This window comes from Sphingobacterium sp. HMA12 (assembly GCF_002933815.1).
GTDB lineage: Bacteria > Bacteroidota > Bacteroidia > Sphingobacteriales > Sphingobacteriaceae > Sphingobacterium.
In genome coordinates this window covers 1-57,671 of record NZ_BEYR01000008.1, presented here as the reverse complement: position 1 = coordinate 57,671, position 57,671 = coordinate 1, and the positions used below count along the sequence as shown (strand labels likewise).

Genomic DNA, 57,671 nt, shown 5'->3' with positions numbered 1-57,671 from the left:
ATGGCTATGCAATAACTAACCTGATGATCTGTTATTTCGAACTCGGCGATATGGAGCAGATGGCCAAATATGTACAGTTTATAAAGGATTACGATGGAGCAACCGAGGAAGAAATTGCTAAGGCACACTTATACACTGGCAGGGCCTTTCTGAAGGAAAAGAATATAACGTCAGCCATGAAAGAGCTCAATCTGGCCGCTTTGAAGAGCCAAACGGCGGTAGGTGCAGAGGCACGGTACCGTGTGGCTCAATTGCAATATGATAATAAGGAATACGATAAAGCGCAAGAAACAGCCTTCGACGTGATTAATAATAGGGAGGCACATGAATATTGGGTGGCAAAGAGCTTCGTATTGCTTGCAGATACCTATGCGCGTAAAGGCAATTCTTCCCAGGCCAAGAGTACGTTGAAAAGTGTGATTGAAAATTATGAAAAAGATGATGATATTGTACCTTCAGCAAAAGAACGTTTACAAAAATTAAACAATAAGTAACAGCAATTTTTTGACGATTGAAAAAGCGCTAACGAAAGTTGGCGCTTTTTGTTTAATCCTAAAATAATAGTTGATAAGACAAAAAAAACTTGACGTTAATAGTTACGATTCTAAAAAAGAAGCCCATAGTTTTTAGTTAGTAATATTATAAAGGTGAACTTCTCACTTCAAGACGTTAATTCTGTTCTATTTGCTGTACTGTTAATGATGGCTCCGATAAATGCTTTCTTAATTTCTGGATCGGTAGGTAAGTAAATAAAATTGATAGTACACCTGCGAGCAGCGCATCCAAAATAGCCATTGCGGTTGCATTTAACCTATAGTGCGTAGACAGATTATGTTGTGCCAGCAGGAGACAGAGGAATACAAATAAACCCGTTGTGAAGCCATGGATAATACACAACTTCGTAATAAATTTATTCCTGTTCAGTTCACTGTCTACTGTTAATGCGATCGACTCCTGTTCTATGGCTGCGATCACCCGCTTGATAATATCCATTGTAAGAACAACAGGCAAAAATATTGCCATCGGTAGTGTCAGTCGAGCCAAACTTTGTGGGCCAGCAAAAAAGTGCGTATATCCCAGCTCCTGAAAGCTGGCGTAGGCAACCAGGAAATTGAAGAATACATTTGGCAGGATATAATAAATTGCGCGCTTCCTTAAAAAGCGCTTGAGCGTTGTTTTTTTTATTTTCTTTGATTCCGTAAACTTCGTCATGTGGAGTGCTATAGGGACAAGGTCATGATTGCGATCGCCTTATCTTTTATTTTAATCGCTTCTTCTTTTGGTAAAAAATCTTCATTGGACATAAACGTAAAATCCATTTGTTGATTGAACGTCGTTGCAACCAAGGTATTTGAATTCAACCAGGGGAAAGCCACTGTTGGGCTGTATATGGTCTCCAGAGCGAAGTTGTTGTACTCGTTTGGAATCTGGAGCTTACCCATATTGGATAGCGTGATGTCATGTCCTCCTGGGCTCGATTTTAACATAGAAATCATGCGCTCCACTAGCGGGTGCATCTGTTCCCCCATCCAGAGTAGCTCACGGGCTTGCATCTTTTCTATTTTTTGTGTGAGCGCCGTTTTGATATCTTTTGCAGTATCCACGACATTATCATTCCCCTTTTTTAGAGAAAGCTCCACCGTTGGTGCAAAAGCAAACATGTGGTCTTGTTTGATTTCTGGAATAAAGTGCCGGATATCAACAGGACTGATCACTTTATTTTTTGCAGCTTTACCTTGCATCTCCCGAAAAGCTTGCATAAATGCCGTGCATAGGAGTGCATGAACAGAAATGCTTTGGTCTTTACAGCTCTGGGTTATGGCAGCCGTTGTTTCTGCATCCAGTTTCCAGTGTATCGCATAGTTTTTTCCTAAATTTCTTTTTCTGCTCTTTCGTTGCAGGAAAAAGAAAAATCTTGCCAATAGCAAATAGAACTTGGCTTTGCGTGATTTTTTTTGAAGCTCAAAGCCCTGCGGCAGGAATTTATTAACCGATTCAAAGAGCTGGTAGGGCTCGAGTTCCCTATCGGGGTTATCCAATAGGCAAAGTAGCTCCCGCATCAATGTGACAATACTGGTTCCATCACAGACACAATGTGGCAATACCCAAAGCAGTTCCGAAACGGAATTACCTTTGATCCATACCAATTGGGCTAGCGGCTTATTATCCGCTTTAAAAGGGCGATACCATTCCTGTTCCGACTCCGTCAGCCAATCCATATCCGTTTGACGTTGGATAATATGGAGTGGAATAGATTCCATATCCTCTTTGACAGCAAACCGGGGCTGTTGCGCATCCTCTATGCAGATAGCCGATCGGAGCAATGGATGTTTTTGCTGAATTTTGGTGAGGGCATTCCGAAGATGTTCTTCGGCGATCTCCCCGTTGATCTTTGCAGCAAATACACAGTTTAAGGGTGTTTCGGTATCAACATACATGATCCGTTCCACCATCATTAGTTTTCTCTCGATCATGATGCTACCTGGTAATCTAATTGTTGTTTGATCTGATGGATGATCTCATCGCGGATGGCCAATGCTTCCGCCTGTGGTAAATAACCCTCACTTCCCATAAAGGAGAAATCCATTTGTCCACGAAAGGTAGAGGTGACCATTGTTGTTGTATTGCCCAAAGGACCAATGACCGAAGGACTGAAGATTGTTTCCAGATTGAATGTGCGATATTGTTTGGGTATTTGTATGCGCCCCAAATTGGAAAACATGCAGTCATTGGATGATTTGCCTCGTTTTAAGAGTTTGGTGAAGTTTTTTAACGCATCATGGGCCGATTCCATGACCATCATGGTGATATAAGGATTGAGCTTCGCTGTTTTGCGTTCCACTTCATCCTGCATCAACCGGAGGTTATCCAAAAAGCTCATTTTCTGGTTTGAAGACATGACAATCATTAATCCGAAAGCAAAAATATGGTCATCTTTTATCTGTGGTGCAAAACGCCTGATATCTACTGGACAGGAAACTTTATTGAATGCCGACGAGCCACGTACTTTCCGGAATGCCGCCAATACCGTTGCCCCCAGAAATGTATTGACGGTGACATCCAATGACTTGCAATGAGAAATAAGTTGCTTGCTGGTGGCTTGGTCAAACTTCCAATGAATTAAATAGTCCGTCTGCCGATCGACCGCTTTTCTGCCGACCGGAATACATTTAATAGCTAAAGCTGCTAATCGGCCAATTGTTTTTGCCTTAAATCGCTTCTTACCACTCTTTAAGATATGTTCGGGTACGACATCTTCAATACCAAGGATCGGATTTTCCAGTCCGATTTCTGCGGCCGGATTGTCCAGTACTTTTAGAAATTCATACAATAATGCCATGGCCGAGCCCCCATCACATAAGCAATGATGGAAAACAAATAGCATATCTGACACTTCTTCGCCCTTAATCCAGACAAATCGGATTAAAGGTTTCGTCTGATAATCGAAGGTCGAATGCCATTCCTTTTTGGATTCCTCTTGCCAGTCGTCTTCACTTTTTCGGTTTACTAACCGTATCGGAATCGATACGGTTAGTTCCGGAACCTGAAACCAAGGTGTATTTTTGTCATCATGTTGGATAAGTGCCCGCAGCCAGGGATGTTTTTCCTGTAATCGGCTCAAGGCGTATTTGATATCTTCTTCGCTGAAAACACCACGTAGCCGAAAGGGAATGACGGCGTTGAAGGGTTCAGTTCCATCCCCCAACAGCATGCGCTCACCAAATAATAGTTTTCTTTTCATCGCCTACACCTGTGCCAATGTCAAACATTCTTGTTTCACAAAATCTTCCAATAGCGCTACCGCCTGGTCGTTACCGCCAGCGGTTAGAAAGGTCTTCTGTACCTCCTTCGCGGCATTTCGATAGATCGGGTTTTCCAACAATTCAAACACGGTGTCCCGCAGCGCATCTATACGCATACGTTTGTATCGGATGCTAAGCCCGCAACCTGCCTGCTCAATCAGTTTGGCTGTATGAAAATGATCATAGGCGATTGGTGTGATCAGCATGGGTAAACCATTGGTAAAGGTGTCGTTCACCGTATTGAAGCCCCCATGGCAAATAACCATGTCCATGTGTGGCATCAAAGCGGATTGGGGAACAAAGCCACTCACAATAAAATTGGAAGGCCATTCTTCAAATATTTCCGGTGGTGTAGCGGCAATAATTGTCACCGGCTGATCGGCAAAAGCCTCGATCAGTTTACCGAAAAATGCTTTTCGAATATCCACGAGCAGTGTACCTAAGGATACAAATACTTTTGGAGTAGTGCTGGCCGCCAAACGCTCCCAGTCAAAAGGGGTATTGTTTGGACGACCTTTGACCGGTCCGACAAATTTCATGTGTGGCGGTACCGTTTCAAAACCGGCAAAAGCTTGTGACGTAAATATCATGTTGAGCTGATGGGAGTGTATAAAGATTCCTTCATCATAAATTCCCACAGCCTTTTGAAGGTCTTTGATCAGATTTTGCTGCCACTCAAATATCTTAGGAGCACTCTTCTCCGTGTCGCCCATGACATCCGGTGGAACGGGAGTCGTTGTCACACAAGGGATCTGATGTTTATGTGCAAATAGTGCACCTCCAAAGGTGATGCAGTCGTTTACGATCACATCAGGTTGCCATTGGCCGAGAAGACGTTCCAATCCCGGCATCATCATTTTCGCGATCGGGACATAGGTTTCTTCCAGCGCCAGTTTCATGACTTCGGGGCCCGAACAGGAGGGGCCATCATCCTGACGTTTCAATAGCTGTTGGAGTTCCTCCTGAAAAGGTGCCAGATCCGCTTCAGGATAGATATAACTTCCACCTGCGGGGATATGATGATCAGCTAATGGCGTTATGCCAAACCACCGGACTTCATGCCCACGGGCAAGGAGGCTTGCACCGACACTTAATGTTGGGCTGATGTGTCCAAAAAATGGTGGAACAACAAAGAGGAACTTAGCCGGTACATCCGCTCTTGAAGCGATAGGAGCGGTAGTTTGTTCCAAGAGGTCTGCAGCGGTTTTCGTGCCACCCGCATCGACAAAAGATTGACGGACGGTATGTGCAGCTTCACGATAGGTTGGATTATTCAAGATGGTATGGACACTATCTTTTAAATGATGTGCTTTAAAGCGATTGAAATTCAGTCGTTCACCGGCACCGGTACGCACTACGCGACCCGCGACATGTGACTGATCGTAAGCGATCGGGATGACCACAAGTGGCAGACCCTGTGAAAGAGTTTCGGAAACCGTATTATGGCCACCATGGCATACAACAGCATCCAGGTGTGGTAGCAGATCCAATTGTGGGATCTGTTGATAAACCATGAAATTTTCAGGCCAGGCATCAAATAGCTGCGGATCTGAAACAACGACGACAGTCAGCTCTTCTCCCGCAAATGCATCGATAACCTTTTGGAAAAATGCTTTCTTATGGTCGTGATCAAAGGTAGTACCAATACTGACCAGGATTTTTTTTCGATTACTAGCATGTAGTTTATCCCAGTCAAATGCAGCCGATACCCGACGTTCAGCCAGGACAGGTCCTGTGAACTGATAGTTTGAGCTGAGATCCATCTCACCAAAGAAATAACGGGATGTTAAGACAAGCGTAAGCAAATCCGAGCAATCCAAAGATTTATTTCCCGTTACCCCGAGTTCCTGTTGCAAAGCAATGATCTGCTTTTCTTCCCATTCGTGTACCTTTGGAAGTTCACTGACAATTTTAATTGCTGCTGGAGCCGTGACAGTGGTCGCATAGCGGAGTCCCAGTTTTTTTGCAGCGATGGATGCCGCAAATAATTGATGGTCACCAATCACCAGATCCGGTGCAAATGTTTCTAATAAGGTAAGGATACCTTTATAGCAATGTCTATTTAAAGGGATAAGTACATCTTCATAAAGAAACTTGATGCTATCAATACCATAGACGATCTTTTTTGAAATGATATCGAGGTACTGTTCACTTTCTTTTTTTTCTTCATCCGTCTGGTCATATTGAATAAGCAAAAGCTTTCCGCCAGCTGGAAGTTTATCAGTTAAGTTTTTGTCAAGACTGATCCAGGCCACCTCATGTCCTCTTTCCAATAGTTCAGCACCAATGCTCAACGTCGGATTGACATGACCTGTCAGTGGGGGGACAACAAACACAAATTTAGCCATGGTTTTGTAATAAAGGGTTAGATAAAAAATCAACGATAGTTTCAGCTATCTGTGTAGGTTCTTGTATGGGGATATTGTGATCTCCCGGAATGAGTTCAAGTTGAGCGCCAGATATTTTTGTTTGCAGCCATTCTCCCGTTGGTTTACAGTTTGATGTATCTCCATACAACAGTAAGGTGGATGGCGGTAATGTTGCAGTATCCATTTCATGGAGGAAATATTTTTCCTTGATCATATCAGCTTTGATGCTCGTCTGGTTGAATAAAAACTCGTAAAGGCGATGATTTTTTTCAAATTGTCGCTTACCCATTTTCATTTTTGTTGTATCGGTAAAGTTGGCGATATAATGTTCCAGAAATTCCTTACTATACTCATCGATGATGTTGCGTGCTTTTTCATCCTGTGGATCCGGAGCCTCCATAACGACGAGTCGTTCCACACGGGTGGGAATCCGCAATGCCGTTTTAAGCGCAATTAGTCCACCAAAACTGTAACCCAGCAGATGGACGTTTTGAAGTTGTAGACTATCCAACAAAGCAATCAGATCGGATGACATATTCTCAAGATCATAGCCTTCCGATACACGTTCACTCATGCCATGACTTTTGAGATCATACATGACCACGTGGAAATGCTGCGCTAGGATCGGAGCAATATTAAAATAGTAAATAGAGAGGTTGCTGAACATGCCGTGGATCAGTACCACGGTATGTTCAGCACCTTTATTTAGTTCTTGTATGTGAACCTTTCTGTTGTTGACCGTAATTATTGGCATTCGTAGATATAATTGATGATCATACGGAGGTCAAGATTGATCAGTTGATCCAGGTCCATCGAAGATAACCAGCCTGTGAAATCAATCTGGTCACCAAAATGTGCTTTGATTTTCTCTGAAAAAGAAACAATTTCTATGCTGTCCATTTCAAGATCCTTTGTAAAGGAACTTTCTGGTGTGATATCCATCTCTTCTACAAATTCTTCGCCGATAACTTCTGTTATAAAGCCTTTTAATAAAGAGAATAATTCTTCGTGATTCAATTTTGATGTCGTGTTTACAGTGTCCATCCGATAATATAATTTTGGTGTTTGATCGTTTTTATTTCTATTTGATTGATCCAGAGATGATCTCCCTGGATGCGTTCTACTTCATATCTTTTTGGGTTGCCCTGTAGGCCAGTCCCCAGAAATTTTCCGTAAGCTTCTTTCGCTACCCAAAAGCGGGTTGTCCATTCGGTCTGTTTCCTGTCTTTTAGCAATTCCATTTCAGCATCGGTAAAGACCAGTGGGTAAAAACCTGCACTGCGCTCCTCGATGAGTTCCATGTCAATGCCTACAGGGTGGCCTTGGCGGGCGATAGCCACGGCATCTTTTCCCTTGTGGGCCAGTGATACATGAATATCTTTAGTCGCATCGCCCAGTAGATAAGGTTTACCGACTTCATCCGAGCGGATCTCAAACGTAATGGGATAGCAGGGGAGGTTTTTCTGACGGTTCAACAGCTGTCGTACAGCATCTTTTACCGCAACACGGCTCACCATCCAACTTTTTCTGCGGTTGGGCAACAATTGTTGGTAGTGCTGTTTTTCCGTTTGGTTGAAATAGCGTTTCAGGATAAAGTCCCAGGAAGCGACACGGGTATAGGCTTGGTGGAAAAAGAAAATGCTTGGTGCAATTTCCACTGAGAGACGGTTGTGCAATGGCGACATGGAAACATTCCATAATGCTTCGTCGATTTCCAATCGTCGATTTTGCCAGCCCCTGATCGAGCACCATACTTTCCCGTTTCGTTGGAGCGTTATATTTGCGATAGCAAACTCATCATTCAGATCAGTCAACATACAGGTGCACTCGAATAGGCCATCTTGGTCATGCATGTCGTCGAAAAACTCGATTTCTTTGATTTTAACAGGGAATGCAATGCGATCTTTTGTCAGTGTAAGCTGAAGCCACAAACCGAATAATTGTCCCGCATTATCCAATAGCGAGCCCTTTCCCCCATTACCCTTGATCTTGCCAATGATTCCCTTTTTACCTACGGCAGTTACCGCCATAATCCCTTGATAGGCTGTTCCATGGAACATATGCTTGTCATAGATTTCTTCGGAAGTACGTGTGATAGGCAGGGGCCCACCTATGGAAAGATCAAACTGTGGTGCGACGGGATATGCTGTAGACAGTGCTACTTCTGCATTTGCAAAATTCTCGATATCCAGATAGGCAAGCTGAGCCGACCGCCATTCGCCCTTCACCGTTTTCTCAAAAGGTTTGGCTACATTCATCCATTGGAACACGCTTACGTGCATGATCTTATGGATCTTGGTAGCAGGTTTTTCCGCCTGAGCGATTTCGGCCAGCAATTCAAAAATCATGGTCATCGGGATCACCGGTTCCATGTCCGCTACTTCTGACCATCCCTGCGGTTGCCGCAGCAGACTATGATCGATCAGGTAGGGATGACTGTCCAAATTGACATGGAGCATTTTTGAAAAATGTCTGTCTACAGGTTTTTCGACGACAAGGGGCTTGGTGACAGTTGCCACAACGCTAGGCGCTGGCCGGTTCTGAAAAAGTGTCAATACTTCTTCCTGCATCCGGATCATATCGGCGATATTCTCCTGAAATGCCTGTACCAATGGATGATTGCCCCTTACAGCTGTTCCCGCAGCCAGTTGTGGCTGTACAGTATCAAAAGACTTTGCTAAGCTCTTGACCGCATCAAAATTACGGACGATAGGCGAACCGAGCTGCAACTTCATGCCTTTGTTTGTCGCCTTTTTAATATGGTTTTGTACCGCCAGAAAATCCAGCGCCACCGTTTTCCCTTCTACAAATAAAGCCGCAACAACACGTTGTAGCTGAGCAAGCGCCGAACGTGTTACCACACTTGACGCTAGGGTGCTAAAAGCTTTTCCCTTTAAGGTATCGTCAATAAAGCCGATCAGTCCACCAGTACCCACCTGGATAAAGAACCGGACTCCCTCGTCATAAAGCTTTTCCGTTAGCTCGCGGAAACGGACCGGTTGTACAAGGTGTTCGGCACTCAATTGGCGGATGGCCTGTTGATCCGATGGATATGGCATCAGTGTGGTGGCCGACCACAAAGGGATTTTGGTTGGCTGAAATTGTACTTTTTCCATACCTGCTAGGATCAGATCGAGCTTGTCTGCTACAAAAGGAGAGTGAAACCCCGACTGGAATGGCAGGATCTGATGGAATATCTGTTTCGCTTTCAACTGAGGTACAAGTTCTTCTAAAGCGGTATTGCTGCCGCATAGAATGACCTGATGTGGACAGTTGTCATTGGAAACATAAATATTGGGAATTCCAGTAATCAAAGTTGTAATTTCCTTTAGCCCCGTTCCGATGGCAATAAATTTGGAGTCCTTGAGTTCAAAAGTCTTCGGGTTCAGGACATCAATAAGATCCTTGACCGAACTTGCTTCAGCTAGTTCCGAAGAATAGCCAGCCAGCCATTCACCTAAGCTATGCCCAGCATTCATGTCCGGATATATTCCCAGTTTTTTTAGGGAATTGTCCAAAATGCTGCAAGAATTGAAAATAGCCAACGCATCATTCAGTAGTCCTTCACCTTCGGTTTGTATAGGTGTTGTCAGTCCAAAATAGCGACTGACCGAGTCAATCTCTCCCTTCGCTAAGCCATCTAAACCAGGGAAGACGAAGGCAACCTTGCCACCCTCTTGTAATAATGGGGTGGAGGTATACCAGATATCCTGCTTGTTGCGCCAGGCTTTATCTTTAGAAACGATTTTGATTGCCTTTTCAACCCGCTCTGGAGTGGGATCAAATAGGGCGAGGCGATAATGGCCTTCACCCACTGTTGTATCGTTATGTTGTAAAGCAGCAAGTAATTCCGCATGTGTTGGTCGGGCAAGTAACAATACGGGATCTTTTTTAGGCATATCATAGCCTGTTAAGACCACGTGTGCGTTAATACCGCCGAAACCAAAAGCATTTACCGCGGCCACCTTGGGTAGACCTGTCTTTGACCAGCTTTTTGCTTCCTGCACCGGAGCAAATCGCGTTGTCTGCATATCAGCGGTCGGGTTTTCGCAATAAAGGGTTGGTGGTAGTGTATCATGGTGTAGCGCCAAACAGGTTTTTATCAGGCCCGCGATTCCTGCCGCAGGCATGGCATGACCAATATTGGATTTGACCGAACCGATTCCAGCGACTGGAGCAGCGTTTTCTTTACCAAAAAACTGCGACAGTGTCTGTAGTTCAGTTTTATCTCCAAGAGGTGTCCCTGTACCGTGTGCTTCCAGATAGCCGATCTGTTTTTCGTCCAGTTCAGCATTGATCCAAGCCTGTTGTAAAGCTTTTAATTGTCCTTTCACCGATGGACTCATGACGCTTGTGCCATGACCATCGCTGCTCACGCCTACACCTTTGATGACAGCATAGATTTTATCCTGGTCACGTACAGCATCTTCGAGTCGCTTTAATACAACAAAACCACAGCCTTCACCGATGAGTAAGCCATCGGCATCCATGCTGAAAGGTTTGATCTGCTGGTTGTGAGAAAGGGCACCCAATTGTGCAAAGATGCTCCAGAAAGCAGCATTTTGTCCCGTATGTACACCGCCAGCAATCATGATATCACTACGGCCACGCTGCAGTTCCTGTACAGCATGATCTACAGCGATCAGGGCGCTGGCACAAGCAGCATCTACAGTAAAAGCCACACCGCCAAGGTTGAAGCGGTTGGCAACAAGCGAAGCCACAAGATTAGGGATTAAGCCCATAGCCGTATCAGCGGCAAAGCGTCCCTTGCGTTCCTGGAATGCTTGTTTTACCTTTTCGATATCAGCAGCTGGCACCTGCGGTAAAAGTTCCTGTAAAAGGGAGGAAATCTGTTCGCCTGTACGTACAATTTCTATGGCACGGGTAGCCCCCGGGCCAGTATAATTTCCTTTCCCGATCACAATTCCCGCCTTTTCCAGGGATACCTGTTTTTGGAATACGCCAGCATCTTCCAATGCTTTTTGTACCAGGTCGAGTGTAAGCAGGTGGTCAGGTTCGGTACCCTCAACGGCAAGGGGCAATATGCCAAATGCTGTCGGATCAAAAGTATAGTCCGAAATAAAACCGCCACGTCTGCAATAAAAGCGATCTACAGTCCCCGGACCATCACTAAAATGGATCGGATCAATGCGATCAGCTGGAGCAAATTCAGTGGAATCGACCTTATTGATGATATTTTGCCAGAACATATTGGCATCCTCTGCCCCCGGAAAGACACAAGATAAACCAACGATGGCAACATCTGTTTTCTTCATAATCAATGGATATGAGGGTTTACCAATTGTTGCCTGACATAATTAACACTTGGCTTTCCGTACCATACCTGATCTCGTTAAGGAAAATTTCTTTCCCTTCATCCAAAGGAATAAGAGAGATGCCACGGCGTTCATATTCTGTTTCCAACGTCTGTGAAACCATGCCAGCACCTTTCCAAGGTCCCCAGTTGATCGAAATAACCTTTCCTTTCAAGCGTTTATTCAGTACATTGGCATAGTCATCCAATACACTGTTTGCTGCTGCATAATCTGTCTGACCTTTGTTGCCATAAACAGAAGCTATACTTGAAAATAAGACAACGAACTGGCAGTCTGAACGTAGTTGTTCCGCCAATACGCGTAATGGTTTTACTTTGGTATCAAAGACACGTCCAAAAGAACTGGTCGTTTTTTGTTTGAACAGTTTATCTTCCAACAAACCTGCACCATGGATAACACCATCGAGCTGTCCATATTGTTCATAAATCTGGTGGAGCAAGGCCGTTAATCCAGCCTCATCACAGAGATCCAATGATTCATAAACGACAGTATTTCCTAAGCGTTCCATATCGCGGATAGTCCGTAGGATCTGATTGTTCTTATAAATACGGAGGGTCTCTTTCTCAATTTGTGCTGGTGCATGGAATAGTCCTGATTGAATAAGATGAGCTCTGACCTGTTCCTTGGAGGTCATTGTTTCCAATTCTTTCGAAATCGGGATGTCTTTTCTTGGATCTGCAGACCTGCCCACAAGGATGTAAGTACAAGGGTAGGAGGCCGACATGTGTTTTACCAATTCAGAGGTGATACCCTGTCCACCGCCAAGGACAAGTACAACAGATTTTTGATCCAGTTGGATTTGCACTTCTTCGTTGCCTGTCGACAGTGGTGAAGGGATGATATCGACTGTATGACGTTGATCATTCTTGTAGATAACCTCTACGGTTTTATCGGTTGTCAAGATTTCTTTTAATGCGATTTCAGCGATCTGATCTGTTTCCTGTGGTGTGCTTAAACTGATCAATCGACAGCTGGTCTGTTCAAATTCACGAGCTAGACTTTTAAATAGTCCAGGGTAACCCTGGTAATGGCGTAAGGCATGTGTATCATTTGTTTTTGCTACATGTGCCGGAATATCGGAGATTAAATACACCCATTTGGCCCGGTCCAGGTCCATTTTTTTGATTAGATCAACTTGATCTATAATATTATGTTGTACTGTCGCTGAAAATATATCGGAGATAATCAGTCCATCGAAGACGGCAAGATCATTTTCCGGATTGACCAATTCCGCGATAGCACCATGTTTTTCGAGCATGGTTTTGATGGCCAGTGTCTGTTGTCCATGATCTGGAGCAATGGCAAAACGTTTGCCTTGCAGAATTTCGATATTCTGTGCTGAAACGGCGTCTGCAGGTGTCAGATCAAAACGAAGTCTGGACAAGAGGTTCTGTTCAGGGGTGGTGTCACTGACTTCACTGATCCAGGAAGCGAGACCGTTAAGGGTCTTAATAGCTGCCAGGGTTTCCATCAGATCTTCGGCATGTTCGAGATCCTCACCAAAACCGATCTTGGCTTTCAGTTCGGCAATGATTTCCACGCGTTTGATCGAGTCTATGCTCAGGTCAGCTTCCAGGTCCAGATCCAGCCCCAACATCTCTTTGGGATAACCGGTTTTTTCACTGACAATATCCAGGATCGCTGTCTGTAGTTCCGAAAGGGAGAATGAAGACCTGATTGCAGTTGTTGGTACTCCCTTTGGAACGCCTGCTGCCCCTGCTGGTGCCCCAGTTGCATCGCTGAATTCCGTCAACCAGGAAACCAGGCCATTTAAGGTTTTTATGGCGGCCAATTGTTCCATGATCGTGTCTTCATTTGCATGATCGAACTTTAGTGTTCCAAGTTCCGTACGCAGTGTTCCGATAATTTCGACCCGTTTGATCGAATCAATACTGAGGTCTGCTTCCAGATCCATTTCCATACCCAACATTTCATGCGGATAGCCCGTCTTGTCGCTTACCACCTGTAACAATAAAGTTTTAATGTCTTTAGTTGCTGTTTGTACGGCTGTTGCGACAGCGGAATTTTCGCTGAGTGTGGGTTGAACGACTATCGGGGTTGAACGATCTGCAGTCACATTTGGTGTAGGACTTGAATAGACCGGCATAGGTGCTACTTGTGGGTTTTGCCCCAAAAAGGAAAGCATGACATCACGTTGCGCCTGGATCAGCATTTTCATGCTGTTTAAATATTCTTGCAGCATACGTTCAGCAGCAGGTTGTGCAGCTGTTGTTGCGGTTATGGGATTGCTAAGGTTACTCATTTTAATGGGGCTTACTATTGGCAATGCGCCATTGGCAGGTAAAGGTCCCGTCGTTGGATGTGCAGCCTGTCCATTAACACGCCAGATAGCAGGGTTTTTCTTATATAAGTTTGGTTGATCTAGCTGGATAGGCTGAACCTGACGGTCTTCAAAAAGTTTACGGATAGTGAAATTGCGGCCGGTTCCCAAATATTGCGCAAGCATACAGAGGAGGTGCGTTAGTTTGTTGCGGTTGTTATCCTCCACATATAAGGTCAATTGATCGTGCTCCAGACAGGCTTTGGTCAGGCCCGTCAACACTTTACCTGGACCTACCTCAATAAATATCCGTGCGCCATCTGCATACATAGCCTGAAGCTCCTCAACAAAGCGGACAGGTTGAACCAGATGATCAGTCAGTCTTGCTTTTATTTCGGATACCGAAGTAGGATATAAGCTTGTTGTTGTGTTTGACCAGACCGGTAGTCTCATTTCTTGGAATGGAACATCCTTCAATACATTCGCATAAAGCTCTTTTGATCTAGCAACTAAAGGACTATGAAAAGCACAGGCAACCTCTAGCTTTTTAGCAGAGACACGTTCCTGTTTTAACAGTTCCATGAGTTTTCCGATAGCTACTGTGCTACCTGCAACAACACATTGTGTCGGTGAATTGTAATTCACCGGATAACAGCCTTCCACACGATTGAGGAGTGCCTTCAGCTGTTCTGCATTTGCGTTAACAGCAACCATGGTGCCTGGATCGTCATTTTCTACCGAATCCAGGATAGATTGGGCACGCTTGCTGCTCAGTTCAACTAATTGTTCTTCGTCAAATACACCAGCGAAACACAATGCCGGTAATTCACCATAACTATGGCCTGCCAGCATATCAGGGACGATACCCAATGACTGGAGGAATTTAGCTAAGGCTAAATCGACGATCCCCAAAAGCGGTTGGGCCAGACGAGTATCTTTGATGGTTTCCTTTTGTTTTTTCAAAGAATCGGCATCAAACGTCGTTGAAGGAAAGACCACTTTTTCCAGTTCAGGATACTGGGCGATCAGCTTTCGCATTGCAGGGAATACCACAAAGAGATCACGGGCCATATTGATACGTTGACTACCTTGTCCCGGAAATAAGAATGCTGTTTTACCTTCGCGTTTATTGACTATAAAGGTGTCTTTGCTTTCAATGCCAGATAACACCAATTCGATTTTCATCATCAGGTCTTCGGCTGTATCGGCAACAATGCTGAGCTGGATTTCTTTTTCAGAAGCAACAGCTAAGCTGTAGGCGATATCTTTTAGCGGGAGGCTATCGTTGATATCTAACAGTGCTTTTACCTGACCCAATTGACCCTTAGCTTCGTCGTAGCTTTCGCCACGGAAAACGAACAGTTCTGATGGCCAGGATTGCAATGCGATTGTGCTATCTTCCTGTGGATGATTTGCAATAACAGCATGGAAATTTGTTCCGCCAAAACCAAAGGCGCTGATACCAGCATAACGTCTTTTTTCTCCCCATAAACCAGTTTCAGCATGGAAAGCAAAAGGACTTGTTTGCGCATTATAATATGCATTTGGCTGTTGGAGGTGAAGTGTTGGTGGTTTTACACCATGAAATACAGCCAGGGAAGCTTTGATCAGACCCGCCAATCCTGCAGCACATTTTGTGTGGCCGATCTGGGTTTTGACCGACCCTAAATGCGTTTGTGCTGGTAAGGCACCTGAACGGCTGAATAAATTAGTCAACGCACTCAGTTCTGTTTTATCACCAACAACTGTTCCTGTGCCATGCGCTTCAACCAGACCAACGGATGCTGCGCTGATACCCGCTTGGTTATAGGCACGTTCCAGTGCGCGTACCTGACCGATTTTTCGGGGAGCGGTGAGGCCTAGGGCTTTACCATCACTGGATCCACCAACGCCTTTGATAACTGAGTAGATGCGGTCGCCATCGCCTACAGCATCTTCGTAGCGTTTGAGTACCAATATTGCTACCCCCTCGCCAAGGGCAATCCCATCCGCGTCACTGTCAAATGTGGCACATCGTCCTTTACGTGAGAGTGCATGTGTGCTGGAAAACATCAGGTAATCGTTGATCCCATTATGGAGATCCACTCCACCCGCAAGTACCATATCCGATTTACCGAGAATAAGTTCCTGACAGGCTAGATCAATCGCTGCAAGGGATGAGGCGCAAGCAGCATCCACTGTGAAATTTCGGCCACCAAGATCCAGTCTGTTTGTGATCCGACCAGCGATAACATTTGCCAAAATACCAGGAAAGGAATCTTCTGTGGTATGAGGCAATGCTTCCTTCACTTCTTCATGAAGTTCTCCGAATACCTGTTTGTAATATCCTCTAAAGCTATAGCTGTTGGCAAGGTCGTTGCCACCTTCTGCACCAATAATAACGGAAATGTTTTCGCGGTTGATTTGTTTTTCGCCATAACCAGCATCTTCCATGGCACGCTTCGCTACCAATAGCGTCAGTAATTGTGTTGGTTCAATGGCTGCGAGCGATTGCGGTGGAATACCGAAAGCTAAGGGATCAAAATCAATTTTCGGAATAAAGCCACCCCATTTTGAGTGCGATACGTCTGGCCCATCTGCGTCGGGTTTGTAGTAAATAGCCTTGTTCCAGCGTTCTTCAGGAACTTCGGTAACGCTATCTTTTCCAAGGATAATATTGCGCCAAAATTCTTCCAGATTTTTGGCTCCCGGAAAAATACACTCCATTCCAACAATGGCGACATCCAACGGTTTTTCGTTGGAAAGTGGTTCTTCCGGTAATATTGCTTCATGGATATACTGCTGATTGTCGATGCCGACATGTTGATGCAGAGCATCCAGGGAGATCACCTTGTTCTGCATGGTTGCAATCTGGCCGATCATATACATGCCCAGGTCCAGTTGTTCGTTTTTAGGGATATTGACCAGTTGATCTCCTTGGCGGTCTACACCTTTAGCTGCAATGCGCAGACGGCCGACGTTTAATTTTTCGAGTTTTTCCCAGACTTCTTTCTTATCCACACCTGCAGTCAATAGCTTGGACTTTTCTCGATTGAAGTGTTGTGCAAAAGCCGTATTTAAGCAACGGGTTTCATGCCCTGGTGCTGTCTCCAGCAGGACAGTATCCCTGGCTTGCATGGCTTGCAGCTGAAATTCTTCCTGAATTGCACCTGTACTTACAGCCTCTTGCGTATAAAGATATGCTGTTCCCATCAATACACCGACTTTTACGCCTCGGGCCGCTAAGGGAGCTGCCATGATAGAAACAAATGCTGTTGAGAAAGCATTGTGTATGCCACCGGCAAAGAAAACACTGATCTGTTCTGGATGATCCTCTTTTAAGATGCGTTCGATCTGTTTTTCCCAGAGCACAGTGCTCGAAAGAGGTCCAACGTGGCCACCGCATTCGCGACCTTCGAAAATGAAATTTTTTGCACCCTCCTTTAGAAACATGTCGAGCAGGGCAGGAGATGGTACGTGTAGAAACGTTGTTATGCCTGCTTTTTCAAATACCTTAGCCTGTGCAGGTCGACCACCGGCAATCAGTACAACGGGAGGTTTGGCTTCCAGGATATAGGCTGTCTGTTCTTCACGCAATTCCTGTGGTGCAAAGCCTAAGATACCCACTCCCCAGGTTTTGTTTCCAGCGAGTTGTTTGGTTTCTATAACCAAGGTTTTGGCCTGTTCACCACGGAGCAGGGATAAGGCAACAAAGGGAAGTGCCCCAGCTTCCGCTACGGCATTGGCAAAAGCAGGGACATCGCTGACACGGGTCATGGGACCCTGTGCGATCGGATAACGTAGGCCTAGTTGTTTCGCTAATACATTGTCACAGTCAATCGGCTGTAATGCTTTTGCCTGTTTTAAATGGCCGTACATGGCTTCCTTAAATCCAAAAATAAGCTTTTTCAGTGTTCTGAAATCTTCATAAAGATCAATGGCCAAGGAAATGTCTTGCCCCATCGGAATATAACTCGTAGCAGGATTCAGGTCGGTAAAATACGTTCTGAGTTCGGCCGTGTCAACTTCATCCGATAACGTCGGCGAGTTTGGTCGCACCAGCACGCGATGGTTGGCAATGATCTTGGTTTCCGTCCCGTTTAATTTTCCACAGAGCGTTTTGAAGTCCTGGGGAACCGAACATTCCGGAAACAGTGCAAGTTGGCTGTCCAACACTATTCCAGTGGCACCGAGGGATTTTGCGGCAGCAGCGATATGCAGACCTATGCCGCCCTGTACCCATACAGGTATGGACTGGATTTCTTTGATAATCCGTTGGAAGAGTACAAACGTGGATTCGTATCCAACGAGACCTCCGGCTTCATTCCCTTTGACAATAATTCCTTTTGCATCAAGTTTTTGGGCTTGTATGGCCTCTTCAAGACTGCAGACCTGATACACAATGGATAGGTGCGGGATTTTGGGGGCCGGAGTTCCAAAAGGAAGAATCACGACACTTACTTTTTCCGGAATCTGGAGGGACAGAAGTTTGTCATTGGGAAAATAAATTCCATAAGCAAATATAGCAGTCTGATCAAGTTGATTCAGTGCTTCCTGAGCGTAGGCTAAGTCGTGGCCCAAACTTAATACGGGAAATGCACCCGCTTGATGGAGTTTGGGTATGAGATTGACGTCAGGCTTTTCAAAAGGCGTTAATCCAATAATGGTTAAATTTTTCATGCATTGATGATCTTGAAAATATAATAGCAGGAGATCCCATAACAAATATCAAAATCTTAGTGGTTTTGATAGGAGGGTTGTTATGGTAGAATAAAAGTAGTTAATTTCTATTATATTTTTAATAATAAAGGTAATTTGATAATGATTTTTTAACAAAAAAGTAGTAAATGCTTGAGTATTATTAACCAAAAGGCTACAAATTTATTGAAATTCAACCTGAGGTCGCTTTTTTGTGCTGTGTTTTGAGAAAAATAAATATTTATTTTATGTTTGAATAACTAAAGGGATAATTTTATCTCATAAAGCTTTTTGAGTTGTGTTTTATAACAATAGGTTGTCATTTTTGATTTTTACATTATGTTATGCACGATCCTTTTTAGGCCTCCGTAAAGCGAATAAAGCTTTTTGGAATGTAATTATCCTGCTTCGCATATTGGTTTTATATTTAACTTAAAAGTTAAATATAAATAATCGTTAATATCTTTCAATAGATCAGCTGATTACTTTTATTTTACATTTATGCTTGCAAAGAATGCCTAATAAGCGTATATTTGTGCCACACAAAACAAAGGTGATACCTTTTCGGGGTGTAGCGTAGCCCGGTATCGCGCCACATTTGGGATGTGGAGGTCGTAGGTTCGAATCCTGCCACCCCGACTGAAAAGCTCTAACAAAAGTTAGGGCTTTTTTGTTTCTAGGAAGGATGAGAACCTACGACCTCTTAGGGACTATAAGGTTCGATCCGGAGGAGGCTCAGGGTCGTGTTTGGGCATTGGGTGGCTGAGCCAATCCTGCCACCCCGACTGAAAAGCTCTAACGAAAGTTAGGGCTTTTTTTGTTTCCAGGCAGGACGAGATCCTGCGACTTCTTAAGGAGCTACGAGGTTCGACCCAAAGGGTTCAGAGTAGTCTTTGGGCAAGGGGGGCTGAGCCAATACTGCCATCTGACTGAAAAAGTGTGATGTACATAACTTTTTTTTCATAGTCAACAACCAATATAATTTTCCATCTTGTTGAACAATACATAATCCACACCCTAGATTACGAGATTTCACCTTTGAGTGAGCGGTTTATTCAACTGTTGGAAGCCGAGGAATAGCGATTAAAGCTGATATAAAATAGACCGTTGTGCGATCTTTAATAATGGGGCTGCACTTGGGCAGCCCCATCGATTTGATCTTCTTTACTGTATGGCTATAATACCTTATTCTGCTTCAGAAACAACTTATAGTTGTCCTGATGTTCGAAATAGGCAACCTGACCTTCATTTCCGATAAGGACAATGTAGGCCTTTGCTTTATCTACTTTTGATCCAGTCTGTGGATCTATGGCATATCGTACGTTTTCATCTTTTGGGATTCTCTCTTTGCAATTTTCGCAACAGCCGTAATAGATCTTTCCATCCAAAGGTACCGCCATTTGCTTTTTGCCCATAAATTCGTCATTGACCATACAGACCATATCCTGCGGCACCTGTTGTCCTTTTTCATAACCAAATTGCTTTTGCGTTACAGATGGCAAAACCGGATTGTTGGTTGTATTTTCAGGACTGCCACAGCTTATTGTCAGCGTAATTAATAAAGCTGAAAATAGCATTGATCTTAAAATTTCCATATATTTTCTATTTAATACTTGTTCCTTCTGTGATTTCTTCGGTGGCCATTTTTATCAGTTGGTCGCCCTCCATGAGTTCGCCGAAAACTTCAATTTTATCATTGAATATTCTTCCCTTTTTTACCGGGATAAACTTTGCGCTTCCAGCAGTATTTTTGATGACATAGATTCCCATGTTGCCTTCGACCAATGCCGAACGTGGAATAAAGAAAGTTACTTTGCTGTTTTTAAGCTGAACTTTTGCTTCAGCGACCATAAAAGGTTTAAGATCCGGATCGTTATTGATAAAGTCCGCTTCAAACTTTTCGGATCGTAACTTCAGATCCAGTGTGCCGCTTTTTCGGGTTATTGTTGCTTGGAAGTTCTTCTCAGGAAGTGCCCTTACAGTGAAGTTGACTGTATCCCCTATGGCTACATAGGGAACATGTGCTTCCGGAACCGATAGATTTAAACGGAGCTTAGACGAATTTTGGATGACAAGCAAAGGTGTTCCACTCATGGGGCCTACATATGCGCCAATATCTGTGTTTCGGGATGTAATGATGCCGTTGAAGGGCGCACGGATAATTAAATACTGATTGATATCCTGTATTTCTGTATAGGCGGCCCGAGCGGCTTTTACACTGGCTTCGTCCGAAAGTTTTTGTGCGGTAATCTGATCCAGAGCATCGCGGGCAATAGCACCCTTAGTCTGGTTTGCCCGAAACATACGATCGTAATTGGCTCTTGTTGCAGTGTAAATTGCCTCTTGCGAAAGTATTTTGGCCTTTGCATTGGCTATTTGAGCCTGCAACTCGGGTGCTTCCAGCACCATAAGTATCTGCCCTTTGCTGACCTTCGAACCAATATCTACATGGATCGTCTTGACATAACTCTGCACCTTCGCAAATAATGCTGTCTCCTGATCAGGTTTTAGTTCGCCCGCCAGTTGTAACGGAACAGTAGGATTCATTTTGGCAATCGGGATGGTCATCAAAGGCATGGATCCTATTTTGGCGGCTTTTGGGGTTTCCTTTGTGGCGCCGTTGTTCTCTTTTGTATCTTGGTCGCATGCGCTAAATAATAGCGCAATTGCTGGTAATATGATTGACTTAAATTTCATAAAGAATTAGATTTTTGTTTTAACAAAATGAATGCTTTCCTCATCTTCAGGATCCAAAGAAGGCGAGGTTGTTGTTGCTTTGTGCTGTATCCATACAAATACCAGCGGGAGGACGATCAGTACGGAGAAGGTTGAAAAAAGAAGACCTCCGATAACAGCGCGGCCCAATGGTGAGACCTGGTCTCCACCTTCACCAAAACCGATAGCCATCGGTAACATCCCTGCAACCATGGCAATAGTTGTCATGATAATGGGACGGATCCGAAGCTTGGCTGCCTCCATGGCAGAGGTTAATGCATTCTGGTTTTTCAGTCGTAGCGATTCTGCATTATTGATTAATAAAACTGCATTGGCAATCGAAACACCGACAGACATAATGAGTCCCATATAAGACTGTAAGTTGAGTGTCGAACCGGTTAATTTTAATAGTACCAAAGCTCCTAAGATCACAAAAGGAACCGTAGAGAGAATAACGAGTGATATCCGAAAGGACTGAAAAGTTGCTGTAAGCATCAAAAAGATAACCACAACGGCAACCAATAGACCTGTAGCGAGATTACTCATCGTCTCATTCAATACAGGTGCCATCCCCGCGACTTCAATATTGATACCTTTTGGTAGCTCGCCCAAAGATGCAATAGCAGTTTGAATGTCCTGCGAAGCCTGTCCCAGATCTTTTTTATGCAGATTTGCGGCAACCGTGGTGTAACCCATTGTCCCCAAATTATAGCTTTCACCAAGTTCTTTGGTTGCTGTGATTGTTGCGACATCGCCCAGAACAGGACGGTCTGCATTCTTAGAAAGTGTTAAATTCTCCAGTTCTTCTTTACTGTTTAATATATTTTGTGGCGTTTGAACCTGCACATCGTAGGCAATTCCCATCATTCCACCAACCCAAAAATTCTTATTGGTATAACGTGTGGATGCGGTAGCAATAATCAGTGACTTTGCGATATCCTGTGCATCGAGTCCCAGTTGTGCCGCTCTTGTCCGGTCGATATTAATCTGTAGGGCCGGATAATCCATGGACTGGGGGATTTGTTGGTCGCGCAGGTAGTCGATCTCCTTTAACTTTCCGAGAAGTTTCTGCGCATACATGCGATTCATCTTTTTCATCATCCCTGAGATCCGGATCTCGATAGGTGTATTGGTGCCCTGACTCAGTATTTTCTCGGTAAGTTCAATGGGTTCGAAAGAGAGCTGTATCTCCGGCATCTTTTCATGAAAGTACTTTCTGAGTTCATCCTTTAGTTCATCCGAATTACCCTTGAGTTTCTTCAATGCCACCTGCATCAGGGCCTCGTGTGGCCCGGCATTGTATAAATAAATTGGGCTAACGGCGAAAGTGGAAGGGTGCTGACCGATAAAAACCGATGATATGGCAATATTATCAGGACCGACTTTATCTTTTAAAAGGGTTAGAAACTGTTTTACTTTCCCTTCGGTTACTTCGATACGCGTACCTTCAGGGGCTTTTATCCGTACCTGAAACTGACGGGAATTGACCGCAGGCAATACATCTTTACCAATTCCTTGATATAAGAAAAAGCATGCTACCAATGCAAAAATCAAACTTAAGCTTACGATTATCTTGTGTCGGGCGACCAGATTTGACAATAGATGCAGGAAGCGCTCGCGAAAACGATCAAACCAGTTTTTCTTGTGTGCAGGATTATGGCATGTTTCGGGATCATGTTTCATCATCCAATTGGCCATCACGGGTACAAAAGTCTGGGACAATAAAAACGAAACAATCATTGAAAACCCGATTGCCAGCGCAAGAGGCATAAACAATGCGCCGGGAATACCGGTCATCATAAAGGCAGGGGCAAATACGGCCAGAATGCAGAGCATGATCAAAAGTTTCGGAAAAGCAATTTCCTTACAGGCATCCCAGATCGCTTGGGCGCGTGTTTTCCCAAGGGCAAAATGCTGGTGGATATTCTCGATGGTTACCGTACTTTCATCGACCAATATTCCAATAGCCAATGCTAGTCCCGATAAGGACATGATATTGAGGGTCTGTCCAAATAGCTTCAAAAATAAAATACCAGAAATAATCGAAATAGGGATGGTCATAATTACAATCAGTGCTGCCCTGCGGTCGTTCAGAAATAGAAGCACCATCAGGCCGGTGAGGACAGCGCCCAGAATTCCTTCGATGACCAGGCTTTTCAGGGCATTGCTGATATAGACCGACTGGTCAAATTCGTAAGAAATGCTAACATCGTCAGGCATATTTCGCTGGATTTCGGGCAAGCGTTCTTTAAGTTTATTGACAACATCCAGGGTCGAAGCATTTCCTGCTTTAGCGATATTAATATAAACCGATCTTTTTCCATCAATCAGGGCATAACCTGTAGCGATATCAGCACCATCTTTTATGGTTGCCACATCACGGATGTATATATTGTCTACTGTGTATTTAAAGATTGGAATTTCCCCCAGTTCTTCTATTTTCTTTACCGTATTGTTTGTCGGTGTCAGATAGTTTTTGTCTTCGATATAGACATTTCCGGAAGGAGAGGTGATGTTATTTCTACTGATGGCTTCAACAACCTGCTCCGGAGACAGGTTGTGCGCCCGTAGTTTGTAAGGATCTATGTTTACTTCTATTGTCCGTGGACTTCCGCCAAAAGGTGGAGCTGTTGTCAGCCCAGGTATCTTTATTAAGAATGGTCGGGCACTGAAGTTCGCGATGTCCTGTAGTTGATTGTTGGTTTTCGTATTACTGCGAAAGACCAATTGGCCGACAGGTTGGGAGGAAGCATCAAAACGGATGATGAACGGTGGTGGTGCGCCTGGAGGTAAAAATACCTGCGAACGATTGGATAGTGCATTGATGGTTGCAATTGCTTCCCCCATGTCAATACCCTCATAGAAAACAATTTTCATGAGTGTCAATCCCTGGGTATTCTTTGATTCTATACTCTTAATACCATTGGTAAACAGGAGCATGTTGACGTACATTTTGGTGAAATAACCTTCCATCTGCTGTGGGGTATAGCCGTTGAAAGAGTGGGCTACATAAACGACAGGCAGATCCATTTCGGGTAGGATATCTACTTTGACATCTTTGGTCGCTTTGATACCAAAGAATAACAGGCCAATGACAATAACCATGATGGATATTGGTCTTTGCAAGGCAAATTTGATGATGTTCATAAAGGATAGATTTAAGAATGATGAAGGAAAATATTGAAATCACCCTGCGCGGCGGCTAGCAATAGTAAGGCCTGCCAAACATTATTCTGTGCAATTTCATAATCGATCTCGGCTCTATTTAAACTATACAATGCCTGGGTATAATCAACCAGGGTTGTCAGACCATTTTCATACAGTGCCTTATGCTGTTTGTAAGCCAGACTGGCGGCAGACAATTGAATTTCAGTCTCTTTGAAGTTGTCAATGGCATTTTTAAGCTGGGAATCGGCGAGGAGAGACTGCGCCATAAAATCTTTTTTATGCTTTTCATGTTCTCTTTGGATTGCCTGGGTATACAATTTTTGCTCTCTGTTCCTGGTATCAGAACGGAAGATATTAGTCAAGTTCCAGCTTAATGAAACGCCAAGCAAATAGTTTGCTCGGTTTATACCCACTCCTTTAAAATAATTTGAAGAGTATGCCGAGTTATCCTGCATATAGTTCCAATCGAAACCGGTTCCACGTCCTTGTAGTACGCCAAAAGCGGAAACAGAGGGCATGCGATTGGATTTTAGGATCTCCTCGGTTTGTATGCTCTCATTGATTTTGCTGTTTTGGAATAGCAGGAATGGATGTTTTTCTACGGAACTTGCAAGTGGCGCTACCGTGCTGTTCGGGATGCTGGTATTATAAGTCGTATCCAGTTGATATGTTTTAAAATCATCATTTAACAAGATGGCGAGTTGTTTTGAGTACTCCAGCTCCTTGTCATACGATTTGATCTGTAGGGATTTTGCATTGGAAACTTCCGCTTTGGCCAATTGAGCGTCCACTTCGGCGATTAACCCACTTTCCGCCCTAGCGGCAGTCATTTCATAAAATACCTGCGCGCGATCCAGATTTTTCTCCTGGACATATTTTATCCGTTGGCTCGCCAGTAGATTCAGATAGGCGGCACTTGTTTTTATTTTGTGCTGAAAGATTTCCTGTACAAGATCGGCCTCGGTTGTCTGTTCCTTTATTGAGCCGAGGATCACCTGATTTTTGATCTTTCCAAAGGTGTATACATTCCAGTTGATATTGGCAAAATAGAGCGATCCAAATGCGGCATTCCAATTTTGCTCCGCTAGGGGCATGGAAGTTGCGCCCGATGCAAGACCGCCATGGGCATACATAGGACCATGTTGGGCATTTATTGTTCCAAAGCTCTGTTGTGCTGCTAAGGTGAGATCCGGAAGATATTGTTGTTTTTGAAAGGCAGTATGCTGTTTTGCTGCCGATGCAACAAATTGCTTTGATTTTATCTGGTCGTACTGTTCAACGGCACGTGTGAGGGCATCTTCGAGGTTTAAGGTCTGTGAAAAGCCATGTAGGTTCATTCCACAGATTACACCCAATGATGCAATGAGTTTTAATTTCATCGAAAATAAAATTTGTTAGTAGACATCAAGAATTAAGGTGGTACCTGTTTAGGCACCACAAGCATTTACAAGATGTATGCTATCAAATTCGATAAGTACAATGAAGGATATAGAGCGGATTGCTCCAGATGGGGCTTTTTAAGGATAGATAAGTGAGGTGTTTGTCGTTATCGCTATTGACAAAGGATATATCAAATAAGGCTCCCAACAGTTGGTTGGGTATGGCCGAACCCCAAAATTTTACCGAAAAGTCAAAGTGAGATTGCTTTTTTATGCTGTCGTTGAGTTTGACCAGTTTGGACTGATGTTTACAGCAGTCTTTCTTTTTTTCGTTTAATTTCTTGTCCTTTGAAGAACAGATCGGGCAAGGTTTATTGTTGTCAGGGTTTTCGGTATTCGTCCAGCTGTACAGTTTTACAGCTGTTCCTTTGCAAATATGCTGGTACTGTGTAAGGCCTAAGGCCAATACCGAGTATATCATGGAAAGAAAGATGACGAGTAATTTTTTCACCTGTTTTTAATTTATCTGTTGAATTGCCGGTAAAATCGCCAGCATCATAGGGTGCTAGACAAATCGCAATGGCTTTACGTATCAGTGATGCAAATATATTTTTTCTTTTAAAGGGTTATTTGTACAATTTCATCAAAGTTTTATAACATTTCTCCAAGACTAATGCGAGGCAAATTTATCGGAGGTAACTATAGGGGGTGTTAGAGTTTGGTATAATACTTGTAAATGTACCCCCAAAAAATAAATTATGAGCACATTAAAAATGAGTTTTAAGAATTGGATGCTGCTATTGCTTGGAGTAATTGCGGTGGGAATGACTTCTTGCAGTAAGGAAACCGTTGATAATATTGGAAGGGATGCTGCACTGAATATAATTCGGACCGGGAATTGGGAACGCTGGACTAAAACCGTTTCAGGAAATAGTGTTGCTGAGTTAAATGTGACCCGTGAAATGATGGAGCAGGGCGAGACACTTAATTTTGATAAAGATGGCGCCTGGCATAAGAAAAAAGATAAATCTGCGGTAGCTTATGACTACAGTATGCCTGATTCAAAAACAATGATTTTTGATGGTGTTGAATATAAAATTCAGGAAAATATTGTTTCTACAGTATCGAAGCTCACACTGGTTAATCAGCAGGGGGCGATTAAAACCACCATGGTAATTAAAAGAAGCTGGTAATCTAGACGAGGTCAGATGGTCAGTAGCTAAATCTAAAATCTGCTGACCATTTATTTAAGGACATTTCGTTTGTAAATATATTGTTTATTGGTCTTTTTTAAATTATTTGTCAATATATCAGTTGGTTAAGCGTGTCGTTGAAAATAATTTTGAAAACAACATATTTTTAGTGTACTTTTGTGCCACACAAAACAAAGGTGATACCTTTTTCGGGGTGTAGCGTAGCCCGGTATCGCGCCACATTTGGGATGTGGAGGTCGTAGGTTCGAATCCTGCCACCCCGACTGAAAAGCTCTAACGAAAGTTAGGGCTTTTTTTGTTTTTAGGCAGGAAGAGAGCCTACGACCATTTAAGTTGCTATGTGTTCGATCCGAAGGAGGCTCAGGGTTGTGTATGGGCCTTGTGTGGTTGAGCCAATCCTGCCACCCCGACTGAGAAGCTCTAACGAAAGTTAGAGCTTTTTTTGTTTCTAGCCGTGGAGAGATTCTGCGACCTCTTAAGTTGACATGAGGTTCGATCCGTAGGAGGTTCAGCCACACAATGTTAAAGAGATTTCCGAATGATAACTTGGGTAGGATTGCGTTCGTTTAAAGTTTTCTTTTGAAGTATAGCCTTAGCTGCGGCTTTTCCCATCGCCCGAAAATCAGTAGATATTACCGTAATTCCCCCCTCAAGAATCTCTTTAACGTCAGTATCATTATAGGAAATAAGGCCTATATCCTCGCCCAATGTAAATCCATGTTTCTTTGCCAATTTAATTAAGGATACGTCATCCGAATCGTAGCGACTAAAGGTGATAAAGGCCGTATGCTTCTTAAACTTTGTCTCATTTACATCTGGAATAATGTCATAATTGATGCTTGATTCCTCACAGTACCGGACGAAACCTTTGATGACATGTTCGGCATGTAAAGCTTCGGGATGTGCAATCAATATAATCCTTTGATACTTTTGAATATTATTCTGCAATAAGGAAAGGCTATTATAAATATCGTATTCATAGTCCTGATAGATAGCCGTATAATTTCCGGAGAGTCCCAATTGATTGTAGTCGATAATAATCCGTTTGTTCGGAGGGATGAGATTGATGATCGGAGATGGGTCATCTTTCAGGAATGTAACAATAACAAAATGCGTATAGTTGTTGATGTTTTCGGTGATAATATTGCGAAAGACATTAAAGTTGTGATGATGAAAATAGACGTCGATCGCTGCGGTCCCTTTGGTCTCAACTAATAAAGATTGATAAATCTGTTCGCGCATGGTATTCATTTTATCCAGAAGTAACAGGATGCGATAAGAATGCTCCACCTGTTTTTTCTTTACATAATATCCTTTGCGATAGACAGACTCAATTATCCCTTTTTCGAGTAGATAATTAAGACCTTTCAAGACTGTCTCTTTGCTCATGCCGAGTTGGTCCTGCAATTGATTTAAAGAGGGAATACGGTCTCCAATATGTAGGTCATTTTTTTCGATCAATGCATGAATGTGATCTACTAATTGAAGATACTTCATGCGAGACCCGTTGCCTGTTTCGTTTGTAGTGGACATGTGATGAATAGTCATTTACGATAATAGAGTCAAACTTAGATAAACTTGTTTTTATATGCAAGTCTTGATATTATTCAGATAACGGAATAAGTTTGATGATTTTCTCCCCCCTTGAAGATATTCTCAAGAAGAAACTACATCTTTTTTTAATTTTTTTTTTGCAGGGGTAAATATAATTTATACTTTTATAAAAGCAAACCAGTCTAGACCAGACTAGATTGCGGCGGATAACTAATTATAAATACTATTATGACTCTATTTCATCTAAAGGCGGCTCTGCTTTTATTGGGGATTTTTTTTCTAACGTTGTCCTCCTTTGGACAACAGCCCACTTCTGTCAAAGGAAGAGTGATGGATGTGGAAGGGCTTCCTTTGGTCGGAGTTACAGTATCTAATCAGTATAAAACTGTAACAACTTCCACAGACTCATTGGGAAATTTTTCTATATCGCCCATCTCTCAAGGTGAATTGTTACTTTTTTCAATGGTTGGCTATGTTACTGTAAAGCATGCGGCCAGATTGGATCGTTCCCAGAATATCCAGCTTTCACGAAGCGAACAAATACTCGATGATGTTGTTGTCATCGGCTATGGGACAACAACCAAACGCGATCTGACGGGAGCTGTAGGTCAAGCTAATTTGACAGATATGCGTAAAGCCCCTGTCGCCAATTTCGAGGAAGCCTTAGCCGGTCGGGTGGCTGGCGTTAAGGTAAGTTCAAATGATGGACAACCAGGAGCGGAACTCAGTATCGTGATTCGGGGTAATAACTCGGTCACACAAGATAACTCTCCACTCTATGTCGTTGATGGATTTCCGGTCGAAACATCTGTTGGGAATACCATTAATCCCGAAGAGATTGAATCTTTGGAGGTGTTGAAGGACGCTTCGGCAACAGCGATTTACGGCGCTAGAGGAGCCAACGGGGTGATTCTTATTACAACCAAAAAAGGTAAAGTTGGAACCCCGGTCATTAACTACAACGGTTGGGTAGGACTCAATCAGATCCTAAAAACGCAAGAACTGCTAAATCCATACGAATTTGTGAAATATCAATTGGAACAGAATCCCACCCTGTATACAAATATATACCTAAAGGATGGTAAAACTCTTGAAGATTATCGCAATATGGAGGGAATCAATTGGCAGGACAAAGTTTTTAGAAAAGCTGTTACCCACAATCATTCTATAGCGATACGTGGGGGGACCGATCGTACACGATATGCAATCTCTGGATCATTATTGGATCAGGATGGGATAATCCTAAACAGTGGATTTAATAAATATCAAGGAAGAATAGTGCTGGATCAGACTATAAATAACAAATTGAAAGTAGGCTTGAATCTAAACTATACGGCCTTTAAACGGTATGGTACCGTGGTGTCAGAATCTCAGCCTAGCCCGACTGCGAGCCTGATGTATGGGCTCTGGGGGTTTCGGCCAATCACTGGAAATGCGTTGACAGATGCTTCTTTGATAGACGATCTTTTTGATCCGGATATGGACCCAAGCTTAGGTACCGATTTACGGATCAATCCTTATCTAGCTGTGCAGAATGAGTATAATCCCCTGTTCAGTACAAATCTTGTTGCTAATGGTTATCTGGAATATAAATTGGGATCGGAGTTGACGTTTAGGGCAACTGGTGGCTATACCCGTATAAACCAACGACGGGAAGTATTCTTTAACTCAAAATCCAGAGCAGGACATCCCTTTTCAAACAATAAAGTAAATGGTTCTATTTGGAATAATGAAGTTACTAATCTATTAAATGAGAATACGCTGTCCTATGATAAGAAATTTAATGGGGGGCATCGGCTAAAGGCGGTCGTCGGGTTCACTGTGCAAGATGTCCGAAATTATACCAACGGATTTACGTCCATCTTGGTACCCAATGAATCATTAGGTATTAAAGGCCTGGACGAAGGACAGATTACGATGGCGCCAGTGACTGACGCATCCAATGGACTGATATCCTACCTGGGGCGAGTTGATTATAATTATCGATCAAAGTATTTGTTGACATTGTCTTTCAGAAGTGACGGTTCCTCCAAATTCCCGAAATCGAATAGATGGGCCTATTTCCCTTCGGGGTCTTTTGCATGGCGATTGAAAGAGGAAAACTTTTTGAAACCGATCAAGATTATCAGTGATGCGAAATTGCGCGTTGGCATAGGTTCTACCGGAAATAATCGTGTATCAGAGTATGCATCACTAACGGCCTTACAGATGAATCCCGCTTCAGGCTACAGTGTAGGTAACAGTGCCGGTCAGGGAATGGTGCCGACGAATCTTGGAAATCCAAACTTAAAATGGGAGACCACCGTGCAAACCAATGTTGGTCTCGACCTCTCCATACTCAAGAATAGAGTGTCCCTTACAACAGATTATTATCACAAGGAGACACGTGACCTATTATTGAATGCAACCTTGGCTCCCAGTATGGGATTCCTGACAGGCTTCAAAAATATCGGTCGGGTATCTAACAGCGGAATCGAATTTACATTGGAGACCAAAAACGTGCAGACTCCAAATTTCTCATGGAGTTCAAGTTTTAATATTGCATTTAATAAAAATAAAGTCCTTGAACTCAATGAAGGAGAGCCGAGTTTGGCAACACGTGTCACCTGGGGAAATTTCAATAATGCATATCCCTATATCGCAATACCCGGACAGCCAATAGCCTTATTTTATGGGTATCTTTTTGATGGTGTCTATCAGTACGCAGATTTTGATCTCGTCAACGGAAACTACCTACTAAAAGCGGGGCAACCCAATAACGGAGTCCCCAGAGCAAGCATTAAACCAGGTGATATTCGCTTTAAGGATATCAATGGCGATGGGCAGGTTGACAATTATGACCTGACAATAATAGGCAATCCAAATCCAAAACATATCGGCGGATTTAATAATAACTTCAATTATAAAAACTTCGATCTGAATGTTTTTTTACAATGGAGCTATGGTGGGGATATCTTAAATGCCAATCGCATTGAGTTTGAAGGCGGAGATCCTGTCGCCCGTGGTTTTCTGAATATGTTTGCTTCTTTCGCTGATCGCTGGACGCCAGAAAACCAGACCAACGCACTATATCGTGTCGGCGGTCAGGGGCCAGCAGTTTATTCTTCCAGAACGATTGAGGATGGATCATATTTGCGACTAAAGACCTTGTCTTTAGGATATACATTCAGTACTGATCAGCTCCGAAAATTACGAATGAAATCCATACGACTCTATGTGGCTGCACAAAATCTAGTTACATGGACAAAATATTCAGGGCTTGATCCCGAAGTGAGCACCCGTCCTGGAGCATTGACCCCTTCGTTTGATTGGTCTGCTTATCCGCGCCCTCGTACGATGACTGTAGGAATTGACCTTAATTTTTAACCTAACCTTTGATCAAGATGAAACGCATTTTTATTTTTTCCATATGTATCGCTTGTCTAACCAGTTCATGTTCCAAATTGCTGGATAAAGAACCTGACTTTGTGACCACTGAAAAATATTTTCGAAATGAAAGCGAATTAATGAACAGCCTCAATGGGGTCTATAACAGACTGATCGATACCTATGGGCGGATGTACAGTCGTGGACTTTTCAGTTATCTTGTCGTTAGTGATGAGGCCTATTTCAAAAATATATCAATAAACAATATTCGAGTGATGGTCATGGACGCTGCCGATTTGGACATTACTAGACTATGGGAAACCTTATACGAAGGGATAAATAGGGCAAATCTATTATTGGAAAATGTTGATCGTGTGGAGATGGATATCACCAAAAGAAACGCCATCAAGGGCGAAGCACTCTTTATGCGCGGATATTACTATTATATATTGACCGATTTCTTTGGAAAAGTACCTTTAAAACTGTCCTCTACGCAGTCTCCCAACGACCCTTACCCAGCTCAGGCAACACTGGCGGCTTTGTATACGCAAATTGTGAAAGATATGCAGGAAGCCGAAAACCTGGTTCACGAAAGTGGAGTAGTGGCTAATGAAAGAGTGAGCAAAACAGCCGTCCAGGCCGTACTGGCCCGTGTGTTTTTAAAAATGGCAGGACAGCCTCTCAATGACCACGCTCGCTATCAAAATGTTATCGAATATACGGATAAAGTGATTGCTTCAGGAAAGCATCAGCTGAATCCCAATTATAAGCAAATATTTATCAACCATTCACAAGATATCAATGAACCGAAAGAATGTCTTTGGGAAGTTGGCATGTTTGGAAATAAGATCGGCAACATCGATCAGGCTGGTATGGTTGGTATTGAGAACGGTATAGAATGTCCCGATGAACGTATTGGATATTCGGGCGGAGCAATGCGGATTACAGCCAAATTATACGATTTGTTTGGTCAGAAAGATACGATGCGGCGCGATTGGAGTATTAGCCCCTACCGATTTGTGACTACTGCGGGAGTTACGCAAAAACAATATTATAGTGGAGCTCAACTTTATGATCGAAACCCTGGAAAATGGAGACGGGAATATGAGACTGGTACCAAAGTAAGAAGTGCCAATTCAACCAATTTTCCAATTATAAGGTATAGCGATGTATTACTGATGAAAGCTGAGGCAGAAAATGAGGTCAACGAATCCCCAACTACTGCCGCCTACCAAGCAATCAATCAAGTGCGTAGGAGAGCTTTTGGTAAGGCGTTAAATGAGGTTAATGGAGATAGTGATGCGCCTGGCGGAATGGATAAAATAGCCTTTCTGGACTATATAAAAGACGAGCGCCTGCGCGAATTTTGTTTCGAGGGTATCCGGAGACATGATCTCATTCGTTGGGGAATTTATATACCTACGATGAATGCCTTGGGACGCGATATTTCAGTCAATGCGCCCGCAGCACACCGGTATGGTGGTAATGCTGGCCTGAACACGACGGAGAGAAATGTGCTGTTTCCCATACCAAATACAGAGATAACCATTAATAAACAGATTGTCCAAAATCCAGGTTGGTAAATCTAGTGGATCAAAAAATAAATAGACACAGATGAAAATATCGATGATGTATCTCATGCTGGCCGTATTGTGTGCCAGTTGTATGAAAGAGGATATTGCCAGTGCCGATATGGAGGTCAGGACGAATGCCTCAAGTTACAAGGTAGGTGATACCGTTGTATTCCGATTTGAAGGAACCCCTGACAATATTGTATTCTATTCTGGAGAGAACGGACACAACTATGACTTGAAAGATCGCCTTTATGCGGATAACGATTTACAGGTAGATTTCAAAACACTCGTACAATGGGGTGTTATTTATGACAATCTAAAACTATTCGTTTCCAATAATTTTAGCGGAATATACACTAGAGAAGAGGTTGACAAAGCCACTTGGACCGATATTTCAGACAAAGCCGTTTTCTCCACAGGGCAAGATAATACGCCTTCCGGAACCGTAAGTCTAAAATCGTATCTCAATCCGGTTGACACGGGATCAACATATTTGGCATTCCGGTACACTGACTTCCAAAAGCCGCAACAGAACAGATGGGTCATTCGCACTTTTAATGCGGTAAAGGTATCGCCAGAAGGCGTGCAGACTAATGTTGCTACGATATCCAATGCGGGCTGGAATGCCGTAAGTTTTCTAAATGACAGTAAGGTATGGACGATTTCCGCAACGCAGCTATTGATGTATGGTGGTGTTGCATCCGATACCGACAATGATGATTGGGTGATTACCAAAGGTTTTAAAGTAAAGGAGTCCATTGCGGACAAAGGAATAGCACTAAAAAACATCAGCTCAAACCTGCGGGAATACAAATATGTATACAAGACCCCAGGTGTCTATAAAGCTGTGTTTGAAACCTCCTCCGACTGGTACAGTGGTCGTAAAGCAGGGTACGCCGAAGTGACAATAACCATTACACCATGATCGATATGCAACGGTTAAATAGTAGAGGATACAGTCATTGCGCTGGGGTATGGAGGACGATGATGATACTGCCATTTTTATGCTTCGCAAGTGTTTTCGCACAAAGCGAGGCTGATGTACGCCTAGAAAATAGTGTGATGCAACTGATCTGGCGTGAGGGTAAAAATGGCTATCAGCTTCAATCCCTCGCCTTGAAAGATGGAGCGGGAGGAAAAAAGCAGCTAACGATGGCGACACAGCAGCGAACGATCCTTTACGCCAAAAATAAGCCGCTAGATAAATCTGCAACTGTTTATGATCATGATGGGAAGCTCATTCATTTTCCAGACTCTCAATATCGCTATGTAATTCCAATCTGGTCACAAAGTTTATCGCCTGTGAGCCTGAATACTGCAGGAGAAGTATTGCACTATCAACCGACTGCAGTGACTTCAACTTTACACTCGGGGTTGAGATTTCAATACGAAAACGAAAAAATTGCCCTGTCAGAAGAATGGAAACTTGATCCAGATCATACGCATGATATCCGTGTACAGATGACTTTAAAAGCGAAACAAAGCGGTTATTATTCCTTGTCATCGCCATCACTGGCGATTGGTGATCGCAAGCAGTTTCAATGGGCGATGATTCCGGGATTATTCCAAGGAGCAGCGCTCAATCCTGACTTTGTGGATGCCTACGCTTACGGACATGGTATTCCTGATCGCCCAGTCATTGTCCGTGAACGTACGGCCTCTACATTAGCGGCGCTATTAACAACACAATCTGGAGTGACTTTAGCGACCGTAGCTGAACCCGGAACTGCGAGGGATCCCTGGTTGAAAGACACAAAGACTCATGCGGACTGGAAACTTGGATTGTCATTGATGAATCGAAATAACGAGCTTACACCGACACTCTATCATCCAGTACTGGGTGAGGCAGGGTCTTACTTGAACGAAGGACAAGAGATAACATTTTCTTTTCGCTATACAATTCAGCAAACTTCGTGGTACAATGTCCTAGGGCATGTGATAAAAGATGTTTATAAGTTTAGTGATTTTTTAAAATTGAAAGAGACGAATCGTTCCTTAACGGATCGTCTTTACGCGATGTATGATTATGTCCTCGCAGATAGTACTTCCAAGTGGCGGACCGTGAATGATAAGAATACGATGATTGGTGCTCAGGATTATCTGGGAGGTGTGTATGGATCTGCAAAAGATGCCATGAAAAATTCCGATTATGGTGCGATGTGGATGCTGGCTAGACTGACTGGAGATACCACACTCAAACAGCAACGACTCCCTGCAGCCCTAAACTTCAAGTTGCAGCAACAACAGCGGAAACCTGGGTTCTTTTATGGATCAGCTGCCGGGCAGTATTACCTATATCGCAGTCAACAGTTTACCGAAGAATGGGGGCCGTATAGCGAGCCCATTGGCACCAGCTATTACATGTTGATGGATATCGGCAATATATTACTTTTTGAACCAGATCGATCTGATCTTAAACAAGCCTTGCGTAAAGCCGCAGATTGGTTGCTGTCAAAAATGCATCCCGATGGGCATTGGGAGGTTGCCTATGATAATAAGTCAGGGCGTGCTATGTTTGAGGACATATCCGATCTCCGACCAACATTTTATGGACTATTGGTTGCGCATCAGTTGTTAAAGGACGAAAAATATCGAGTTGGCGCAATTAAGGCCGCAAACTGGTTTGTCGAACATGCAGCAAAAAAAGGATGGTTCCTTGGTGTTTGTGGTGATACGCGATTTGCACCTGATTTTGCGACGGCACAGTCTATACAGGCCCTCCTCGACATGTATACATTGACCAAGGATTCACGCTATCAAACAGCGGCTTATCAGGTCGCCAGATATTATACAACATCGATCTATACGCATCCCATCCCATCTCGGGAGCTCAAGCGCGTGAATGGGACTGCTCGTCAAGATTGGGAAATCAGTCAAGCGGGGCTGGGATTTGAACATGGAGGTATTATGGGCTCTGCAAATCATCATGGTCCTATTCTGCTATCGAGTCATGCGGGGTTGTTTGTAAGACTTTATGCGCAAACGAAAGACAGCCTATTGCTGGATATGGCAAGAGCAGCAGCTTGGGGACGGGATGCTTTTGTGGATGCCAATACCGGAGTCGCCTCTTATTACTGGGATGCGATGAATAAAGGGGCAGGGCCATTTCCACATCATGCCTGGTGGCAATTGGGATGGATTACCGATTATCTAATCTCCGAAGCAGCGGTTCGTTCCAATGGTAAAATCTCCTTTCCCAGTGGATTTATAACACCTAAAGTTGGGCCACATCGCAGCTACGGTTTTGATAAAGGGAGGATATTTGGAACGCCCGTCGATTTGAAAATGAAAAAGGAACTTATCAACCTTGATAATGCACAAATAGATTATATCCTGGCAACGAACAGCGATGATAAGCAGCTCTATATTGTTTTGCTGAACAATAGTGTGGATCAGCAGGAGATTCAGCTCAGGGTGGATAAAGGGCAATCCCAGCGTCTGTTTGGATCAGGTCAGCTGGAGGCCTATCTTCTCAACGCCAATGGCGAACATGAAATAGAAATGCCAGCATCTCCGGAGTGGAAAATCACCCTGCCGGCAACGGGACTAAAAGTAATGAAAATCAACTATCAATAACCATTTAAAATCAACTAATAGTATGAATAGCAACATTAAACACTTAAAAAACTGTTGGATTTTACCCGGATTCTTTGGACTAATGTTTACGGTTTTAAGTTGTACAGGGATCGAAAAGAGCTTACAGCAAAATGAACAGCAAAATCAACAACAAGTAGAGCATAAACTTGCACGAATGGCTTCCGCTGCCGGGCAATTGGATTCACCGATGGTGAAAAGTCTGGCTTATCAGGTTATCGTCAACAATGATACCTTGGACGTATGGCAAGAAACCTGTTATGATCTGGACCAAAATGGTGGACAGACGGATGTACATACCGCATTGTTTAAGTATGTGCCAGGTACACAGGTCAAGATTATTTGTAATAGCGCATTCTCAAATTTTACGCTTTCGCCTAAAAGATTGAATATTCCGGTTGTGAAGAATGGAAATGAATTGACATTTAGCATTCCGGAATATTACAATTATGCGTTAGCTATCCCTGGTCGAGCACCCTTGCTATTATTTGGATCGCCCGATTACAGTGCCTATAAACCTGGGGCGGTTGTTTTTGCCAAGGGAATACATTATGGCGTAAACGGAGTTTTTAAACTTGAGTCTAATAAAACCTATTATTTAGAAGAGGGAGCAATTTTAAGAGGAAAGGTATTGATCGAAAATGTGTCTAATGTCAAATTGATCGGTCGAGGTTATATTGATGATCGTACTGCTCCTGTCGCTGGAAACTTTGTCAAAGTCTACCGTAGTCAAAATGTGGAACTCCGGGGATTTGGCGTTCGGCATGCCGCTTTAGGGTGGCAAGTGGACATGGTCAATTCGTCGAATGTCAACGTTTCCCATCTCAATCTATTGAGCTTCGGGCAGAACAATGATGGTTTGGATTTGGGTTCAGGATGCCAAGATGTGCATTTCTCCCACTGTTTTATTGGATCGGGGGATGATGGTTTTGGTTGGCACGCAACAAATGCGGCTGCAGATGGTGAAACACCACTTTTAAATTGTAGCGCCCACGACTGTATGATCTGGAAAAACCAGGTGGGCGTAGGTATTCGTATAGGTTCTTCCTTAGAAACCAGTAGTGTCGAACAGCTCACATTCAAAGATATTGATATAGCCAAAATGACTTGGGGAGGTCATTCTGTGGCGATACCACATTCGGATTGGGCTGATGTGAGGAATATCACCTTCGAAGGGATCCGTGATGAGACCATCGGAAATACACGATTCGTGCTGATGTATATTAAGCAGAACTCGAATTCAAATCCAGTCTATAGACCTGGAACCATTTCTAATATTCGATTTATTGATTGTGTCAGCAGTGCCACAGCGGCAACCTTCGAGGGTTATGATGCGGAGCACATGATTAAAGATGTGACCTTCAAAAACGTAAAGGTCGGGGGCAGGAATATGTTGCAATCTGATATCGTCGCGAATTCCTTTACTTCGAATATCACTGTTGTAGATTGATGTTAAAAATATTTTACGAGAACTTGTATTCAAATGGTATGCGTAGCTATCAATTAATCATAACGATCCTATTGTTTTTTTTTACAATGACTGATTTGAGTGCGCAGAATACCAGGGAGCTCGATAAGATTGCAGCTTCACAAGGTACCGCCTCGCAGCTATTATTTTCTGTGGATCTCCATAAAGAGGAGCTTATTCATCCAAGTGATTTTGAGCGAGATGACGAGTGTATAGTTCGCGGTGGTATTCCTAATTTTCTTGCTAAAATTACCAATGGTCAAGATGTGACCGTCGCATTTATTGGTGGTAGCCTGACACAAGCAAATTATTGTTACCGGATGCAGATTTCCACCTATTTGCAGGCACGTTATCCATCCACCCGATTTAATTGGGTCAATGCTGGCGTATCTGGAACAGGTACGGATTTGGGGGCCTTTAGAGTTCAGGAGCAGGTATTAACACAGCACCCCGATCTGGTTATCATAGACTTTGCAGTCAATGGCGCCTATGCAGCAGGCATGGAAGGTATGGTCAGGCAGATTATCCAACACGATCAGCATACCGATATCTGTTTAATTTATGCCATCTTGGCTGCACAAACCAAGGTATATAATAATGGAAAGATACCGCCACATATTGAAGCTTTGGAAGCATTGGCCGATCATTATAGTATTCCTACAATACATTTGGGAATGGAGATTGCGCGCTTGGAATCTCAGGACAAGTTGTTGTGGAAGGGAAATGCAGGTTCAGCAGGAGAACGTATTTTATTTTCTACAGACGGAATCCACCCGCTGAAAGCAGGTGGTGATCTTTACGCTGCAGCCATTGCCCGTGGGATTGAGAAGATGAAAGGACGTTCACAAATGGATATACATCCATTGCCTCATCCGCTGATATCTGATGAATGGGATATCGCAGGGATGTACATGCCTACTGATATTGCTGATTTTGATACTAAATGGGCCGTCCTTCCTACAAAAGAATCCAAATTAAAGGCGTTCAATGGATGGTTTGACACGGTGATGGTAGCTGGGGAAGAGGGAGCGCGATGTTCATTCACTTTTGAAGGCGATATATTTGGTCTGTTTGATATTGGCGGACCCGAGGTGGGGCAGCTTGAGGTATGGGTAGATGGCCGTCAGGTAAAACTACAGAAATTACAGTCAGATAGTTTTCAGCCGTATGAAATGACAATAGGGGATAAGGGTGATACTCTGTTGAATCGTTTTAATGCCTACTGTAATAATCGATATCGAGGTCAATATGATTTGATCAAATTGCCAAAAGGGAGGCATGAAATCAGTTTTCGTATATCGCCATTGAAAGCCGATAAAAGGATGATTTTGGGACCATCTCAACAAGAAGATATTGTTCAATACCCCGAGAAATATGACGCATCTGTAATTTATTTAGGACGGATACTGTTACGCGGGAAACCAATTTTAAATACTGCTAGAAAATAAGAAGTATGAAATCATCGTGATTTGAAAGCAGCGTGAACCGAGTGAACCGAACGATTGAGCTCATGAATGCTATTGAAAATAAATACTTATGAATGTCTTAAAGGGGAAAATCGAGTAATGAATAAAAAAATAACTAGATGAAAGCAATTCAATTAATAAAGCTATTCGGCTGTCTACTACTCAGTTTGAGTATATCTTTTACCTACGCCCAAGCTGTATTGACACAGCAGCAGAAATGGGAGGAAAAGATACAGCGCTATGAACGTCTGGATAAGCAAAATCCACCACCCGACAATGTCATCTTATTTGTTGGTAGTTCGACCATTGAAAATTGGAAAACGCTCAAGGACGATTTCGTCGGTCAGGCTGTACTGAATAGAGGGGTCTCCGGAACCAAGACAATAGATCTGTATACCTATAGAGACCGATTGATTACACCATATAATGCAAAGCAAATTTTTATTTATGAAGGCGACAACGACATTGGGCTGCATTGGTCTACAGATCGTATTGTAGAGCAGTTTGCTGCCTTGTTTAGTGAAATACGAAAAACCAAACCGTATGCTGAGATAATTTATATCTCCATCAAACCTTCACCGCGCCGATTGAAAGATAAAATACAGATCGAAGAGGTTAATGGGCGTATTAAACAGTTTTTAAAACAACAATCTGGGACTGCCTACGCGGATGTATATTCTAAAATGCTGGATGTTCACGGTGATTTAGTTCCGGCATACTATCGGGAGGATGGTCTGCACCTAACCGCCGAGGGGTACACTATTTGGAAAGATGTAATTTCCGAATTTATAAAATAGACAAATTTACCCCAGTATAAGGGGGTGAATAAGATGATAAACTAGATAAAAAAGAAAGTATATATGATTTATAGCAAGGGAGGAATCTCCAGAACATTAAAGAATGAAGTTGTTACCGCCGATTTAGCGGTTGTGGGTGGTGGTATGTCTGGCGTGTGTGCTGCGATTACAGCAGCTCGGCAAGGTTTGCGTGTGGTATTGGTACAGGATCGGTCTGTACTTGGGGGGAATGCCTCCAGTGAGGTTAGATTGTGGATATTGGGTGCCACTTCCCATATGGGAAACAACAATCGTTGGAGTCGAGAAGGTGGGGTTATTGACGAAATATTGGTTGAAAATGTGTATCGCAACCCCGAGGGTAATGCCGTTATATTGGATATGATTTTACTTGACAAGGTAAAACAAGAACCCAACATCCGATTGTTGCTTAATACCAGTGTCTATGAAGTCCACAAAGAAGCTGATGAACGGATCAAATCATTAAGTGCTTTTTGCAGCCAGAATTCCACACAATATACCCTTGAATCATCTTTATTTTGCGATGCTTCTGGAGATGGTATAATCGGTTTTCTCTCTGGAGCGGCTTTCCGCATGGGCGCTGAAACAAGGGAAGAATTTGATGAGGCTATGGCACCAGATATTTCCTATGGAGAGCTTTTGGGGCATACACTCTATTTCTATACCAAAGATGTCGGAAAATCAGTGTCTTATACTGCCCCTGCTTTTGCCATGGATGTTACCAAAGAAATACCACGGTTCAAAAATTTCAATGCCAAAGAGCATGGCTGTAAGTTATGGTGGGTGGAGTATGGTGGACGTCTAGATACCGTGCACGATACCGAAGAGATCAAATGGGAACTTTGGAAAATCATCTATGGTGTGTGGGATTATATCAAAAATTCAGGACAATTTCCTGAAGCTGACACGCTGACGTTGGAGTGGGTTGGAATGGTTCCCGGAAAGCGAGAAAGCCGTCGGTTTGAAGGCGATTATATCCTGACACAAAAAGATGTGGTCGAGCAGCGTCAACATCAAGATGCCGTAGCCTATGGTGGCTGGTCCATCGATCTGCATCCTGCGGATGGTGTCTTTAGCGAACGTCAGCCCTGCAACCAATGGCATAGTAAAGGTGTTTTCCATATCCCTTATCGCTGTTTATATAGTCGTAATATTCAAAACCTCTTTTTGGCGGGTCGCCTGATCAGTGTATCCCATGTTGCATTTGGTGCAACTCGGGTAATGGCGACATGTGCGTATGTCGCACAGGCTGTAGGGATTGCTGCAAAACTATGTGTTCAACATCAACTTGTACCACGGGAAGTTGGTCAACCTTATTATATGACCGAATTGCAAAAAGAGCTTCAACGAGCCGGTCAGTATATACCAGGTTTTCATTTGTCTGATAACAGCGATCTTGTACAGCAGGCAGAACTCACTTCTTCAAGCAATTTGGACTTTAAAGGGTTCTCCAAAGAAAATATTTTGTGGAAAAATCTGGACATTTCCGCCGCACAACTTCTTCCTGTCGTTGCGGGTACCTTGCCTATCTTTCTTTTGGAGATTGAAGCTATGCAGCCAACAATATTGGAAGTAGCGCTGAGAAGCAGTGAAAGGAAAGGTGGTTTTACGCCAGATCACGAGCTGGGAAAAATTAAAATTAATGTAAAATCTGGTGCTCAAACAGTAACGTTGGATTTTGGATTGAAGATACATGAGGATCAATATGTTTTCCTTACATTTCTCCAAAACGAACATGTGCGATTGGCCTATACCTCTCAGCGAATATCTGGATTGCTTTCTGTTTTTAATGGAGTGAATAAAGCGGTTTCAAATAATGGAAAACAGGTCGCCCTGTCAGGATCTGGAGTGGATTCATTTGAATTTTGGACGCCACAACGCCGGCCCGAAGGACATAATCTCGCCATTCAGCTATCATCGGGACTGTCCGTCTTTGGGATCGAAAATGTGCGTAATGGTATTGATCGGCCGACAATTCGTCCCAACGCCTGGGTTGCTGCAACAGACGATAATAAGCCTATAATTTCAATTAAATGGACGCAGAAACAGACCATAAGAAGGATCGAAATTAATTTTGATACCGACTGGGATCATGCGATGGAGTCCGTATTAATGACCCATCCTGAGACCGTTATGCCCTTCTGTGTGCGGAATTATAGCATTGAAGATGGAAATGGGAAGACTATTTATACGCAGCGGGGCAACTTTCAGACCAGAAACGTGATAGAACTTTCGGAACCTTGTAGTACAGACCAGCTGATGATATCTCTTGAGCACCCTTCTCCAAATGTATCAGCTGCCGTTTTCGCTATCAGGTGTTATGCATAGTCTTATAAATGATAATATTCAGTAATTTAATAGTTGATACAAGATGATAGATACAATAGTCATAATCGTTTTTTCGGTGTTCATCATGCTGGTTGGAATAAGCTTTTCACGAACCGGAAGAAATTTGAAGTCCTTTTTCGCTGGAGGAGAATCCGTGCCCTGGTTTATAGGGGGGATGTCCCTGTTTATGAGCTTTTTTTCAGCGGGTACTTTTGTCGCATGGGGTTCAATAGCGTATAGTCATGGCTGGGTAGCGATTACCATTCAGTGGACTATGTGTATAGGTGGGCTGATTACAGGTCTTTATCTGGCGCCCAAATGGAAGGCCACAGGGAATCTTACTGCGGCCGAGTTTATCAAGGATCGCTTGGGGAGTACGGTGCAGAAGTGTTACATCTATGTCTTCATGATTGTTTCGGTATTTCTCAAGGGCTCAGTATTGTATTCTGTAGCCAAACTTGTTTCCGAATCATTGGACTATCCCTTGATTCCAGTTACCATTGTGCTGGGAATCCTAATGATTGCCTATACCGCCATCGGCGGTTTGTGGGCCGTAATGGTGACGGATATTCTACAGTTTGTCGTCCTGACAGCGGCGATTGTAATTGTCATTCCATTGGTTTTTGACGAAGTTGGTGGTGTACAGTCCTTCTTGGACAAAGTGCCAGATGATTTCTTCAACGTTGTAAACGGTGAGTATACCTGGGGTTTTATTTTAGCTTTTGCATTGTATCATATTTTTTATATCGGAGGCAACTGGACGTTTGTACAGCGGTATACCAGTGTTGATACACCACGATCGGCGTCCAAAGTTGCTTATTTATTTGCTGCGTTGTATATTGCTAGCCCGATTTTGTGGATGATCCCACCAATGGTTTACAAAGTGATCAATCCAGATTTGACCGGCTTGGCGACAGAGACGGCTTACATTATGGTTTGTAAGCAGGTACTCCCTGCAGGATTGCTTGGATTGATGCTCACAGGAATGTATTTCTCTACATCCGCATCCGCAAATACGGCCTTAAATGTTGTATCAGCTGTTTTTACAAACGATATCTATAAGGGAACCTTAAACCCGCAAGCGTCAGAAAAAAAGCTGATGTTTATCGCTCGCGCATCATCTTGGTTTTTTGGGTTTTTTATGATTATTGTTGCGCTTATCGTACCATTGATTGGTGGGATAGTCGAGTTCACCCTGAGTATAGGCGCCATTACAGGCGGGCCATTATTGGCGCCACCGATATGGGCATTGTTTTCAAAGCGATTGACAGGAAAGGCCACTGTTTATATAACTGCTGTCAGTTTAAGCGTCAATCTGCTGTTTAAGATTATTTTTCCTTTGTTGATAAACTATAAACTTAGCCGCGCCAACGAGATGCTGCTTGGTGTTGTACTTCCCTTCGTTTTGTTGGTTTGTGTCGAACTGTATGCGAAATCATGCGGGAAGATAAGTGCAGAATACCTTGCACTCAAACAAACTAAAGCAGCACGTAAGGAAGCTGTACAACAGATTGATAAAGAAGAAGAGATGGCACTGAAAAATCAGAATAAATTTGGATTGAAGATGATTGCATTTTCGCTCACCTTTATTGCGCTGTTGCTTTATGTACTGTGCTTTTTCTTTGCCGACCGTTCTCCATTAGTTGGTGGAATTGCTACGGTAATACTTATCAGTTCATTGATCCCATGGCGAGCAGCCCATCGCGTTTTTATGGATCGGATTTAAAATCAGGTTAATTTGCAAGCCATCGTATTCTTAGCGTTTTTTAACACGATACTCCTTGGATACCAGAGGCGAAACAGTTAAATTGCTGGAAATTTATTGTCAATTAGAATATAAACATAAACAATATGAAAAGAAAAGCGGCATTTCTTTTAGGGCTTTTGGCTTCCGCTGCGCTACCGCAAGCAACTTTCGCTAAAGATTCGATAAAGGAGTCAATTGTTCAAAACCAAGAAATTGAGGGAAAAGAGCTGATCGGGCGATGGGATATAGAAGTTGACGTCAATGGCACCCCTGCGCCTTCCTGGCTTGAAGTGAAGTTGTCAGGTTACAAGACTTTAGTAGGCCATTATGTGAGTACTTCGGGGAGTGCACGGCCTGTTTCACAGGTTTTTTATGAAAACGGGAAGTTCAAATTCGCAATTCCACCGCAATGGGAAGGCGGAAAGATGAATTTAAGTGTAGAAGGGGAGATCCTAAATGGCACATTGCAAGGAACCATAACCGAACCAGATGGAAAAACACATCGTTTTAAAGGTGTACGTGCACCTGAATTAAAAAGAACGGCTGCCGTAAAATGGGGTAAGCCGATCCAGCTTTTTAATGGAAAGGATCTGTCGGGATGGAAAGCTACTGGAAAAACCAATCAGTGGGTTGTGAAAAACGGTATTTTAACCAGCCCGCAATCGGGTTCTAACCTAGTTTCGGAACAAAAATTTGAGGATTTTAAGTTACACGTTGAATTTAAAATTCCTTCGGGCAGCAATAGTGGGGTTTATCTTAGAGGGCGCTATGAGGTGCAGATTGAGGATAGTCCAAAAGATGCACATCCCAATGCCGTCCTTTTTGCAGGAGTCTACGGCTTCCTTGCGGCAAATGAGATGGTGAACAAAGGAGCCGGGGAATGGCAGACCTATGATATTACATTGGTAGGACGTCTGGTGACGGTTGTAGCCAATGGTAAAACAGTGATCAGCAATCAGGAGATTCCGGGCATTACCGGAGGAGCACTGGATAGTAAAGAGGCTGAACCTGGTCCGATCTATTTCCAGGGCGATCATGGACCGGTTGAATTCCGTAAAGTAATTATTACACCTGCCATTAAATAATAGTAGATATATATTTATTTTAGGAGAGACTATCTTTTACACAGCCCCCAAAAAGTTAAACACGATTTCGGGGGCTGTGTGTTTTTGGTAGTCTCTTTTAGATTCCGATTACAACGACCACCACGTCTTCGTTCTGGTAAGAAGTATAGTACCGATCAATTGAACCACTATCTTTGTAGTCCTGTAGTTCCTTAAATATCATTTTTTTTAAGGTACCTTTTCCTTTTCCGTGTATAAATTTGATTTCGTTCATCTCCCAATAAATGGCTGCATCCAGGTTGGATCTGAGGTAATCAATAGATTCGAGCATAAGTTCGTCAGCCGAGTAGTCTTCCCAATCTTCGAGGAAAGTATCTGCGTGTAGATCAACTATAGCGGGTGGTTTGCGCATGATTCAAATATATTACAATGCCGCAAATGTAAAACAAAACAACGACTTAGTAGGCGAGGTCGGCGATGAAATCAACAGCCTGGGCGAATTTTTCATACCATTTTTTTATAATGGCGGCAATTTCATATTCCTCTTTCTCTGCATGATTTAACATCAATAACTCCAGTGATTGCAATAACTGTTTATGATCCAGGAAGAAACCGTCGTAATCACGGTAAGCGGAAACTGTTTCTTGAATAAGTTGCAGACTTTCGTGCCTGGACACGATTGTCACATGCCGGGAAGAAATACGGTCTAATAGCCATTCCTTTTGGAAATCCGAGGCAATGTGTCGGTCACATGCCTGGTTAAACAATATTTCAAATTCAACTAGCTGGCTTTTTAAACCATGTATAGCGGATTGGAGTTCCTCAAAAGTGCTGATGATCCTTTCCTGTATTTCCATGTTTTTTGATATAATAGCCATGATATTTTTACTTAAATTTTATATAATGTTGGTTATTAGAATTTTAAATAAAAGCATGTAAGGTATATACAAATGGTTTGAATAAATGTTTTTCCTAATTTGAATAATAGTTGACCAGCGATAGTCACAGTTCCTCATCATAGTTTTTGGATCTTGAGCGTTTCTGGCAGAAAACAGAGTCGATTACCCTAATTCCTCGGCGGTTGAAAAATAGGTAATTTGCTTTTTTTTTGCGTTATTCGCATTGCATAAAAACAGGTTAAAAATAGAATTGGATGAAGGAGAAAACAATCGGAAGTTATCAATTGGAAATATGTTCCAATTCAGTGGCTTCGGCAATAGAAGCGGAGAAAGGCGGTGCGACACGTATTGAATTTTGTCAGAATCTGGAGAATGGTGGAACCACACCTTCTTTTGGCCAATTGAAGCTAGTGCGTGAGCTTGTTCATATCGGAATTCATGTCTTGATCAGACCACGGGGTGGAGATTTTCTGTATACGGAGGAAGAGATACTGGAGATGATCGCGGATATTGAGCTATGTAAGGAGTTGGGTATGGATGGTGTTGTCCTCGGAATATTGAATGCTGATGGTACCGTGGACAAGGTCAATACAAAGCGTCTGGTGGATGTTGCACGTCCTATGCACGTGACCTTTCACCGTGCTTTTGATCGAGTACAAGATCCCTTTGCTGCATTGGAAGATGTTATTGCCCTAGGGATTGATCGTATTTTGACTTCGGGTCTGCGGAATTCAGCCTTGTCAGGTGCACCATTGCTTAAACAATTGATTGAACAGGCTGCCGGACGTATTGTAATTATGCCGGGTGCTGGAGTGGATGCTTCCAATATCAGAACGATCTTAGCAGAAACTGGAGCTATTGCTATACATAGTTCAGCAAAAGAAAGTCAGCCGTCAAAGATGCAATTTTCGCAGGATCAAGTTAAGGGGATGGATGAAGCCCAGTGGATGAGCTCAAAAGAAAAAGTCCACCAGATGGTAGACTTATTAAAAAGCCTTTAAAGTTATACTTTAAAGGCTACTAATTTCTTTGTGCTTATTTAGCTTCTGCAGCTAATTGATTTAAGATAGCATCGTTTTTAACGATTTGGTTGTCAGCTTTCATTTTTGATCTAGAACCTAGCTCAACGTTAGTTCCTAATTTCAAGAACTGAACTTCAACACGTGAAACAGTTTTATTTCTTCTATCTTTTCTTTTTAAACGTGTAACTCCCATTTTGATAATATTTTTATTGTTTAAATAAAACGAGGTCGGAAGCGGATTCGAACCGCTGTAGGAGGTTTTGCAGACCTCAGCCTAGCCACTCGGCCATCCGACCCTATTTTTTTCCTTTTGAAGGTCTGCAAAAATAAAACTTATAATTGGAATTAAAAAATCTTTGTGATAAAAGTTTTGTGTTTTTGAGCATTATCTTGAAAACCAAGGGGGTAGTTTTTTTTTGCTGTACTTATCATTGAGCTTCCTGCTCAACTTTTCGATTGCAGGTAAGTAGGTTGATTAAGTTGCAATTTTTGGCAACCAACTGTATCTTTTAAAGGACAATCAAAAAAATCAGATCACGACTTTTTTCTTTTGTTTTGATGTGGATATGAACGGCTTACGCATTTTGGAATAGATATTGCAAATGGGACTGTAATAAATCTCATACAGGAAATATATGAGAGTAAATGAAAGAACAAAGCAAATTAAATTAGGAAACATGAAAAAACTATTATTATCTGCAGCAATTTTATTTGGCTCATTAGGAGCTTTTGCACAAGGTGGATTGGGTTATGGACTCCGTGCAGGTGTAAATATTCCTAAATATTCAACAAGTTTGGGAGATACTAAATCCAACACTGGGTTTTTTGTAACGGGTTATTTAGATGCGCCTGTGTCTCCTTATTTATCAGTACAGCCTGGTTTGTCTTTGCAGAATAAGGGTGCTAAATGGGTTGAGACTTCTAATGGAGAGCTCAAACAAAGTGTAATGTCTTTGGATATTCCTGTAAATTTAGTGGCTAAATTGCCTACAGGGGGATCAGGTAATTTCTTTATCGGTGCAGGCCCTTATGTAGGCTTTGGTTTAAGTGGTAAAAATAAGGGAAACGCTGGCGATGTTAAAGTGGATGAAGATCTTAAGTTCGGTAGTGGTGCTGACAAAGATCTAAAACGTACTGATTTTGGTGTAAACTTTTTAGCGGGATATCAATTGACTAATGGTTTTCAGATCAATGCGGGTTATGGCTTAGGGTTAACAAATTTGGCGCCTAATAGCGGTTCAATAAAAAACCGTGTTTGGTCTGTCGGTATTGGTTTTGGACTATAAGAAATATAAGTACTTAAACTTATTATGAGGAAGAAGTCCCTGCATTTGTGGGGACTTTTTTATTTCCATAAACTTAAGTCGTCCGAAATTGTTATTTTTATTCAAAAGAATATTCAATGAAAAGATTTGTCTCTTTACCATTTTATGTGAAGTTAGCCTGCGTACTCATTAGTATCCTGCTTTTGGGATATCTAGCGAAGATCGGCGATACGATATTGATTCCAATGATTTTGGGTTTGCTATTTTCCTTGCTGTTGATTCCACTGAGCAATTTTATGGAACGGAAACTACGCTTTCCGAGGACATTAGCCGGGATACTCAGCGTGATTCTATTTTTCGGGGTACTGGGTTACGGTCTCTTCTTATTAGCCTCGCAACTCACCCTGCTTAAAGAGGATTTTCCGGCATTTAAAGAGCAGATTATGGACGGCGCAGGTAAACTGCAAAGTTGGGTCAGCGATCAATTTGGAATACAGCACAAAGAACAGATGGAATTCATCAATAAGACGGCTTCAAAGTCGGTTGATTCCGGTACCCTGTTTTTAGGCACGGCATTGGTTTCCCTTTCCTCCCTGTTTATTTTATTTGTTTTTACATTTCTTTATACTTTCTTCCTACTGATTTATAGGGGGCATATTGTCAAGTTCCTTTTATTTGTCAATCGTGTTGAAGACAGGCCAATTGTTGTGGATGTTGTTCGGCAGATTCAATATGTAGTTAAGAAATATTTGATTGGTCTACTGATCCAAATGAGTTTGGTTTCGCTTTTGGTTTTTATTTGCCTCTCCTTAATTGGTGTGAAGTACAGTCTGCTCTTGGCTTTAATCACAGGCGTATTCAATGTACTGCCTTATGTGGGTATTTTCTCGTCCATGCTGATCATTTCCATTCTTACCTTTGCTACGTCGTCGTTGACGCATGTCGTGTTGGTGATCTTGGCATTGATTATTGTACATATGATTGACAGTAACTTTATTGTTCCTAAAATTGTCGGATCCAAAGTAAAAGTTAACTCCTTATTTGCCATGCTTTCCATTATTATTGGCGAGATGGTCTGGGGTATTTCAGGAATGTTTTTAGCCATTCCGATATTGGCTATTGTCAAAATTGTGATGGATCGCATCAAAGAGCTTAAACCTTGGGGTTTTTTGTTGGGTGAGGAAGATAGTAAGGATGAGGTATATCAAGATCTATTTGATTCATTAAACCCTGTTGAGAAGAAAATTATTGAGAATGAGGCGAAGGAGTAGTTTCATTCGATCACTGCCCCGATTATATTTGTTGTTATGCTTTTTTGAAATTTTCTTCTATTAATTTTGTTGCTCTAAAAGTCATATTCCTGTATATAATTAAATGTAGGATATTATAGAGTTGTAATATTTTATAACAAATGGGAGATACCTAAAAGTATCTCCCATCTGCTGCAAGCCACAGAGTAGGCTCAATTGCAGTAAAAATTCCTCTCTGTTTACTGAACTCTTCGTGGTTCAATACCAATTGTATACATTCCCGAATTGTATTCTCTAGTTGTATAAGAGGATCCATCAAAACCTGTAACGACGTTATCAGCGAAATTAATAAGCACATCTCCTAATTGGTCGCTTTGTTTCGTGACTTTGTAAGATACTGTAGAAGATTGGTCTTTTGCTAAACTTGCACCGAACTTTAGACCTAATTTAGCTAAACCACCGAATGTAGGCTCAATCCCAAAATTTGTCGCGAATTTAACCGTACGAGTTTCAGATCTATTTTCTTCCTCTGTATTGTCTACTTCTTCTACCATTATTTTTATAGTTGAAGCATATTCATTCAAATCCCAATTGAATAAAGGAATATTTAGAGATACTTTTTTAGGAGTAATGGATTCTAGTACTAAAATTCTCTGGGATAGAAGGATACCACCTCTCTCACTTTTATATTTAGCATCGTATAAGTCTGCGGCCTCAACATTAAAATACCTATCAGTACTAGCACCTGCGCCATTTTTTGCATTAATCAACACATTTACTTTAAATCTAAACGCATTTCCAGTCCACGGAGTTGTCGGAGGATTTCCTTTCCAACCTGGACTATATACTCTTGGATTATTAACAGGATCTCCATCCTGATCAGAAATAACTCCTAAGCTATTGGCATCATTCATACTAAATGATGTGATATGTTCTTGGTAATCATAACTAAATTTACCCTTAGTCTGCCCGGGAGTAATATTGTAATAAATATAATCTCGTTGCCATCCATCGGCATTCTTATAGGTATCATAAGCTGTCTTGATTTTGGAATCAATGGCAGATGCATTTATCGTTGATGCTCTGAGCTTTGACGTTGATTTTTGATTATTGTCATTTAAGCCATTAAATGCTTCGTCTAAAAATTCGAAAGTATATAAACTACTTTTCAATAAATGTTTCTCTGAGTTTTTCTCTTTGTTGCCATTAGAGACGGAAGCCTTAGTTGAATTCGCTGCACCTGAGCTTACTTTTACTACTTCGTTCTCTTTTATAACGACAACTGGGAATGACGGGGTATATTTTGCTTCTAAAATATATTCTTCCCCCTTCTCATTCACAATGGGGACATTGGCTGTTGTATTCAATGTATAGGCCACTTGAGGAATTTCGGTTTGAGTGTTCCATTTTTCAGCCGAAAAACTATCCATCGGTAACTTAGGAACAAAAATTGTAAGCGTTGGATATAGACGATCTAATTCATTTAAATTTTCTTTCTTTTCATATTGCTCCGCAATAATATCTTTGAATTTTTTATCCCCAATCATTTCATCTTTTACCATCTGATAAAGAATATCATAATCTTGGTCAAACTTTTTTAGAGCTTCATTTTTTATAAAAGCTCTTAATTCCGAGTTGGAGGCTAAAGCCTTAGCAAAAGCTTTGGAAAATTCCTGTTTGTAGACAGATTTGGCATCTAATAAATTTTGTTCGATTTGTTGTTGATAGCTCTCAGAAGAGAGGTTATCCTTCTTACAAGCTATAGTGCTTGAAAGTAAAATAGCTGAAAATAAAATTTTTCTCATTTTTGAAATTTATTTATATAATTAGATGTCGTAAATATAAATATTTATTTTGTGCATGTTGTTTTTTTTATTGATTATTTTGTTTTTATTTCTCTTATTTTTTAATTATAATGACTTTTTGTCATTATTTTGGATGTTTTTAAAGGAAATAATAACTATTTTCGAAATTTAGTTTCTTTGAATTTTTTGTATATTGTGGTTCTTGATTTCTTTTATTTTCAAATGAATGTTATGCTTATGTGTTTTTCTTTGATAATTTAATGTTAAGGTTAAAATGTACAGAGCTTTAAACTTCAAGTGGCTTAGATTTGCGTGATGTAGTTAACTGGGCTACTTTCAATGAAATAATAAAAATGATTAGGAATAAGCAGCTTAGAGTTTTTTTGATTTAGTATTGGAATTCTAAGCACTTGATTGCTATTCACAACGAAAAAATACTTGGTTTTGCTAGGTTATTCCTTGGGGATACCCAATCTCGACCTTCGCTGACAGAGAGATTTGATAGAAAGCAAATTAATACCATGTTATTGCCAAATTGAACATCTAAGTAGATTCAGTGCACAGTGAGTTCCGTTTTGAGTCCACCTTTTCAGGCTCTTTCATTGTGCCTGCATAGTTTGAAAATTATAACCTTGATGTTAAAGCAAATAATTGTAGTTAAGATTGTCTCGAATTACTGCAATACTAAAATGTCGATTTCTGGATAAGACCTGCCTTATTTTTTTACAGAGTAAAATTTGTTTTAAATTTTATTTCCAAAGAGCTTCTGATTCCCAATTTTCTTTTAAACCTAATGCATTCGGATCAACATTTGGATATTTCTTTAATAACCCTATTAATTGGATAGTAAATGAGTTTTCCGGTTGAACTATATTTAATAAATATTTCATGCAGCATAAATGGATATAAAGAAATTGAAATTCATGTGGCTTCGGAACATTCTGAATCCATGAATGGGGAGGATTACTCAAAAGTTTTGGGCTTCCAGGTAAATTTCTGTTCCATAATCTACTATGATGGGCACAATAATTTCTTATTTGGGCTATAGACTGAAGCCAACTTGGGAGATAGGTATGGTTAACAGTGCCGAATTCTTTAGCAATGATATCTTTAGAAACTACGTCATTCTTTAGGTTTCCATATAATTTTGATAAAGCGCCAAAACTTGTTTGTTCTAAAGATTTCCAAGCAGGAGGGAAGCGTCCATCATCTTTATGTTTCTTTTTGTGTTCCTTTATAAAAATATCTTTTGATCTATCGATTTCTTCCTCCAGAGCAGCTAAAGTTTTTACAAGGTCACTGGCATTCTGAAAAATATTGAAATTTTGAAACCACCATGGGTCAAACTCATGAGAAAGATGATAGATTAATTTGGTTCTTAAGCTTATTTCAAGTTTTTCAATTACATCAAACAATAGTATTCTCAATTCTCTATCAAAATTGTACAATGCCAATACATCACTAAATTTAGCATTCGGCTTGAACTTGTGAGCAGTTTTATCTTCCTGCATTGGCCACCAGTAACCAGCCGGTCTATAGTAACTGATATGAGATAAATAATGTTGTATATTGTCAAATTCAGAGATAAATAATCCCCGATCTTTTAATTGTTGAATTTGGTCATCTATCGTGAAAGCTTTCTTTTCATACATAGAATGTGGCTTCAAAAGGTTGTAAAACAAAAGACACGCCCTGGGACGCTGTTCTTATGGGTAGCGCGGCGTGTACTGTTATTACAACAATAAGCATCTGTTTGCTTTTTTGCAAAAAAAAATAAAAGTGTAATGAACATAAATATTTAACGCTCATATTCATTCAAAATTAAATAAATATAAGGGTAAAATTGTTTCTAATTTTTTCCGTTTTCTGAATTTTGAGATAGTTTTATCCATTTCTGGGGAAATGTGGATATTGCAACACCTGATACAAGTCAAAATCACGAAATAGCTTTTTAAGGCTGTACATATTCCAAGGATATGACAGAATGCCATACCATAGTAGCGCTTTAACAAACTTGGTATACCTAAACCAGAACCGAAATCAGGGCTCAGCATGTTCCGGTTATCTGAATCTCATTTTTATTAAAAAAGGATTTGTTTCGTTTACTTGCTGTTGATTGTCGTTTGCTTCTTAGCTTGATAAATATTTGTTTTCTTTTTCTTATGCGGGTGTAGTCTGTGTTTAATGAAACTAGAATTTTGTAGATCACTTGATAGATTGGTAAGTTTTAACCCAGGATAATATCTCCATATGATTTGTTTTACAAATTTCAATTCTAATCCGTTACTACTAATGAACTCATTATCTTTCGCCAAAATTTCATCTATAATAAAAGGAACAGATGGGGCGTCTGATAGTATTTTATTGTATTCACTGTTTCTAGAATGTTTCTTTTTTAAAAATTCACGAAAATCTTCTGGAACAGTTTGTAGCTCGGTGGTAAATTTTCTAAAATCGGCAATAAAAAAATCACATGCTTTTTGAATTGTATAAGGGGCAAATTCATAATTCTTTTCTCCGGCTAAAATGTATTCAAGCCATCTTTTTGAAACTTCTAATACGTTTGCAAATACCTCGATAGTTAATCCACTTTTTTCAAAATGATTCTTAATGTTTTCAGTCGTTATTTTAGCATTGTAAGCTTTCATAACTACAAACAAATGATCTAAATCAATTAATAATCCGCAATTAATTTCTTTTTAATAATTAATTTATTTAGATTTGAATATTGATAATCAAATAGATGTTTGATTATAGGTGTTGAATACAAGAGTCTCTCGTGCAAATTCCGAGTTTTGTTCAGGACGAGGCAATAGGTTTTCAATGTCCGTAATGATATTTTGTGTATTTTTGATGCACACTATAGCATTATGGGCCCTATTGTTTATCGGTTCTACGGCCCTCGGAAGCCTGCACGACGATAGCATAGGGCCTTGCTATAGTTCCTTTCTTCAAGGAGACTCGTAACTATAACGAGTTATGAACAAAAAACAAACTATTAAAAACAAAATCAAACCTGCAGAGTAGCTCTGTGCGTTTAGTCAAATAATGACTTTCTCTAATCTTGAAGAGCGTAGCGACCCTACTATATACCGTTGAAAACTCCATTCCAACGCTCTTAGATTTAGCTATTAACCATTATTTTTTATTGTGACCTAAGCTAGGCTTAGGAACATTGGATGCGTTTGTTTATTACGAGTATCGGAATTCTTAATCCAGCAGGTCACAGCTATTAACACCTTTTAAAAATGACCAATTTTTACAAGGGTGGGAGTGAACTGCCTATTGGACAAGATTCCCCCTGCTCACCAGAAATTAAATCAAAAAAAATCAGGGTTCAATTACCTGAGTTACTAGACAGTTTTCAACTGTATTTTACCCGTATATTCCAAGTACGTGTTAAGCACTACTTAAGCACAGATATAGCACTATTTACGCAATCGTTGCGTAGGAAAATTGACAATGGAAAAATGTACTATAAAGGTACTTGTCTAGTGCTACAAAAACGTTTGCAGAGCAGCGATCAAAAAATAACTAAGCAGGAGATTTCTTCGAGCGGTCTTCGGGCTTTGTTCGGCTGTCCTTCGGACCTGCTCCGTACCTGCGTCGGCCCTTCTTCGGGAGTGCTTCGGCTGCTCTTCGGCTGTTCTTCGGGACGTTCCCGAAGCGCAGTCGAAGCGGACTCGAAGCCGAGCCGAAGCGTAGCCGAACATGTCTCGAACAAGCCCCGAAGAGATCCCGAAGCGTTGCCGAAGACCACTCGAAGGGGAGCCGAAAGGCCATCTTCTTCTGACAATTTTCGAATTAACTTCGCCCCAACTTCTGCCTTTCATGCAGTGGGCTATCAGTTTTCTTCGAATTTTCCTTTGATTTTTCCCGAGGGTGACCCGAAGCCCACCCGAAGAAATTCCGAGCATCGCTGGGAGAAAGGCAGAAGTTGGTCAGGAGTTGGTAGGTACTTAAATGGTCTATTCCTCGGAGCAAAAGGTGCCGTTAGTTCACCGTTAAACTACCGGGAGTGTACCGAAAGGGTACCAAAAAGGTACTGGGGATGTACTAAAGAGCTACCGGAGATATACCAAAGAGATACTAAACAGGTACGAGCTGTCAGTAGCTCGCTGGTGGATCTTGGGTATAAGTCTGATAGTGCGACAGCACGGTCCGCAAAAGGAGAGGATACCGAATTGGTCAATGGAAGAGGGGAGACTTGTTTTAAATTTAATGGTTTTAAGGTGTTTTGTGGGGTTGTTGTCTGTTTTGTCGACTCTTTTGTTGTTGATGGTATTTCAATGGCTCAGAGGGCTTTAAAATGCTTTGCTTATTTGTTCGATTATAAAAACACTTTTCGCATGTCGCTGACATGCTTGGCTTTAGTTTTTCGATTATCTAATTTTTCTTTTAAGGCATTAAAGAGCATCAGCGCTCTTATGGTACTAGCTCTGATGGTTTCTATGTTTAGTTTATCGGCTCAGACGCCCCGCAAGGACAGCGGGGCCGATGGGCTATCTCAGATCCGGGCGCTTGCAATAGGGGATACCATTCCAGAGAATTTGTGGAACCTCAAAATGCCTGTATTTAACGATAGTAAAGGACGGTCAACAATTTCGCTTAGTGATTACCAGAATCATAAACTGATTATCTTAGATTTTTGGGCTACCTGGTGTACCAATTGTCTCGAAAGCTTTCCCAAATTGGATAAATTGAAGGCTACTTTCAAAAACGATTTCGACGTGCTGCTGGTCAACTGCAAACGGACGCACGATGATCAGACACGAATTGATAAGGTGCTCCAAAAATACAAAGATTCTTATCAGCTAAATGTTCAGTTTCCTTATCTCGTAGGAGATACGATATTCAATGCCGTATTTCCGCATCGCGGGATACCGCACGTTGTATGGATCGGCAATGACCGTGTCGTCAAAGCAATTACCTACACAACCGAACTTCAAGAGGCTAATGTCCGTCAGATTTTGGAAAACAACAAGGCGAGTTTCTATATGAAGGATGATTTTAAGTATAAAGTCGAAGATAGTGTGACTACGGATACGCTCAAATTATTCTCCTCTTTCCTGAGCAAACGTCGGGAAGGGATCCGAGAAATGGGCGTGCAGATAAAGGAAAAGGGAAATGAAAAAGAATTTACATTTCTCAATTCATCGGTAGCCATGCGCATTTATGAATACCTGAGCGAATCAGGGCATCGTATAGACCGCAATCTCTGGGTCTTTGATGACAATGTTAGTAAAGAAACCCGTAGGAAACTCAAGACACCCCAGCGTTACACAGATGAATATTGCTATTTTTTGCGTTACCCGAAAGACCAAACTAATTTTGATCCGTACCGGAAAATGATCCATGATATTCAGGATAATTTTGGCGTTAGATGGGAAATCCGGAAAGAAGTGATCGATGTGTGGCGCTTTGATTCTACGCCTAAAATCCGACAATTCAAAACCAAGGGCCAAATACCACTTGAAGCAATTGATGCCCTGAATAATACAAAGTTTATTCG

36 protein-coding genes and 3 tRNA genes (1 of these 39 running past the window's edge) are annotated in these 57,671 nt (G+C 42.0%); 18 read left to right on the top strand and 21 right to left on the bottom strand.

All coding sequences use genetic code 11. From position 1 onward, the window contains the following. On the top strand, window positions 1-494 hold the 3' portion of the coding sequence (locus HMAT_RS25545; RefSeq protein WP_104385766.1) for a tetratricopeptide repeat protein. Its footprint begins 2,035 nt before the window's first position; only the last 494 of its 2,529 coding nucleotides appear in the window; its start codon lies off the left edge, out of view; it ends in the stop codon at window positions 492-494. Window positions 495-669: 175 nt separating this feature from the next. Here HMAT_RS25545 and HMAT_RS25540 read toward each other — a convergent pair whose 3' ends face one another. Genes HMAT_RS25540 through HMAT_RS25505 form a run of 8 tightly spaced genes read right to left on the bottom strand, consistent with a single transcriptional unit; the run spans window position 670 to window position 18,448 of the window. Then, on the bottom strand, window positions 670-1,212 hold the full coding sequence (locus tag HMAT_RS25540; protein WP_104385673.1) for a hypothetical protein: 543 nt from the start codon (window positions 1,210-1,212) through the stop codon (window positions 670-672). A gap of 8 nt (window positions 1,213-1,220) precedes the next feature. Beyond that, the gene (locus tag HMAT_RS25535; protein WP_104385672.1) at window positions 1,221-2,474 is read right to left on the bottom strand and encodes a condensation domain-containing protein; all 1,254 of its coding nucleotides are present in this window, start codon (window positions 2,472-2,474) and stop codon (window positions 1,221-1,223) included. Continuing rightward, window positions 2,471-3,742 (bottom strand): condensation domain-containing protein, encoded by a 1,272-nt coding sequence (locus tag HMAT_RS25530; protein WP_104385671.1) that lies wholly within the window; start codon window positions 3,740-3,742, stop codon window positions 2,471-2,473. The genes HMAT_RS25535 and HMAT_RS25530 overlap by 4 nt, the downstream gene beginning before the upstream one ends. Before the next feature lie 3 nt (window positions 3,743-3,745). Then, window positions 3,746-6,151 carry a glycosyltransferase gene (locus HMAT_RS27515; RefSeq protein ID WP_104385670.1) on the bottom strand — a complete coding sequence of 802 codons (2,406 nt, stop codon included), beginning with the start codon at window positions 6,149-6,151 and terminating at the stop codon, window positions 3,746-3,748. Further along, a complete protein-coding gene (locus HMAT_RS25520; protein ID WP_104385669.1) occupies window positions 6,144-6,926 on the bottom strand; it encodes an alpha/beta fold hydrolase in 783 nt (260 codons plus the stop codon). Before HMAT_RS25520 ends, HMAT_RS27515 begins: the two co-directional genes overlap by 8 nt. Further along, entirely contained in the window at window positions 6,917-7,216 is a 300-nt protein-coding gene (locus HMAT_RS25515; RefSeq protein WP_104385668.1) for an acyl carrier protein, read from the bottom strand. The genes HMAT_RS25520 and HMAT_RS25515 overlap by 10 nt, the downstream gene beginning before the upstream one ends. Next, the gene (locus HMAT_RS25510; protein WP_104385667.1) at window positions 7,204-11,448 is read right to left on the bottom strand and encodes a type I polyketide synthase; all 4,245 of its coding nucleotides are present in this window, start codon (window positions 11,446-11,448) and stop codon (window positions 7,204-7,206) included. The genes HMAT_RS25515 and HMAT_RS25510 overlap by 13 nt, the downstream gene beginning before the upstream one ends. 19 nt (window positions 11,449-11,467) lie before the next feature. Continuing rightward, complete coding sequence (locus tag HMAT_RS25505) at window positions 11,468-18,448, bottom strand: type I polyketide synthase (protein ID WP_104385666.1); 6,981 nt, start codon at window positions 18,446-18,448, stop codon at window positions 11,468-11,470. Between the two features lie 583 nt (window positions 18,449-19,031). Between HMAT_RS25505 and HMAT_RS25500 the strand changes: the two genes are divergently transcribed. Next, window positions 19,032-19,105 (top strand) — tRNA-Pro (locus HMAT_RS25500). 536 nt (window positions 19,106-19,641) lie between these two features. Here HMAT_RS25500 and HMAT_RS25495 read toward each other — a convergent pair. The 5 genes from HMAT_RS25495 to HMAT_RS25475 form a co-directional block, all read right to left on the bottom strand. Continuing rightward, entirely contained in the window at window positions 19,642-20,061 is a 420-nt protein-coding gene (locus tag HMAT_RS25495; protein WP_104385665.1) for a hypothetical protein, read from the bottom strand. Window positions 20,062-20,068: 7 nt separating this feature from the next. Further along, on the bottom strand, window positions 20,069-21,163 hold the full coding sequence (locus HMAT_RS25490; protein WP_104385664.1) for an efflux RND transporter periplasmic adaptor subunit: 1,095 nt from the start codon (window positions 21,161-21,163) through the stop codon (window positions 20,069-20,071). A 6-nt stretch (window positions 21,164-21,169) separates the two neighbouring features. Next, complete coding sequence (locus HMAT_RS25485; RefSeq protein ID WP_104385663.1) at window positions 21,170-24,328, bottom strand: efflux RND transporter permease subunit; 3,159 nt, start codon at window positions 24,326-24,328, stop codon at window positions 21,170-21,172. 11 nt (window positions 24,329-24,339) lie between these two features. After that, entirely contained in the window at window positions 24,340-25,728 is a 1,389-nt protein-coding gene (locus tag HMAT_RS25480) for a TolC family protein (RefSeq protein WP_104385662.1), read from the bottom strand. A gap of 82 nt (window positions 25,729-25,810) precedes the next feature. Then, window positions 25,811-26,239 carry a hypothetical protein gene (locus HMAT_RS25475; RefSeq protein ID WP_158656156.1) on the bottom strand — a complete coding sequence of 143 codons (429 nt, stop codon included), beginning with the start codon at window positions 26,237-26,239 and terminating at the stop codon, window positions 25,811-25,813. Window positions 26,240-26,486: 247 nt separating this feature from the next. Here HMAT_RS25475 and HMAT_RS25470 point away from each other — a divergent pair, with 247 nt between their 5' ends. Together HMAT_RS25470 and HMAT_RS25465 are read left to right on the top strand one after the other, a co-directional pair. Then, window positions 26,487-26,921: a hypothetical protein gene (locus tag HMAT_RS25470; protein ID WP_158656154.1), complete on the top strand. Its 435-nt coding sequence runs from the start codon at window positions 26,487-26,489 to the stop codon at window positions 26,919-26,921. A 210-nt stretch (window positions 26,922-27,131) separates the two neighbouring features. After that, window positions 27,132-27,205 (top strand) — tRNA-Pro (locus HMAT_RS25465). 259 nt (window positions 27,206-27,464) lie between these two features. On the opposite strand, the gene HMAT_RS25460 is transcribed toward HMAT_RS25465, so the two are convergent. Continuing rightward, a complete protein-coding gene (locus tag HMAT_RS25460; RefSeq protein WP_199768768.1) occupies window positions 27,465-28,475 on the bottom strand; it encodes a GntR family transcriptional regulator in 1,011 nt (336 codons plus the stop codon). A gap of 249 nt (window positions 28,476-28,724) precedes the next feature. On the opposite strand from HMAT_RS25460, the gene HMAT_RS25455 reads away from it, so the two are divergent. From HMAT_RS25455 to HMAT_RS25410, 10 genes are all read left to right on the top strand, one after another. Beyond that, window positions 28,725-31,862 carry a TonB-dependent receptor gene (locus HMAT_RS25455; RefSeq protein ID WP_104385659.1) on the top strand — a complete coding sequence of 1,046 codons (3,138 nt, stop codon included), beginning with the start codon at window positions 28,725-28,727 and terminating at the stop codon, window positions 31,860-31,862. A gap of 17 nt (window positions 31,863-31,879) precedes the next feature. Then, entirely contained in the window at window positions 31,880-33,445 is a 1,566-nt protein-coding gene (locus HMAT_RS25450; protein WP_104385658.1) for a RagB/SusD family nutrient uptake outer membrane protein, read from the top strand. A gap of 31 nt (window positions 33,446-33,476) precedes the next feature. Further along, window positions 33,477-34,361 (top strand): DUF5017 domain-containing protein, encoded by an 885-nt coding sequence (locus tag HMAT_RS25445; protein WP_104385657.1) that lies wholly within the window; start codon window positions 33,477-33,479, stop codon window positions 34,359-34,361. 5 nt (window positions 34,362-34,366) lie between these two features. Further along, entirely contained in the window at window positions 34,367-37,012 is a 2,646-nt protein-coding gene (locus HMAT_RS25440) for a glycerophosphoryl diester phosphodiesterase (protein WP_233789604.1), read from the top strand. A gap of 22 nt (window positions 37,013-37,034) precedes the next feature. Beyond that, window positions 37,035-38,480, top strand: a complete 1,446-nt coding sequence (locus HMAT_RS25435; RefSeq protein WP_158656150.1) for a hypothetical protein — start codon at window positions 37,035-37,037, stop codon at window positions 38,478-38,480. Window positions 38,481-38,566: 86 nt separating this feature from the next. Then, window positions 38,567-39,946, top strand: coding sequence for an SGNH/GDSL hydrolase family protein (locus HMAT_RS25430; protein WP_199768767.1), 1,380 nt, complete (start codon window positions 38,567-38,569; stop codon window positions 39,944-39,946). Window positions 39,947-40,083: 137 nt separating this feature from the next. Next, the gene (locus tag HMAT_RS25425) at window positions 40,084-40,761 is read left to right on the top strand and encodes a GDSL-type esterase/lipase family protein (protein WP_104385653.1); all 678 of its coding nucleotides are present in this window, start codon (window positions 40,084-40,086) and stop codon (window positions 40,759-40,761) included. 63 nt (window positions 40,762-40,824) lie between these two features. Then, window positions 40,825-43,107 carry an FAD-dependent oxidoreductase gene (locus tag HMAT_RS25420; RefSeq protein ID WP_104385652.1) on the top strand — a complete coding sequence of 761 codons (2,283 nt, stop codon included), beginning with the start codon at window positions 40,825-40,827 and terminating at the stop codon, window positions 43,105-43,107. 43 nt (window positions 43,108-43,150) lie between these two features. Then, entirely contained in the window at window positions 43,151-44,833 is a 1,683-nt protein-coding gene (locus HMAT_RS25415; protein WP_104385651.1) for a sodium:solute symporter family protein, read from the top strand. A 125-nt stretch (window positions 44,834-44,958) separates the two neighbouring features. After that, window positions 44,959-45,939 (top strand): DUF1080 domain-containing protein, encoded by a 981-nt coding sequence (locus tag HMAT_RS25410; protein ID WP_104385650.1) that lies wholly within the window; start codon window positions 44,959-44,961, stop codon window positions 45,937-45,939. Window positions 45,940-46,036: 97 nt separating this feature from the next. Here the strand turns inward: HMAT_RS25410 and HMAT_RS25405 are convergent, their stop codons facing one another. Continuing rightward, window positions 46,037-46,330, bottom strand: a complete 294-nt coding sequence (locus HMAT_RS25405) for a Smr/MutS family protein (RefSeq protein WP_104385649.1) — start codon at window positions 46,328-46,330, stop codon at window positions 46,037-46,039. Between the two features lie 46 nt (window positions 46,331-46,376). After that, a complete protein-coding gene (locus tag HMAT_RS25400; protein WP_104385648.1) occupies window positions 46,377-46,796 on the bottom strand; it encodes a hypothetical protein in 420 nt (139 codons plus the stop codon). 275 nt (window positions 46,797-47,071) lie between these two features. Here HMAT_RS25400 and HMAT_RS25395 point away from each other — a divergent pair, with 275 nt between their 5' ends. Continuing rightward, window positions 47,072-47,818: a copper homeostasis protein CutC gene (locus HMAT_RS25395; RefSeq protein WP_104385647.1), complete on the top strand. Its 747-nt coding sequence runs from the start codon at window positions 47,072-47,074 to the stop codon at window positions 47,816-47,818. Window positions 47,819-47,852: 34 nt separating this feature from the next. Here the strand turns inward: HMAT_RS25395 and HMAT_RS25390 are convergent, their stop codons facing one another. Beyond that, window positions 47,853-48,032 (bottom strand): spore protein, encoded by a 180-nt coding sequence (locus HMAT_RS25390; protein WP_104385646.1) that lies wholly within the window; start codon window positions 48,030-48,032, stop codon window positions 47,853-47,855. Between the two features lie 32 nt (window positions 48,033-48,064). Then, a tRNA-Cys gene (locus HMAT_RS25385) sits at window positions 48,065-48,135 on the bottom strand. Window positions 48,136-48,516: 381 nt separating this feature from the next. Between HMAT_RS25385 and HMAT_RS25380 the strand changes: the two genes are divergently transcribed. Beyond that, a complete protein-coding gene (locus HMAT_RS25380; protein ID WP_104385764.1) occupies window positions 48,517-49,125 on the top strand; it encodes a porin family protein in 609 nt (202 codons plus the stop codon). Window positions 49,126-49,241: 116 nt separating this feature from the next. After that, a complete protein-coding gene (locus tag HMAT_RS25375; RefSeq protein WP_104385645.1) occupies window positions 49,242-50,375 on the top strand; it encodes an AI-2E family transporter in 1,134 nt (377 codons plus the stop codon). 218 nt (window positions 50,376-50,593) lie between these two features. Here the strand turns inward: HMAT_RS25375 and HMAT_RS25370 are convergent, their stop codons facing one another. The 3 genes from HMAT_RS25370 to HMAT_RS25360 all read right to left on the bottom strand — a co-directional run bounded on the left by HMAT_RS25370 (window position 50,594) and on the right by HMAT_RS25360 (window position 54,807). Beyond that, window positions 50,594-52,159, bottom strand: coding sequence for a hypothetical protein (locus HMAT_RS25370; RefSeq protein ID WP_104385644.1), 1,566 nt, complete (start codon window positions 52,157-52,159; stop codon window positions 50,594-50,596). Window positions 52,160-52,908: 749 nt separating this feature from the next. After that, window positions 52,909-53,811 (bottom strand): Abi family protein, encoded by a 903-nt coding sequence (locus HMAT_RS25365; RefSeq protein WP_104385643.1) that lies wholly within the window; start codon window positions 53,809-53,811, stop codon window positions 52,909-52,911. A 450-nt stretch (window positions 53,812-54,261) separates the two neighbouring features. Next, window positions 54,262-54,807 (bottom strand): hypothetical protein, encoded by a 546-nt coding sequence (locus HMAT_RS25360; RefSeq protein ID WP_104385642.1) that lies wholly within the window; start codon window positions 54,805-54,807, stop codon window positions 54,262-54,264. Window positions 54,808-55,407: 600 nt separating this feature from the next. On the opposite strand from HMAT_RS25360, the gene HMAT_RS25355 reads away from it, so the two are divergent. Then, window positions 55,408-57,671 (top strand): TlpA disulfide reductase family protein (locus tag HMAT_RS25355; RefSeq protein ID WP_158656148.1); only part of this gene is annotated, 2,264 nt, incomplete at its 3' end.

Excerpts from the sequence above, each read along its gene's own strand:
- HMAT_RS25480 (WP_104385662.1), bottom strand. The coding sequence starts at position 25,728 with ATGAAATTAAAACTCATTGCATCATTGGGTGTAATCTGTGGAATGAAC.
- HMAT_RS25430 (WP_199768767.1), top strand. The coding sequence starts at position 38,567 with ATGACTGATTTGAGTGCGCAGAATACCAGGGAGCTCGATAAGATTGCA.
- HMAT_RS25460 (WP_199768768.1), bottom strand. The coding sequence starts at position 28,475 with ATGTCCACTACAAACGAAACAGGCAACGGGTCTCGCATGAAGTATCTT.
- HMAT_RS27515 (WP_104385670.1), bottom strand. The coding sequence starts at position 6,151 with ATGGCTAAATTTGTGTTTGTTGTCCCCCCACTGACAGGTCATGTCAAT.
- HMAT_RS25420 (WP_104385652.1), top strand. The coding sequence starts at position 40,825 with ATGATTTATAGCAAGGGAGGAATCTCCAGAACATTAAAGAATGAAGTT.
- HMAT_RS25450 (WP_104385658.1), top strand. The coding sequence starts at position 31,880 with ATGAAACGCATTTTTATTTTTTCCATATGTATCGCTTGTCTAACCAGT.
- HMAT_RS25400 (WP_104385648.1), bottom strand. The coding sequence starts at position 46,796 with ATGGCTATTATATCAAAAAACATGGAAATACAGGAAAGGATCATCAGC.
- HMAT_RS25365 (WP_104385643.1), bottom strand. The coding sequence starts at position 53,811 with ATGTATGAAAAGAAAGCTTTCACGATAGATGACCAAATTCAACAATTA.
- HMAT_RS25510 (WP_104385667.1), bottom strand. The coding sequence starts at position 11,448 with ATGAAGAAAACAGATGTTGCCATCGTTGGTTTATCTTGTGTCTTTCCG.
- HMAT_RS25375 (WP_104385645.1), top strand. The coding sequence starts at position 49,242 with ATGAAAAGATTTGTCTCTTTACCATTTTATGTGAAGTTAGCCTGCGTA.
- HMAT_RS25410 (WP_104385650.1), top strand. The coding sequence starts at position 44,959 with ATGAAAAGAAAAGCGGCATTTCTTTTAGGGCTTTTGGCTTCCGCTGCG.
- HMAT_RS25395 (WP_104385647.1), top strand. The coding sequence starts at position 47,072 with ATGAAGGAGAAAACAATCGGAAGTTATCAATTGGAAATATGTTCCAAT.
- HMAT_RS25380 (WP_104385764.1), top strand. The coding sequence starts at position 48,517 with ATGAAAAAACTATTATTATCTGCAGCAATTTTATTTGGCTCATTAGGA.
- HMAT_RS25445 (WP_104385657.1), top strand. The coding sequence starts at position 33,477 with ATGAAAATATCGATGATGTATCTCATGCTGGCCGTATTGTGTGCCAGT.
- HMAT_RS25515 (WP_104385668.1), bottom strand. The coding sequence starts at position 7,216 with ATGGACACTGTAAACACGACATCAAAATTGAATCACGAAGAATTATTC.
- HMAT_RS25530 (WP_104385671.1), bottom strand. The coding sequence starts at position 3,742 with ATGAAAAGAAAACTATTATTTGGTGAGCGCATGCTGTTGGGGGATGGA.
- HMAT_RS25495 (WP_104385665.1), bottom strand. The coding sequence starts at position 20,061 with ATGGAAATTTTAAGATCAATGCTATTTTCAGCTTTATTAATTACGCTG.
- HMAT_RS25485 (WP_104385663.1), bottom strand. The coding sequence starts at position 24,328 with ATGAACATCATCAAATTTGCCTTGCAAAGACCAATATCCATCATGGTT.
- HMAT_RS25425 (WP_104385653.1), top strand. The coding sequence starts at position 40,084 with ATGAAAGCAATTCAATTAATAAAGCTATTCGGCTGTCTACTACTCAGT.
- HMAT_RS25405 (WP_104385649.1), bottom strand. The coding sequence starts at position 46,330 with ATGCGCAAACCACCCGCTATAGTTGATCTACACGCAGATACTTTCCTC.
- HMAT_RS25440 (WP_233789604.1), top strand. The coding sequence starts at position 34,367 with ATGCAACGGTTAAATAGTAGAGGATACAGTCATTGCGCTGGGGTATGG.
- HMAT_RS25520 (WP_104385669.1), bottom strand. The coding sequence starts at position 6,926 with ATGCCAATAATTACGGTCAACAACAGAAAGGTTCACATACAAGAACTA.
- HMAT_RS25470 (WP_158656154.1), top strand. The coding sequence starts at position 26,487 with ATGAGCACATTAAAAATGAGTTTTAAGAATTGGATGCTGCTATTGCTT.
- HMAT_RS25535 (WP_104385672.1), bottom strand. The coding sequence starts at position 2,474 with ATGATCGAGAGAAAACTAATGATGGTGGAACGGATCATGTATGTTGAT.
- HMAT_RS25415 (WP_104385651.1), top strand. The coding sequence starts at position 43,151 with ATGATAGATACAATAGTCATAATCGTTTTTTCGGTGTTCATCATGCTG.
- HMAT_RS25360 (WP_104385642.1), bottom strand. The coding sequence starts at position 54,807 with ATGAAAGCTTACAATGCTAAAATAACGACTGAAAACATTAAGAATCAT.
- HMAT_RS25455 (WP_104385659.1), top strand. The coding sequence starts at position 28,725 with ATGACTCTATTTCATCTAAAGGCGGCTCTGCTTTTATTGGGGATTTTT.
- HMAT_RS25540 (WP_104385673.1), bottom strand. The coding sequence starts at position 1,212 with ATGACGAAGTTTACGGAATCAAAGAAAATAAAAAAAACAACGCTCAAG.
- HMAT_RS25490 (WP_104385664.1), bottom strand. The coding sequence starts at position 21,163 with ATGAAATTTAAGTCAATCATATTACCAGCAATTGCGCTATTATTTAGC.
- HMAT_RS25390 (WP_104385646.1), bottom strand. The coding sequence starts at position 48,032 with ATGGGAGTTACACGTTTAAAAAGAAAAGATAGAAGAAATAAAACTGTT.
- HMAT_RS25435 (WP_158656150.1), top strand. The coding sequence starts at position 37,035 with ATGAATAGCAACATTAAACACTTAAAAAACTGTTGGATTTTACCCGGA.
- HMAT_RS25505 (WP_104385666.1), bottom strand. The coding sequence starts at position 18,448 with ATGAAAAATTTAACCATTATTGGATTAACGCCTTTTGAAAAGCCTGAC.
- HMAT_RS25370 (WP_104385644.1), bottom strand. The coding sequence starts at position 52,159 with ATGAGAAAAATTTTATTTTCAGCTATTTTACTTTCAAGCACTATAGCT.